Annotated in this window: 43 protein-coding genes and 1 tRNA gene (2 of these 44 only partly in view); 21 read left to right on the top strand and 23 right to left on the bottom strand. The window is 33.7% G+C overall.

Going from position 1 to position 57,671, the window contains the following annotated elements; all coding sequences use genetic code 11:
• The 6 genes from FEF17_RS04490 to FEF17_RS04465 all read right to left on the bottom strand — a co-directional run.
• Positions 1-2,758, bottom strand: partial view of a type ISP restriction/modification enzyme gene (locus FEF17_RS04490; protein WP_139001160.1) — the 5' portion only. 428 nt of this gene lie to the left of the window's left edge; the window shows 2,758 of its 3,186 coding nt (coding positions 1-2,758); its start codon is at positions 2,756-2,758; the stop codon falls past the left edge of the window.
• Positions 2,755-3,795, bottom strand: coding sequence for a DNA cytosine methyltransferase (locus FEF17_RS04485; RefSeq protein ID WP_170180963.1), 1,041 nt, complete (start codon positions 3,793-3,795; stop codon positions 2,755-2,757). The genes FEF17_RS04490 and FEF17_RS04485 overlap by 4 nt, the downstream gene beginning before the upstream one ends.
• Positions 3,792-5,057: a DNA cytosine methyltransferase gene (locus tag FEF17_RS04480; RefSeq protein WP_170180962.1), complete on the bottom strand. Its 1,266-nt coding sequence runs from the start codon at positions 5,055-5,057 to the stop codon at positions 3,792-3,794. Before FEF17_RS04480 ends, FEF17_RS04485 begins: the two co-directional genes overlap by 4 nt.
• Position 5,058: 1 nt before the next feature.
• Positions 5,059-5,367 carry a helix-turn-helix domain-containing protein gene (locus FEF17_RS04475; RefSeq protein ID WP_139001157.1) on the bottom strand — a complete coding sequence of 103 codons (309 nt, stop codon included), beginning with the start codon at positions 5,365-5,367 and terminating at the stop codon, positions 5,059-5,061.
• A gap of 306 nt (positions 5,368-5,673) precedes the next feature.
• The gene (locus FEF17_RS04470; RefSeq protein ID WP_139001156.1) at positions 5,674-6,348 is read right to left on the bottom strand and encodes a hypothetical protein; all 675 of its coding nucleotides are present in this window, start codon (positions 6,346-6,348) and stop codon (positions 5,674-5,676) included.
• A 57-nt stretch (positions 6,349-6,405) separates the two neighbouring features.
• On the bottom strand, positions 6,406-7,323 hold the full coding sequence (locus FEF17_RS04465; RefSeq protein WP_139001155.1) for a tyrosine-type recombinase/integrase: 918 nt from the start codon (positions 7,321-7,323) through the stop codon (positions 6,406-6,408).
• Positions 7,324-7,405: 82 nt separating this feature from the next.
• Between FEF17_RS04465 and FEF17_RS04460 the strand changes: the two genes are divergently transcribed.
• Together FEF17_RS04460 and FEF17_RS04455 are read left to right on the top strand one after the other, a co-directional pair.
• On the top strand, positions 7,406-7,801 hold the full coding sequence (locus tag FEF17_RS04460) for a hypothetical protein (protein ID WP_139001154.1): 396 nt from the start codon (positions 7,406-7,408) through the stop codon (positions 7,799-7,801).
• Between the two features lie 161 nt (positions 7,802-7,962).
• Positions 7,963-8,036 (top strand) — tRNA-Ala (locus FEF17_RS04455).
• A gap of 59 nt (positions 8,037-8,095) precedes the next feature.
• Here the strand turns inward: FEF17_RS04455 and FEF17_RS14395 are convergent.
• From FEF17_RS14395 to FEF17_RS04445, 3 genes are read right to left on the bottom strand one after another with little or no spacing between them, the layout of a single operon-like run.
• Entirely contained in the window at positions 8,096-9,772 is a 1,677-nt protein-coding gene (locus tag FEF17_RS14395) for a glycerol-3-phosphate dehydrogenase/oxidase (RefSeq protein ID WP_170180961.1), read from the bottom strand.
• A gap of 10 nt (positions 9,773-9,782) precedes the next feature.
• Positions 9,783-11,264: a glycerol kinase GlpK gene (gene glpK / locus FEF17_RS14390; protein ID WP_170180960.1), complete on the bottom strand. Its 1,482-nt coding sequence runs from the start codon at positions 11,262-11,264 to the stop codon at positions 9,783-9,785.
• A gap of 17 nt (positions 11,265-11,281) precedes the next feature.
• The gene (locus FEF17_RS04445) at positions 11,282-12,937 is read right to left on the bottom strand and encodes a solute:sodium symporter family transporter (RefSeq protein WP_139001153.1); all 1,656 of its coding nucleotides are present in this window, start codon (positions 12,935-12,937) and stop codon (positions 11,282-11,284) included.
• Positions 12,938-13,225: 288 nt separating this feature from the next.
• Here FEF17_RS04445 and FEF17_RS04440 point away from each other — a divergent pair, with 288 nt between their 5' ends.
• From FEF17_RS04440 to FEF17_RS04430, 3 genes are read left to right on the top strand one after another with little or no spacing between them, the layout of a single operon-like run.
• Positions 13,226-16,474, top strand: a complete 3,249-nt coding sequence (locus tag FEF17_RS04440; protein ID WP_139001152.1) for a DUF1553 domain-containing protein — start codon at positions 13,226-13,228, stop codon at positions 16,472-16,474.
• A gap of 1 nt (position 16,475) precedes the next feature.
• Positions 16,476-17,906 (top strand): DUF1501 domain-containing protein, encoded by a 1,431-nt coding sequence (locus tag FEF17_RS04435; RefSeq protein WP_139001151.1) that lies wholly within the window; start codon positions 16,476-16,478, stop codon positions 17,904-17,906.
• Entirely contained in the window at positions 17,906-19,318 is a 1,413-nt protein-coding gene (locus FEF17_RS04430) for a c-type cytochrome domain-containing protein (protein WP_139001150.1), read from the top strand. The genes FEF17_RS04435 and FEF17_RS04430 overlap by 1 nt, the downstream gene beginning before the upstream one ends.
• A 6-nt stretch (positions 19,319-19,324) precedes the next feature.
• Here the strand turns inward: FEF17_RS04430 and FEF17_RS04425 are convergent, their stop codons facing one another.
• The gene (locus FEF17_RS04425; RefSeq protein ID WP_139001149.1) at positions 19,325-20,890 is read right to left on the bottom strand and encodes an FG-GAP repeat domain-containing protein; all 1,566 of its coding nucleotides are present in this window, start codon (positions 20,888-20,890) and stop codon (positions 19,325-19,327) included.
• A gap of 264 nt (positions 20,891-21,154) precedes the next feature.
• Here FEF17_RS04425 and pgmB point away from each other — a divergent pair, with 264 nt between their 5' ends.
• The 3 genes from pgmB (at position 21,155) to FEF17_RS04410 (ending at position 26,030) form a co-directional block, all read left to right on the top strand.
• Entirely contained in the window at positions 21,155-21,817 is a 663-nt protein-coding gene (gene pgmB / locus FEF17_RS04420; protein WP_139001148.1) for a beta-phosphoglucomutase, read from the top strand.
• A gap of 5 nt (positions 21,818-21,822) precedes the next feature.
• A complete protein-coding gene (locus FEF17_RS04415) occupies positions 21,823-24,129 on the top strand; it encodes a glycoside hydrolase family 65 protein (protein WP_139001147.1) in 2,307 nt (768 codons plus the stop codon).
• A gap of 113 nt (positions 24,130-24,242) precedes the next feature.
• Positions 24,243-26,030 carry an alpha-amylase family glycosyl hydrolase gene (locus FEF17_RS04410; protein WP_246046782.1) on the top strand — a complete coding sequence of 596 codons (1,788 nt, stop codon included), beginning with the start codon at positions 24,243-24,245 and terminating at the stop codon, positions 26,028-26,030.
• On the opposite strand, the gene FEF17_RS04405 is transcribed toward FEF17_RS04410, so the two are convergent.
• From FEF17_RS04405 to FEF17_RS04390, 4 genes are all read right to left on the bottom strand, one after another.
• Positions 26,011-26,859: an alpha/beta hydrolase family protein gene (locus FEF17_RS04405; protein WP_139001146.1), complete on the bottom strand. Its 849-nt coding sequence runs from the start codon at positions 26,857-26,859 to the stop codon at positions 26,011-26,013. The two genes, FEF17_RS04410 and FEF17_RS04405, sit on opposite strands and share 20 nt — an antisense overlap.
• A 1-nt stretch (position 26,860) precedes the next feature.
• Positions 26,861-29,617 (bottom strand): PD-(D/E)XK nuclease family protein, encoded by a 2,757-nt coding sequence (locus FEF17_RS04400; RefSeq protein ID WP_139001145.1) that lies wholly within the window; start codon positions 29,615-29,617, stop codon positions 26,861-26,863.
• 76 nt (positions 29,618-29,693) lie between these two features.
• Entirely contained in the window at positions 29,694-31,070 is a 1,377-nt protein-coding gene (locus tag FEF17_RS04395) for an OmpA family protein (protein WP_139001144.1), read from the bottom strand.
• Between the two features lie 137 nt (positions 31,071-31,207).
• Positions 31,208-34,345, bottom strand: a complete 3,138-nt coding sequence (locus tag FEF17_RS04390) for a UvrD-helicase domain-containing protein (RefSeq protein WP_139001143.1) — start codon at positions 34,343-34,345, stop codon at positions 31,208-31,210.
• A 123-nt stretch (positions 34,346-34,468) separates the two neighbouring features.
• Between FEF17_RS04390 and FEF17_RS04385 the strand changes: the two genes are divergently transcribed.
• Positions 34,469-35,077, top strand: coding sequence for a superoxide dismutase (locus FEF17_RS04385; protein WP_139001142.1), 609 nt, complete (start codon positions 34,469-34,471; stop codon positions 35,075-35,077).
• A 681-nt stretch (positions 35,078-35,758) separates the two neighbouring features.
• Here FEF17_RS04385 and FEF17_RS04380 read toward each other — a convergent pair.
• Positions 35,759-37,657 carry an amidophosphoribosyltransferase gene (locus FEF17_RS04380; protein WP_139001141.1) on the bottom strand — a complete coding sequence of 633 codons (1,899 nt, stop codon included), beginning with the start codon at positions 37,655-37,657 and terminating at the stop codon, positions 35,759-35,761.
• A 51-nt stretch (positions 37,658-37,708) separates the two neighbouring features.
• Positions 37,709-38,635 carry a PfkB family carbohydrate kinase gene (locus tag FEF17_RS04375; RefSeq protein ID WP_139001140.1) on the bottom strand — a complete coding sequence of 309 codons (927 nt, stop codon included), beginning with the start codon at positions 38,633-38,635 and terminating at the stop codon, positions 37,709-37,711.
• A 142-nt stretch (positions 38,636-38,777) separates the two neighbouring features.
• Here FEF17_RS04375 and FEF17_RS04370 point away from each other — a divergent pair, with 142 nt between their 5' ends.
• Positions 38,778-39,395, top strand: a complete 618-nt coding sequence (locus FEF17_RS04370; RefSeq protein ID WP_139001139.1) for a hypothetical protein — start codon at positions 38,778-38,780, stop codon at positions 39,393-39,395.
• 1 nt (position 39,396) lies between these two features.
• On the opposite strand, the gene FEF17_RS04365 is transcribed toward FEF17_RS04370, so the two are convergent.
• Positions 39,397-40,038: a ribonuclease H1 domain-containing protein gene (locus FEF17_RS04365; protein ID WP_139001138.1), complete on the bottom strand. Its 642-nt coding sequence runs from the start codon at positions 40,036-40,038 to the stop codon at positions 39,397-39,399.
• On the bottom strand, positions 40,031-40,597 hold the full coding sequence (gene purN / locus FEF17_RS04360; protein WP_139001137.1) for a phosphoribosylglycinamide formyltransferase: 567 nt from the start codon (positions 40,595-40,597) through the stop codon (positions 40,031-40,033). The genes FEF17_RS04365 and purN overlap by 8 nt, the downstream gene beginning before the upstream one ends.
• Before the next feature lie 186 nt (positions 40,598-40,783).
• On the opposite strand from purN, the gene FEF17_RS04355 reads away from it, so the two are divergent.
• From FEF17_RS04355 to pyk, 5 genes are all read left to right on the top strand, one after another.
• On the top strand, positions 40,784-41,017 hold the full coding sequence (locus FEF17_RS04355) for an acyl carrier protein (RefSeq protein WP_008269813.1): 234 nt from the start codon (positions 40,784-40,786) through the stop codon (positions 41,015-41,017).
• Positions 41,018-41,030: 13 nt separating this feature from the next.
• Positions 41,031-42,281, top strand: coding sequence for a beta-ketoacyl-ACP synthase II (gene fabF, locus FEF17_RS04350; RefSeq protein ID WP_139001136.1), 1,251 nt, complete (start codon positions 41,031-41,033; stop codon positions 42,279-42,281).
• Positions 42,282-42,288: 7 nt separating this feature from the next.
• The gene (gene rnc, locus FEF17_RS04345) at positions 42,289-43,029 is read left to right on the top strand and encodes a ribonuclease III (RefSeq protein WP_139001135.1); all 741 of its coding nucleotides are present in this window, start codon (positions 42,289-42,291) and stop codon (positions 43,027-43,029) included.
• A gap of 116 nt (positions 43,030-43,145) precedes the next feature.
• Positions 43,146-43,631, top strand: a complete 486-nt coding sequence (locus FEF17_RS04340) for an IPExxxVDY family protein (RefSeq protein ID WP_139001134.1) — start codon at positions 43,146-43,148, stop codon at positions 43,629-43,631.
• Entirely contained in the window at positions 43,631-45,073 is a 1,443-nt protein-coding gene (pyk, locus tag FEF17_RS04335; protein ID WP_139001133.1) for a pyruvate kinase, read from the top strand. The genes FEF17_RS04340 and pyk overlap by 1 nt, the downstream gene beginning before the upstream one ends.
• Before the next feature lie 79 nt (positions 45,074-45,152).
• On the opposite strand, the gene dinB is transcribed toward pyk, so the two are convergent.
• Positions 45,153-46,253: a DNA polymerase IV gene (gene dinB, locus FEF17_RS04330; RefSeq protein ID WP_139001132.1), complete on the bottom strand. Its 1,101-nt coding sequence runs from the start codon at positions 46,251-46,253 to the stop codon at positions 45,153-45,155.
• 42 nt (positions 46,254-46,295) lie between these two features.
• Here dinB and FEF17_RS04325 point away from each other — a divergent pair, with 42 nt between their 5' ends.
• From FEF17_RS04325 to FEF17_RS04315, 3 genes are all read left to right on the top strand, one after another.
• On the top strand, positions 46,296-46,769 hold the full coding sequence (locus tag FEF17_RS04325; RefSeq protein WP_139001131.1) for a CYTH domain-containing protein: 474 nt from the start codon (positions 46,296-46,298) through the stop codon (positions 46,767-46,769).
• A gap of 8 nt (positions 46,770-46,777) precedes the next feature.
• On the top strand, positions 46,778-47,317 hold the full coding sequence (locus FEF17_RS04320) for a YciI family protein (RefSeq protein ID WP_139001130.1): 540 nt from the start codon (positions 46,778-46,780) through the stop codon (positions 47,315-47,317).
• A 163-nt stretch (positions 47,318-47,480) separates the two neighbouring features.
• Complete coding sequence (locus FEF17_RS04315; RefSeq protein WP_139001129.1) at positions 47,481-50,153, top strand: T9SS type B sorting domain-containing protein; 2,673 nt, start codon at positions 47,481-47,483, stop codon at positions 50,151-50,153.
• Positions 50,154-50,157: 4 nt separating this feature from the next.
• Here the strand turns inward: FEF17_RS04315 and FEF17_RS04310 are convergent, their stop codons facing one another.
• Positions 50,158-50,925 carry a DUF6090 family protein gene (locus tag FEF17_RS04310; protein ID WP_139001128.1) on the bottom strand — a complete coding sequence of 256 codons (768 nt, stop codon included), beginning with the start codon at positions 50,923-50,925 and terminating at the stop codon, positions 50,158-50,160.
• Positions 50,918-51,655: a DUF6090 family protein gene (locus tag FEF17_RS04305; protein ID WP_139001127.1), complete on the bottom strand. Its 738-nt coding sequence runs from the start codon at positions 51,653-51,655 to the stop codon at positions 50,918-50,920. The genes FEF17_RS04310 and FEF17_RS04305 overlap by 8 nt, the downstream gene beginning before the upstream one ends.
• Positions 51,656-51,929: 274 nt before the next feature.
• Between FEF17_RS04305 and amaB the strand changes: the two genes are divergently transcribed.
• Positions 51,930-53,483: an L-piperidine-6-carboxylate dehydrogenase gene (amaB, locus tag FEF17_RS04300; RefSeq protein ID WP_139001126.1), complete on the top strand. Its 1,554-nt coding sequence runs from the start codon at positions 51,930-51,932 to the stop codon at positions 53,481-53,483.
• A gap of 340 nt (positions 53,484-53,823) precedes the next feature.
• Here the strand turns inward: amaB and FEF17_RS04290 are convergent, their stop codons facing one another.
• Positions 53,824-54,957, bottom strand: coding sequence for an ATP-binding protein (locus FEF17_RS04290; protein ID WP_139001125.1), 1,134 nt, complete (start codon positions 54,955-54,957; stop codon positions 53,824-53,826).
• Positions 54,958-54,996: 39 nt separating this feature from the next.
• Positions 54,997-55,755, bottom strand: coding sequence for an SDR family NAD(P)-dependent oxidoreductase (locus FEF17_RS04285; RefSeq protein WP_139001124.1), 759 nt, complete (start codon positions 55,753-55,755; stop codon positions 54,997-54,999).
• Positions 55,756-56,010: 255 nt separating this feature from the next.
• Between FEF17_RS04285 and FEF17_RS04280 the strand changes: the two genes are divergently transcribed.
• Positions 56,011-57,117 (top strand): DUF4382 domain-containing protein, encoded by a 1,107-nt coding sequence (locus FEF17_RS04280; RefSeq protein WP_139001123.1) that lies wholly within the window; start codon positions 56,011-56,013, stop codon positions 57,115-57,117.
• 191 nt (positions 57,118-57,308) lie between these two features.
• On the top strand, positions 57,309-57,671 hold the 5' end (the start) of the coding sequence (locus tag FEF17_RS04275; protein WP_139002133.1) for an AAA family ATPase. The gene runs 639 nt beyond the window's last position; only the first 363 of its 1,002 coding nucleotides appear in the window; its start codon is at positions 57,309-57,311; its stop codon lies off the right edge, out of view.

Raw genomic sequence — 57,671 nt, 5'->3', positions numbered from 1 at the left:
GCCAGTTACCTGCTACACCAAACAAGGCTCCTTCAAAAGAACTCAGATATAGATTAGAACTCAATAGGGCATATGAGTAAAATGTTAAAAGTGTAATAATTTCATCTTGAGGCAAATCAAATTCAGTAGATAACATATTAACGAGAACTGGGTTTATGTTATTTTGGTTCGCACTATTCCATTCTCCCTTTCGTTTATATTCTGGGAAAAAATTACAGAATACTCGTGCACTACCTCGTTTGCTTAAATCATTGTCTGGTAGATTCCAACAGAAGGATGCAAATTTGTGAAGATTATCGCCAAGGTCTTCAGGAGCAGGGGAAACTATAAATCCAAAAACTCTGTCATCTGAGTAAGCTGCTCGAACTTCAGGACGAACCCTAGTTCCACCGCCACCTAATTGTTGTAGTTCAGTTAATAACTCATCATTTAGAATTACGCTTGTTTCTAGGAACGGTCTATATGAGTAATTTTCGATGTTATTCGAATTTGCAGCTAATCCAAGTTTTGATCTAATGCCTTCAGTTATTTTAGATTGATTTGGGATTTTACGTTGGCCACTATACCATCTTGATTTAATATTTTCAAAATCATTTTCAGCCCGAGAAATGAATTTTGATCGTCTCTTTAATTGACCTGATGAAGCATGAACCAATAGATGTGTTGGTGCCAGTTTTAAACCTGAACAATGTCTAAGAAAGATACCTGTATCATTTGAATCTGTAATTGGCCAGAACAAATTATAGGCTTCCTTATTAAATTGCATTTTAGGTTTTAATGAATAGTCATCTTGGTCTAAGTCTATTCTTTCCCAATCTTCTAATCGAATTTCTGTCTGATTGAAAAAATCAACTTTGTCAGATTTAGATAAATGAGTAATTGAATTGTAATTAATCAAAGCGGGGGTAGAACTAGCCTCCTTAAATGTTGCAGCAAGAATTAAACGACCTTGTTGAGTGTCAAATAGATTAATATCTTCAGTTCCCGTTCTAAGGTCGCTGTCAAAGTCCAAAACCCAAATTTCATTGAACTTTTCAATAAGGAATTTTCTTGCAAATTTATACGTTGGATGTTTCGAAAAACTTGAAGGAAGAATTAAAACAAAAATAGATGGAGTGCTTTTTAATGCTCTATCTGCAGTCCACCTTAGGAATTTTATAAATTCATTTGATAATTGCTTTTGTGTGTTCTGCCGTGAAGTTCTATTATTAGCATCAGGCCTAAAATCATTTATGAGAGCTTTAATTATTTCTCCCTCATTTTGAATTTGGAAAATTGAATCTGATGAAGGAGGGTTACCAATAATTAATGTTAATGGAGGCGTAGCTAAATGGTAAGCTTCTTCCTGTTCTTTTACAAGCATTTTGCTCAAATCATTAGTATCCTCTGAATCAGGGTCAGTATTTAATTCAAAAAGGGAATCACTTAGTGTATTTGTAAGTTTTATTTGAACGTTTTCAGGATAAGCATCATTGATAATACTCATTCTATATTGAGCCAAAGCGTAAGGTGCTGGAAGGATTTCAAACCCAATTAATTCGACTTTATCGTTCGGAGTTATAACATTTAAAATTGCTTCAATGAATGTTCCTGTCCCACAACAAGGATCGATTATTTTATTCCCAGTAGTATTGAGGTCAACATTAGGGATTGATGTTTGTATTAATCTCTTGGCAAATTCTACTGTATAAAATGCTAAAACTCGAGGAGTATAGAAAGCCCCGTAATCAAAGCGAGTCACTGGGTCATACTTCGATAAAAATATTTCATAAAGTTCATGAAAATCTGGAGCCACCACTTGACTATCGGAAAGTTGAATATGAGCTAATAATCTTCTTAAATCGTCATACCATAACCCGAGCCTACTTAAGTCAGAATTAAGTTCTGATTCTAGCCCTTTCACTAGGGTTTTAAAAGGTATTAAATTATTAGTGTATTTTTCATCTAATACAGAAAACCAAAATTCATGAATTCTATCATATTTAATTTTAGGCGTCTCTAAATCAGAGTTGATTATCCTATGTGCATACAGTAAACCAAAAGTTAATACTTGAGAAATAAAACTTGAAAAGTTTAATTCATCACCTAAAGTTCTGTCATGATTTGATGAAGCTGTATCTTTTAGTTCTCTTAATAGGAGTACAGTGTTAAGTTCCGTTTGATTTTCTGTTTCGTCATCTTCTAAATTTAGAAATTCTTGTATCTCGGAGGTTAAAAGTCTTGCTCTTTTAGCAACCTCAGTTACAAGTTGGTTTTCAGAAATTATACGATGCCCAATTTGCCCGAAAAAAGTTAAGAAAAGTGTTTCTAATTCAGTATTTGGAATCAGGTTATTCCAATCAATTGGTTTTTGACATGCTGAATAATTTACCTCTTCACCATTTGGTTTGAAAAGAATAAAGTCTATTCCATCAGTTAATAGGACTGGATTCCCGAGTGTTAGATATTTTTCTACCTGATTCCTATAAGCTTCCTTATTTATAGGATTCTGACTATCAATCCCTTTGGCTTCAACGTATCCATATACGCCCATAGAATCTTCATTATGAAATCTCCAATCTGGTCGTCCAAGTTTATTTTGGTTTTTGGGCTCAGGAATCGTTACTATTTTTGAATCTATTGCACTAGCTGTATTTTTAAAAAAATTATCTAAACTTGTCCTGAATGATAGTTCTGCTGTAGTTTCTCCAGATTGACTTGCTAATACTTCCTGATGAAGTTCAGATAAATAATTAGTTAGGGTTTGACTAAAATTCATTTTAGTGCCTTTATTAATTCTTTTCCAACTGCAACCGCTAAATTCACAGGTACAGCATTACCAATTTGTCGAGCTATATCCACTTTATTTCCAACAAATTCAAAGTCTTTAGGGAAGGTTTGGAGGAGAGCTCCTTCTCTTAAAGATATAGTTCTATTCTGCTCTGGGTGCCCAAACATACCTCTTGTGAAACTATCGAAACGAGCTGTTATTGTTGGTGCTACATCATCCCATTTCATTCTGCCGTAGACATTACGATGGCCAATTTTTTCTGCACCTGCCTTATGGCAATCGGCCAGAAGATGGTCAGGTAAAAAAGCCATTCCCTGGCCTTCTTTTACATATTTAATTCTTTTGACATTGATGTCAGATAACTTATCGCTTCTATGATGCTTAATATCTGGATGTTCTTTCCCGTCTTTTGGAGTGGCAGGTAGATGACCAATTGTATCTCGAACACTTATTTTTTTTGTGCTTGGTTTTGGATATGAGAATTTTAATGGTGAATTGGATTTTCGTTCACCAACAATTATTACTCTTTTTCTTCTTTGTGGAACTCCATATTCTTGAGCGTTTAAAATGTTTTTGTGAATATGATAGCCATTCTGTTCTGCATAATTTAAAGCATCTTCAAGTATTTTTTTTCCTCTTTTTCCATTTAATCCAGGTACGTTTTCTAAAAGAAAGAATTTAGGGGATAACGCGATCATTTTCTCGATAAATACAAACACGAAATTATTCCTGTCATCTTGATCCGACCCAATTCTTTGAATTGAAAAGCCTTGACAAGGAGGACCTCCTGCAAATAAGGATAATTCACCTTTTATTAGCCCTAATTCATTCATTGTTTCAATAGGATCAAATTCTCTTATATCTAGTTCCTGAATTTTATGATTGAAATATTTCTTATTTAGCAACTGAGTTTCTACAGAACATCTGTCAATATCAAAACTATAAAGGAGATCAAAACCCGCTTTGGATAACCCCAAGCTTAAACCACCAGCACCAGAAAATCCGTCTATACATGTAAAGCTCATAATGATATCGTTTCTGAAATTGATTTACTTGTATATAAACTACTTACAGGTGATGTAATTGACTCAACTCCGCAATCATTAGATTTAATTTCATTAGATAGGGCTCTTATTATTTGAGAAGCAATAGCAACTGATAATAAAGGAGGAACCGATTCTCCAATTTGTTTAAAACAATGATCTAGGGAGCCTTGAAAATCGTATGAATCAGGAAAGCTCTGAATTCTTGCAGCTTCTCGAATTGTTAATCCTCGATTCTGTTCAGGATGAATGAATCTGCCACTTGCTGGGTTTCTAGAATATTGAGTTAATGTAATAGAGGGTTTGTCCCAATATAATCTACCATAAACATCAGAAAACCCATTCACTTTATCAAGACACTTTGGACCAACACCTGATGGTCTATTCCCTCCATCTTTTGGTACTTGTGTGATTGTTTCTATAGTACTTGATTTGTGTTTTGCACTTTTATGAAATTTATCGATCAATGATACTTCACCAGCAGCAACTTTAGGCAAATCATATATAGCATCTCGCACAGTAATGAACTGTTCTTTTTCAAGAAGCGGAATAGGAAGTTCAAATTCCATTTTTGATGCAATTATTATCGCTCTGAATCTTGCTTGGGGAACCCCAAAAGAAGCAGAATTATATATTGTTTGCTTTACGGTATAACCGTTTTCTTCTAAGATTTTCCTTGCTTCATCATAATGCTCCCAATATTTTTTACCCAATATTTCAGGAACATTCTCCATTACTATAAAGTCTGGATGTAGTTTTATTGCTGTATCAGTAAAAGCCCCTATTAGAGTGTTTCTTTCATCATCTTTGTCCCAGTTTTTCTTTCTGTGAGCTGAAAAACCTTGGCATGGGGCACAGCCTATTACTACTAAAGGTCGAGTTTTTATTTTTGGTAAATTAAATTCCTCTCTTATAAGTTTTACTCCATCTTCATTGCATAAATCTTTTATGTCTTTATTTAATGTTTTGCATTTAAAGTTGGTTTCATAAGAGTCTAATGCTTTTTGATTGATGTCTACAGCACCAATAAGATTAAACAGTTTTGATTTTCCGATAGCTGCAAACCCAAGAGACATACCTCCGCAGCCAGAAAAGAAATCAATTACATCAACAGAACCAGTTGATTTTTTTTGCTTTGGGGTCCATTTGTTTAAGTCCTTTTTAGCCGTTTTAAATGTTTTCGTGAAGCTCGATAACTCTTGATCAGAGAACACTTTTTTTATTTCGGAATTGATGTTTGCCATATTATTTTTGTGCTCTGTGGTATTTGATTTTTTCTTCAGCGACTTTAAGTATTTCATGAGTATTACTCTCTTCCATTATTTGAGAAGCCACCTGATCACTTAATAAAATCAGTTTTAGAGATTTTTCAGTGACATTAAAAATTTCAGCAATTTTGGGTAGTTGAGAACAATTTGCCAATCTCTCACCTCGTTCAATTTTACTTAAGGTTGATTGATCTATATCCAATTCTGCAGCAATCTTTCTCAAGGGTGAACCTTGATCTTCCCGTAGAGATTTTAAATGTTCTCCAAAAGTTTTTTGCACACTCATAACAGACGTTTTTTGTCTAGACATTATTTGTCCAAATATAGTGATTTTATTCTATTCAGAGAGTGATTTGGTGATTAAGCTCTTTTGGTTTTTTTAGGGTCGGATTATGTGATGGCAAAAACCAAATGTGCTTAATGTGCGGTTGGTTTTTACGCAATGGCATACAACGGTCTAGTATAACTGTCTGTTACGAGTTAATATGCGTTAATTTTCGGTTTGGTATAGACTTTAGCAATTCCGAGTGGATTCGGATGTGGTCGAATCCGCCGTAATTGCGGTTATACATTGTTGTGCATTGGCTCTTATTCAATTCTGTAGTTTTAAGTTTTTGGTATTAATTTTTCCGCTACTAATTTCCACATCATTAACTCTGTAAAAAAGTTTACCATCTCTTAAATTTAGGCCTGCTCGTACAACTCCTTCATATCCTTCACTAAAAAGAGCTACAATATAAAAAAAGCTCGTTTCCTTTGTGTTGATAGTTTTTTGTAACGAAACTTGTTTTAGAAATATGCTATCCAAAACAGCTTCCAAATCAGATAGTCCATAATCTGACAATGACATTTTATCAATATTCATTTCCTCTTTTGGAAGAAATATTTTGAAATAGTCTGTTGGTGAGGATTGAAGCTCGAATGAAGAGGAAGGAATCTCAATGGATAGTTCAAAGGAATTATCTGTTTCATTAATTATTTGAGTCCAAAAAATACGATAATTATAGTTCTCTCCATTAGGGTCAGTATATTTCATTCCTCCCTTTGGTAAACCATTCCGTATTATCAATTTCTTACCTGTCTCAGCATATTCATATTCAGTATCAATAAACTTTGTATAGTTGACGGTTTCCAATTTTTGGTTTTTGACACTATGTGTTGATTCCAGTTTAGTTGTATCAACTAAATCAGGTGTTGACTTATTTGCTCGTTTACAGGAAAGAAGTCCTACAATCGCAATTGTTGATATGATAATACTTTTCTTCATTTTTTCCGAATCGGTCAAGCTTGTGCACAACTATTCAATAAACGTATTTTATTGCGTTTATTCCCTATTTCCAAATGTAGCGAATTTTCCTATCTTTTCGAAAGGACTCTCAATGTTCATCAGATTAGTTGTGCTAACATGAGTGTATATTTCAGTAGTCTTAGAGCTGTTATGTCCTAACAGTTTTTGAATATATCTTAAATTGGTTCCATTATCTAATAAATGTGTAGCAAAGGAGTGTCTTAACGTATGTACAGTAGCTGGTACATTAACTCCAGCTTTCTTCTTGGAACGATTAAACACCTGTCTAATACTGGATACGCTGTATTGTTTTCCATAGCTCCCCTCAAATAGCCATTGTTTTGGTTTGTAAAGTTTGTAATAAGCTCTTAATTCCACCAATAAAGTAGGAGATAATAATGTAATTCTATCTTTCTTCCCTTTGGCATTTCTCACCCATACACGCATATTGGAAGAATCAATATCTTCCACCTTCAAATTAATGCATTCCGATATTCTTAGTCCGCAACCATATATGACTGAAAGTATAGTTTTATGCTTTATGTTTCCAATAACACCTAATATCCTTGATACCTCATTTAAAGATAATACATTGGGTAGAGTCTTCGCTTTTCTAGGTCTACAGAAATCATAAGTTATTTTAGGCAGATTCAACACTTTCTCTATGTAAAATTTAATGGCGTTTATGCTTTGATTCTGGTAAGATGAGGATACACCATGCTTTGTTACTAATTCTTTATGATAATGCATAATATGGGCTGTGGTGACCTGATGTAGAGGCATTGGGTGTATGTGTTCAAGAAACTTTTTAAACATGTGCACGTAGGTCTTAATAGTGTTCTGGCTGTAATTCTTTAAGATTAACTTTTGAAGCAATAAATCCATTGCCATTTGATAATCTGGTTTAGTACCAATGGTATTCATTGATGATGTAATTAATAGTCTTGTTCCCATAGTTTAAAGATGGAGCTTTATAATATTAAATCCGTATATTTAGACGTTTATATACGTATATAAACGTCTAAAAAGAAGTATTATGCAAATGAAGTTTTGTTTAGCCTGTAATAAAGAACTTATAGGAAGAACTGATAAAAAATTTTGTGATGCTCAGTGTAGAAGTACTCATCATAATAAGAACAGACCTTTACATGAGATATTTATTCAGAGAACAAATAGTACGCTAAGAAGAAACAGAACTTTGTTAGCGCATTTTAGTCCAAGTGGAAAGACCACAGTGGAAAAAGAAATATTATTTAAATCTGGATATAGCTTCGATGTATTCACCCATATTTACACTTTTAAAAGTGGAACATATTATTTCTGCTATGATTATGGTTTTCTCCCTGTGAAAGATGATAATGGTATTGAAAAAATGCTGATAGTTCAAAAGCAAGACTATATGGAAAACTTAACATTTAATCCTTGGTCATAACTATTCCTTTATGATAAATAATCCATTTTGGTGGTGGGTTTTGGTGGTGGGTTTTTGCGCTAAAATGTATACATTTGCATCCAAATGCTGCTAAATGGATACACTGGAAATATCATTTAAAAGCATTCATATCCTTGTAAACACAATGTTTACATCCAATTGGGGATGTAGCTCAGTTGGCTAGAGCGCTTGACTGGCAGTCAAGAGGTCGTCGGTTCGAGCCCGATCTTCTCCACAAAAAGCAACATCGTGAGGTGTTGCTTTTTGTATTTTTAAAAAAAAGCGATAAAGAAATTAGATAAACTCTGTATTGTAATAGGTTGTGGCATCTTGGATTAAAAGATTTAGATTTTTCTCTTCTGAAGCCAAACGTTCTGCATCCCAATTTAAATAATTTGCACAGTCTTTTGAAATGATTTTTACATACTTTTTTACACTTGGAATGTCGAAATACAATCTCCCCGTACGACGCACAAAAAAGTCAGTCAAACTATTTGTCATTTCGTAATGAATGCAAAACCAGAGTTCAGCACGAATCAGCTTTTCTAAAGCATCTTTATTATCAAATTGATTTGATTTTTCTATGATGATTTCAGCCTTCTTTCCATAGGTAGAGCATAGATACCAAGCATGATAACTTTCAGAAATTCCTTTTGAAAGAAGGGTTGCCTCCAATTCATTTTGATAGACATTTACAGCATGCGAATTTTCAAGAGGTGGAGAAACCAGCGGAATTATTTCAGTAGACGATTTATTAAGATGCTCCTTATGCTTATTTTTCATGGTTTTTAGAACAGCTTCCATCACACGCTGTGCCATGCGTCTGTAACCTGTTAACTTTCCACCAGCAATAGAAATTAATCCGCTTTCTGATATAAAAAGCTCGTCCTTTCTTGATAATTCTGATGGGTCTTTGTCCTCTTCATGAATCAAAGGCCTTAATCCGGCCCAATTGGATTCTATATCGTCAATATTTAAATTTACCTGTGGGAATGTACTATTGATAGCGTTTAAAAGGTATTCGGCATCTTCTTTTGTAGCTACAACACGTTCTAAATTCCCTGAATAATTCGTATCGGTAGTTCCTACGTATGTTATGCGGCCTCTTGGAATAGCGAAAATCATTCTTTCGTCATGGACATCAAAATAAAGTGGCTGTTTTACGGGTAGTTTTTCATAAGGAAATACAATATGAACACCTTTTGTAAGATGTAAATATTTGTTATTCATAGATTGGTCTTTGGTGCGTAATGTATCGACCCAAGGACCAGCCGCAGATACGTAATTTCTAGCTTTTATTTTGAAAATATCACCAGTATTACCGTCTTTACAATTAAGACTTTTAATTTTGGAATCGTCGTTATAATTAAAAGATTTCATTTCACAATAATTGATAACGTTAGCACCATAGGACACGGCTTTTTTTAATATTTCAATAGTCAAACGTGCATCATCGGTTCTGTATTCTGCGTAAAGGCCACTACCTAAAACTACATCTTTATTTAGTAAAGGTTCTTTCTCAAGTGTTTGGTCTTTATCTAACATTTGCCGCCTATCATCCCCTTGTACATCGGCCAGAAAATCATAGACTTTTAGTCCGATAGATGTCATCATTTTCCCGTAGGTACCACCTTCCACTAAAGGTAAAAGCATCTTTTCTGGAATGACTAAATGCGGTGCTAATTTATGAACAATTGCACGTTCTGAACCTGATTCCCGTACTAGGCCAATTTCAAATTGTTTTAGATAACGTAGGCCTCCATGAATTAATTTTGTAGACTTATTACTGGTACCAGAAGCAAAATCGTTCTTTTCCACCAAGCAAACATTAAGACCTCTCGAGGCTGCGTCCAACGCTATTCCAGCACCAGTAACACCACCTCCAATGATGGCTAAATCAAACTTTTGTGTTTGTAAATTTTCAATTTGTTCGGCTCTTTTTAAAACCGAAAACTCAACTGGTTTCTCCATAACGAGCATCTTAATTTCCTTTTGTTCGCTTTATGGCTTTCTTCCATCCTTTATAACTTTTCTTTCGTGTTTTCTCATCCATATTTGGACTAAACACGGTGTCTATTTTTCTAATTATAGAAATATCATTTTTTGTCCAAATACCTGCTTTTATACCTGCTAGCAGTGCAGCTCCGAATGCTGTAACCTCAATCATTTTTGGGCGGTCTACATTCACATTTAATAAATCTGATTGGAATTGCATTAAATAATTATTTGCTGTGGCTCCACCATCTACTTTTAAAGTGCTAATCTTTTCGCCACAATCTTTTTCCATGGCACCAATCACATCTTTGGTTTGGTAGGCCAAAGCGTTAACGGTCGCTTTAATCAAGTGTTCTCGACCTGTGTCTAAGGTCAAACCAAACACACTCCCTTTGGCTTTTCCATCCCAATGTGGTGCTCCTAAACCAGCAAAAGCAGGAACAACATAAACGTTTTTAAGTGGCGGAATACTGTTGCAAATAGCTTCGGTTTCGCTGGCATTATCAATTACTTTCATTCTATCTCTTAACCATTGAATAGAAGCGCCACCAGCAAAAACACTGCCCTCTAAAGCGTAATTTATGGGTTCGTTTTCTAAACTACAAGTTAACGTAGTTAATAATCCTTTCTTTGATTTTACATGTTTCGCACCAGTATTTGAAAGGATGAAACAGCCAGTTCCGTAGGTGCTTTTGGCAATACCGGCTTCAAACCCTCCTTGTCCGAATAAGGAAGCTTGTTGGTCTCCGGCAACCCCGTAAATGGGGATTTTTATGCCCTTATAATCAATCGTTCCAAAATCAGAAGATGAGGTTTGTACTTTTGGGAGTAGTGATTGAGGGATATTCAATGCCTTGAGCAATTTTTTGTCCCATTCTAATGTTTTGATGTTATAGATTAATGTTCTGGATGCATTGGTATGGTCCGTAACATGTTTTGTGCCATTGGTAAATTTATAAATCAACCAGCTATCGATAGTACCAAACATTAATTGTCCTGCTTTTGCTTTTTCTTGCGCACCTTCTACATTATCTAAAATCCATTTAAGTTTGGTTCCTGAGAAATAAGAATCAATTACTAAACCTGTATTCTTTTTTATGTAACCCGCAAGACTCTTGGCTTCTAAATCCTTGCAAATACCAGTTGTTCTTTTATCTAACCAAACAATGGCTTTATGAATCGGTTTTCCTGTTTTCCTGTCCCAAACCACAGTGGTTTCACGCTGGTTTGTAATGCCCACCGAAGCAATTTCTTTTGGGTCAATCCCTGAATGGGAAACGGCTTGCATAAAAGTCTCCAACTGGTCATTATAAATCTCTAAAGCATCATGCTCTACCCAACCCGATTGAGGATAATATTGATTCAATTCTTTTTGAGAAATTGAAACAATATTGCCCTTTACATCAAAAACAATGGTTCTGGTACTTGTGGTACCTTGGTCGAATGCTATGACGTATTTCTTAACCATGTTTTCTTGGATTTTATTTAAAAAATTAAATAAGTACTTAATACCAAAAGGGTAATTGCTAATCCAATAATTTTAGCATATTTCCAGGGTGTGATGTCTATTTCCTTAGTAACTTTTGGGGTGTATTCATTTTTGTTGGGATAAAGTCTCCCTATTAGTAACATAAATCCAACATTTATGACAAATAATATCCCCATAATATGTAAAAAGTGAGGATAGGCTTTTGCTTTAATAATTCCTAATTCCTTTGTGTCTTTAATACCGTTAATTGCAGCTTCTGCTAAAGCTGTTTCTATAAATTGTGGTGCTAATATAAACTGACTGATTAAATACATTAATACCCCCACAGTAAGCACTATTTTTGCACCAATTTCCGGAACATTCTTAGTCGCCATACCTACCACTACAACCGACAAAATGGGTACGCTTAAACTTCCTAAAGATTCTTGAATGTATGAAAAGAGTCCGTCTGGAGCGTTAGCTATAAAAGGGGCAATAATCATGGAAATGAGTGCTAAGAATACTCCAAAAACTTTTCCTGCTTTCACCATTTTCTTTTCTGAAGCATTATTATCAAAATATTGACGGTATAAATCCACACCAAATAAGGTAGAGCTACTATTTAATAAACTATTAAACGAACTTAAAATTGCTCCAAATAGAACTGCTGCGAAAAATCCAAGAAAAGCTCCCGGAAGCACTTTTCTTACAAGTGATGGATAGGCTGCATCTGCATTTTCTAAATCGCTTCCAAATACATGCCACGCAATAACACCAGGTAATACCACAATCACTGGAATAAGAAATTTTACAAAACTCGCGAGTATCATCCCTTTTTGCCCTTCAGCTAAACTCTTTGCTCCAAACACGCGCTGCAATATAGACTGGTTTGTTCCCCAATAATACATTTGGGCAATCATCATTCCTGTAAAAATGGTTCCAAATGGGATAAAAGAATCTACCTCTCCTTTTACCTTAAATTTTTCTGGATTTTGATTCCATAATTCACTTAAACCATCTGAAATACTTCCATCTCCAATGAGCATTAAACCAAAAACAGGGATTAATAATCCGCCGATTAATAAACCAATTGCATTCACTAAATCTGAAACGGCTACGGCTTTTAAACCTCCAAAAATCGCATAAATAGAACCAATAATTCCTATTGACCAAACACAAATCCAAATAACAGTAGATTGAGGTATGTCTAAAGTATTTGGTAAATCGAACATGGTACTAAATGCTAACGATCCTGAATACAGAATAGTGGGCAGTAACACGACTCCAAAAGCAACTAAAAATAAAAGTGATAAAATAGATTTAGTTTGCGCATCAAAACGCTCTTGGATAAACTCGGGAATGGTTGTAATTCCTGAGCGCATATATTTTGGAAGCAAATAAATAGCTGTGACAATCATAGAGATGGCTGCCAATGTTTCCCAGGCCATTACTAAAATACCTTGTGCGAAAGATTGTCCATTTAAACCAACAATTTGTTCAGCAGAGAGATTAGTTAACAATAATGATCCCGCGATAGTAATAGCTCCTAGACTTCTACCTCCAAGGTAGTAACCATCGGCCGAACTTTCATCGGTTTTTCTTGTAGCGTACCATGCTATTACAGCTACTAATAAGGTAAAGCCTAAAAATGAAAAAATTGATAATGCATCCATATTATTTTTGTTTATAAACTAGATCTATTTGGAGAGAATGAATTTATCGTACGCCCTAAGAATAGCTTTTTATTAGTATGTTTTCGTAGTTAAATATAATGTAAAAGTAGCTCTATTTAAAATTATAGGGTATAAGCTATAAAGTCTTTGAAATTGCGTGGTATTTAAAATTAATTCATATCTTTCTAGAAACCAATTAATCAACCTTTGAGAGTAGTATTCTTTTATATTTCGGATTTTTTTAGCGCAATAAAGCTGCGGCATGGAGTATATTATCTCTTGCTAATATTGTCTTCATGTTCTGGTTCTTTATCTGAAGAAATAAAGAATGAATATGCTACTTTGCCCGAAAATGTTGATTACAATTTTCACATTAAACCCATTCTTTCAGACCGCTGTTATAATTGTCATGGGCCAGACCCACAAACACGAAAAGCAGGTTTAAGGCTGGACAATGAATATGATGCATTTAGTAAATTAAGGTCTGGAAATCATGCTTTTGTAAGAGGCAGTCTAGGGAAAAGTGAGGTGATTAACCGATTAGTTTCTACTAATCCAGATAAGGTTATGCCTCCTCCAGATTCTGATTTAACCATGTCACCTAGAGAGGTTGCAATGATTGCCAAGTGGATTGAGCAAGGTTCAGAGTGGAAGGAGCATTGGTCTTTTTTTGCGCTTAATGACCCAGAGATTCCAAATATCGAAAATGACTGGCAAAGAGTTAATGAGATTGACGGTTTTATTCAAAACACTTTAATTCAGCAAGGCTTAACCCCTTCAGATGTTGCCGATAAAGAACTTCTTATTAAGCGTGTCACTATGGATCTTACAGGTTTACCACCTTCAATTGATGAAATTGATACTTTTCTTAACGACATTTCACCGCAAGCTTACGAAAACTTGGTAGATCGATTATTAAATAGTGATGCCTATGCCGAAAGAATGGCAATGGAATGGATGGATGTCGCGCGATATTCAGATTCTCATGGTATTTCTTTTGATGGCTATCGTACCTCGTGGCCTTATCGCGATTGGCTTATTCAAGCTTTCAAGAAAAATATGCCTTATGATGAATTTATAACACATCAACTTGCTGGAGATTTAATTGAAAACGCAAATGATAGTTCTAAAATAGCAACAGCTTTTTTAAGGTTGAATCCTTTAGAAGCCTCTGCAGGCTCTATCCCAGAGGAGTTTAGAATTGAATATGTGAATGAAAGAACAGGTGTTACAGGGACAGCATTACTTGGATTGACAGTTGAATGCGCGAAATGCCATGATCATAAATTTGATCCTATTGCACAGAAAGAGTTTTATCAATTATCAGCCTTTTTCAATACCACAGAAGAGTATGGTCTTGCGCCTACCGATGCAGATCGGGCACCAACCTTATTACTATTAAATGAAAATGAAAAATCTCAGATAGATGCGTTTGTGAATGCTTTAGAAAAGGATGAAAAACGAATGCAGAATCTAATTAATGACAAAAAGTTAACCAGCACTTATAAAAAACCGTTAAACAATGAACCCGTTTTAGGACACATAGGTTCTTACGCTTTTAATAGTATTAAGCCTTATAAGAAGGAAATTAAGATTCCAAAGAAGAAGGAGGACAAAAAAAAGAAGAAGAAAAAAGATAAAAAGAAAGAGGAGACTGAAAAACCTAAAAAACAGTTTAAAGAGCTGCAAATGCTCGATAACAATAAAAATGCAGAAGCCAATTTAAAAGTAACTCTTACCAATGGGAAATATGGAAAAGCGGCTTTATTTAATGAGGAGTATGATTATATACTGCTTCAAAAAACAGGAGAGTTTAATCATTATGATGCCTTCTCGATTAGCTCTTGGGTAAATACCAAGTTAGATTCGATTGGTCCATCTCAAACGATTATGGGAAATACTGGTCACGTTTTTCAATATCATCGTGGTTGGGAGGTTGCGCTGGACTCAATGAAGCGAGTAAATGTGAGACTCATTCATAGATTGCCAGACGAAATAATATCGATAAGTAGTATAGAGCCTATAAAGCATGATGAATGGCAACATGTAGGTTTTACTTATGATGGTAGTAAAAAAGCAAATGGGATTCAGATTTTTATCAATGGTAAAAAAGTAGAAACCGAAACACATTTCGATCAGTTAAAAAGATCAATTATTCCAATTAATAACAATATGGAGCCAGATTCAATTCCTATTATTGTTGGGAAAAGCTATAGAAAGTGGATGGGAGATATTGGTATTTTTAAAGGGGCAATTGATGAGGTTAAAATCTATGACCGTCAATTATCTCAGTGGGAAATGGGGCTCTTAGGAGAAGCAGAGATTGATAAAGACGCACCAGATATTAAATATGAACATTGGGCGTTGCACGATTTTGCGATTAAAAAGGAGCGTGAAAAAATAAAAGGTCTCCGAAAAAGTATTTCTATTGTTCTAGATAGTGTTAATGAGTTAATGGTCATGGAAGAAATGAAAAACCCAAGAAAAACCTATGTTCTTGATAAAGGATTATATGACCAGTACTTAGACGAAGTCCAACCTGGAGGTATTAATAAAGTACTTCCATATACCGATAATTTACCAAAAAACAGACTAGGGTTAGCGCAATGGCTTTTAGATCCTAAAAACCCCCTCGTTTCTCGAGTTGCTGTGAACAGATATTGGCAAATGATTTTTGGAAAAGGAATTGTTAAAACAGCGGAAGATTTTGGCAGTCAAGGAGCGCGACCAAGCCATCCAGAATTGTTGGATTGGCTGGCTAAGGACTTTATGAATCACAACTGGGATATAAAAAGAACCATAAAGCAAATGGTTATGTCTCATACTTACAAGCAAGCATCCTATTGTTCAGAAAAAAATAAGCTTAAAGATCCAGAAAACATGTATTTGGCAAGAAGCTCATCTTATAGGTGGCCTGCTGAAATGATAAGAGATAATGCACTTAAGGCAAGCGGACTGTTGGTTCAGGAAATTGGAGGGCCAAGTGTAAAACCTTATCAACCAGAAGGTCTATGGAAAGAAGTTTTTATGGCGTCAAAGAAATTGGCCAAATATGAGCCCGATACAGGTGATAATTTATACCGAAGAAGTCTTTATACCTATTCTAGACGTTTTGCACCTAATCCTTTTATGATAAATTTTGATGCAACGTCAAGAGAAATTTGTACTATAAGAAGAAATATTACAAGCACACCTTTGCAAGCATTGTCGCTTCTAAATGACCCCCAAATTGTTGAAGCTTCTAGAGTGTTATCTGAAAAAGTTCAAAAGAAGCACCCTGATTCTGTTGAAAAACAAATTGAAGATGCCTTTAGATTATCAACTGGACTGAAACCTGACACAAAACAATTAGGTATTTTAAATGAATACTACCAAAAATCAATGGCTAGCTTTTTACAAGACCCCAAAAAAGCAGATTCATTGCTTACTGTTGGAAGTAAACCGTTTGATTTAGAGCTTTCAAAAGAAAAAACTGCTGCTATGACTTTGGTTGTAAATACCATATTAAATTCCGATCAATCATACATGAAAAGATAATATGAAAGACCATCACCATCATCATCATAAACCGATAAGTCGAAAGGATTTTTTGTCAAAAGCAACATTGGGTCTTGGTGCCATTTCCATGGCATCGTTAATAAACCCTCTTAATGCTTTTGGATCTACATTTGGGTCTTTAAAAGGGCCACATTTTGCACCGAAAGCAAAAAGAGTGATATTTCTTAATATGATTGGAGCGCCCTCTCAGCTAGATTTATTTGATTACAAGCCTGTCCTTACTAAAATGCACGGTCAAGAATTACCAGATAGTGTGATGGGAAATCGTGTTACAGGAACCGTGGCGAAGCAAGCAACAAAACCGGTTGTACGACCTTTGTATAATTTCAAGCAACACGGGAATAGTGGTATGTGGATGAGTGATTTATTACCACATATGTCTCAAATAACAGATGAAATATGCATGATAAATTCCATGTACACAGAATCTGTACAACATGAGCCAGCACAGATGTTTACTCATACTGGTTCCGAAATTCCAGGACGTCCAACTATTGGATCTTGGGTAAGTTATGGACTTGGATCGGAGAATGAAAACTTACCTAATTTTATTGCTCTCATGACCAAAGGGAATGAGGGTGGTTCAACACGTTTGTTATCTAGCGGATTTTTACCTGCTGAATATCAAGGGGTTCAATTTAGAAGCGGAAAAGATCCTGTTTTATATTTGAGTAACCCACCAGGAGTAACAGGAGATATTAGAAGAGAACAGTTAGACTACCTTCAAAAGTTACAAAATCAGAATTATGATAACTTAGATGATGCATCCATAAAATCTAAAATGGCTCAATATGAAATGGCCTTTAGAATGCAAACATCCGTTCCTGAAGTTATGAATATTGAAAACGAACCTGAGTATATTTACGAGTTATATGGCGAAGACAGTAAAAAACCTGGCACGTTTGCAAGCAATTGTCTTTTAGCACGGCGATTAGCGGAGAAAGGGGTTAGGTTTATTCAACTATATCATGGAGGCTGGGATCACCATAGTAATTTACCAAAACAAATACCAAAAAGATGTCAAGAAGTCGATCAAGCTTCAGCGGCACTAATTATGGATTTAAAGCAGCGCGGATTACTTGAAGACACCTTGGTAGTTTGGGGTGGTGAGTTTGGAAGAACTAGCTTTTCACAAGGACAGCTTACCAAGGATAATTTTGGAAGAGACCACCACCCAGATGCCTATACAATGCTAATGGCAGGTGCTGGTGTTAAAAAAGGATTAACCTATGGAGCTACTGATGATTTTGGCTATCATATAACTAAGAACAAGGTTCATGTTCATGATCTTAATGCTACAATTTTGCATCTTTTAGGTTTAGATCACGAAAAATTAAACTATAAATACCAAGGGCGAAGATTTCGTTTAACAGATGTACACGGAAATTTGGTTAAAGATATTTTGAGTTAATGAATTGGGATATCTTTATTGGCCGTTTTCATCCTTTATTAGTGCATTTGCCTATCGGGATATTTATTCTAGGCTACCTTTTCGAGGTATTGCTTCGTTTTGGTTTTAAAAAGTTGATTGGTTCTAGAAAAACAATCGTATTAACATATTCTCTTGGTTTTTTCTTCGGTTTGTTAGCGGCTTTAACAGGCTGGTTATTATCATTTAGCAATGATTATGGTTTGGATAGTTTAAGCAACCATAAAAATATGGGATTCGTAGCCCTCGTGGTTATGTTACTTGTAATTATTTATCAAATTAAAGGAGCAAAAACCAATGCCAAATTAAAACTTTCAGGCTCTACTTTAGCAATTATTTTAATTTCTATTACAGGACATTTGGGTGGAAATTTAACTCATGGTGATTCTTATTTAACAAAGTATGGGCCAAATTTTTTTAAATCGAATAGTAATTATTTGATCGGTGATTTTACTGATGCCAACACAGATTCATTATATATTTATCCAAGCATTATTAAGCCTATTCTTCTTAATAAATGCTTTGCTTGTCATAATTCAAAAGATTATCAAGGCGGATTAAATCTTGATAATTTCGGTAATTTATTTAAAGAAGCTAATCATAGCACCCCTATTGTTGCTGGAGATCCTGATAAAAGCGAGTTACTAAGACGGTTAAGTTTACCTAAGGATGATGAAAAATTTATGCCGCCTAGAGAAGATGGATTTAATTATACTGACATTCAGGTTTTAAGATATTGGATTGAAAATGGAGCGGATAGCTTAACTAAGTTCAATTCTGAAACCATGAGTAAAGAATTAATTGCGTTGTTAAATAGGGATTATGGATTGGACTTTAGGGTAAAGCCTTATTATGAAAAAGTGAAAAGTGATAGTCTTGATGTAGATCTTTTTCGGGAAGTTCAAAATTCTAAATTTCGAATCAGCTATTTAGGAGAAAATAATTATTTACTTGATGTAGAATTTAAAGGAGACTCAATTACTAAAGAACAAATTCACGTATTGAATAAAGTTTCAAATCAAATTACATTTTTAAAGCTATCAAGTTCTAAATTATCAGCACACTTAATAAAGGAAATGAATGAATTCCCTCATTTAACAAGAGTAGATTTAAGTAAAAACAGTCTAGATAGCACAACAACAACAAGTTTTCTTTTAGAACACCCAAACTTAGAGTCCATTAACTTGAACAATAATGATATTGATAAAGCTGCTCTGGAACAAATACTCGAATTAGACAATCTATTAAGAGTTTATATTTGGAACACTAGAATAACTGAAGAAGAAAAATCTAGTTTATCTGAAAATTACTCTAACGTAGATATTATCTCCGAGTTCAAATTTGATAAAGTCACTAAGGCTAAGTCAGTTTTCGAGCAACAAAATGAGGAATAAATATTTTTAGATTAATTGCTTACAGGTTTTATTCCCAGAATAATCTGTTGCGCAAATACTAATATCTTTAGAGTCATATTTAATATCGACGCTAGTAGCCCATAAATTTTCGCCATACCATACCATAGGAATTGGTTCATTTGAGCCTTTTACAAAAACTAAAACTGATTCCCAATCTTCTGGCATATTAGGACTTTTATTATTGTGTATTCTTGCCATTATTGTTTTAATATTTTTCTTGTGATTTTCAATGATTCGAAAGTGAGAGATAATTGGAGAAGCTGAGTCGGGATTAATATCTTTCCCAATAAAAATTCTCTCTTCAATACCTTTTTTTCCTTCTCCTTGCCCCATAATGATATCTAATTTTTTGTCATTATTTATGTCTCCTAACACCATAGATAGGGTAAGGGGTGTTGGATTACCAAAAAGTACGGGTTGTTTGAGCGAAAACTTTCCATTTCCGTCGTTTAGCAATAAACGATCTTCACCTGTTAAGGAACTAATTAGAAAATCTGGATCTCCGTCCGAATCAAAATCTAAGAAAACAATATTATTATCATCTTCACCGATATTATCCTCATCTGACCATAGTTCATGTGTGAGATCTTCAAATCGTTTACCTTCTTTGTTTAAAAAGATATGTTCACGTCGAGAAAACGATTTACCTCCAACAATTTCACCATCATTAACTGTTATTAAATCCAGGAAACCATCATTGTTTATATCCATGACTTCAAAATCATAATTGTTTGTATAAGCTGGGAGTAATCTTTTATCCTTAAAGGCTCCTTTTCCATCATTTACAAATATTCTACTTGTTGCACATCGCTTGCATGAAATGGCTATATCCAAATCAAAATCATTATCAAAATCAATAAATTCTAAATCCCATGAAAATTGGATAAGAATTTCGGGCATGTGAGTTTCAGTAACATCAGTGAATTTACCAGTTCCATCATTTATCCATAGCATTGTTCTTCCTCCAGAATTATTCATGTTAGTTCCTTCGCCCCAATCAGATAGTACAATATCCAAATTCCCATCGAAGTCCACATCTCCCAACTCCATATCTCCAATACTAGCTTTTATTTTTGGAAAATGAGTTGCTGTGACGTTCTTGAAATTTCCATTGCCAGTACCAAGGTAAAGCTGACTTTGGGTTTGGTAAGTAGTGCCTAAAATTATATCTGGGATGCTATCATTATTAATATCTCTAACTTTAATCACACGAGATAAGAACTTATTTTGTGCAAAGATATTCTCAGTAATTTCCTCAAATTTGGTATCGATTCCTTTGTTAATAAATACTCGAATTGATTCAGGTGCTCCTGGTTCTGAGTAATTTCCACCATTGGCACACAGTATGTCTATTCTGCCATCACCGTTTATATCGGCAACTTCTACTCTATTGGTCCATTCTGCAGTCTCAGGGAGATATGTATCAGTTTTGTCAACCCAATACGCTTTTGTTGAAGAAGAATTCACCGTGGGTTGTTTTGGAGACACCTCTTTACAATTAGTAAAGACAAGTGCAATTAAAAAAATATATAGTAAATGGATGTTTCTCATATGTTTTTAGTAGCTGTAATGTGATTCATGTAAGTTAAATAAAATTAGTTAGTTTTATAAGAAAAGAGACTTCATAAAAACGTTATCATTAAAATCATATTTTTCATCACTATTATTAATACAAAACTTGCTAATAACGAAAACGTTTTCGGGTCCTTTTTTCTCAGTTTTTTACAAAAATTAGCAAAATTATCGTCTCTTTTTCTTTGGTTTGATAGTTTTCAAAACTTCAGAAGGAATTTTTCAAAATAGATTAACAAATTAATGAACAAAATAGGTGTTATATTCGATTTAGACGGAGTTATAGTAGATACTGCCAAATATCATTTTCTAGCTTGGAAAGACCTTGCAGGTCAATTAGGTTTTGAGTTCTGCGAAGCCCAAAATGAATTATTAAAGGGTGTTAGTCGCGTTAGGTCTTTAGAAATATTATTAGGTATTGGAAAGGTGGAACTTACTGAAGCACAAAAGCAAGAATATCTAATTAGCAAAAATGAACACTATTTAGAGTATATACATAAAATGGGGCCAGAAGAAATTCTTCCAGGAGCCATTGAATTACTTGATAAACTCGATGAATTAGGGATAAAGTATGTATTAGGATCTGCCAGTAAAAATGCACCATTAATTTTAAAACAGGTCAATTTATTAAGCAGGTTTTCAGGTATAGTTGATGGAAACAGTGTTTCAACGGCAAAACCAGATCCAGAGGTATTTTTGATTGGAGCTCAAAAATTAAATCTTAAGCCAGAACAGTGTGTGGTTTTTGAAGATGCTATTGCCGGAGTTGAAGCCGCAAATAGAGCAGCAATGCTTTCTATTGGTATTGGAGATAAGATAACACTAAAAGAAGCCGATTTTAATTTTAATAATTTAACCGAAATCCCAGAGAATTTTTTCTCTGAAATGGTTTTGGGAAAAATATAAGAATAATGAACCAAGATTATATTAAACCAGACAGCTGGTCTATCATAGAAGAGGGATTTGACCCAAGCCGTGTGAAATCTTCTGAAAGTTTGTTTAGCATTGGTAACGGCGCCATGGGGCAGCGTGCTAATTTTGAGGAGCACTATTCAGGCGATACATTTCAAGGAAGTTATATTGCAGGAGTGTATTACCCCGATAAAACTCGCGTTGGTTGGTGGAAAAATGGTTATCCAGAGTATTTTGCTAAAGTACTTAATGCGCCAAATTGGATTGGAATTAATGTTTTTATCAATGGAGAGCAATTAGATTTAAATTCCTGTAAATCACTTTATAATTTCCAAAGAGAGTTAAACATGAAAGAGGGTTGGTTGTCTAGAAGTTTTAGGGCGACATTAGAGAATGACGTTCAAGTTGAGGTTTACGTAAAGCGTTTTTTAAGTTTAGAATTGGATGAAGTTGGTGCTATTAATTATGAAGTTACGCCCTTGAATTATGATGCGGAAATTACGTTTCAACCCTATTTGGATTCTGGAATAACAAATGAGGACACTAATTGGGATGATAAGTTTTGGGACACTACTAATGTGAGCCATACTAACAATCAAGCTTTTATTGAAGCCAGAACAATGAAAACGAATTTCCATACCTGTACGTTTATGGAATCCAAAGTTTTTATTTCTAATAAACCCATTTTAGTTGAACACAATGTTAAGGCAGACTCAAATCGTGTGTCGTTCAATTATTCGTATCCTGTAAAAAAAGGCGACACTTATAGTATTCAAAAATTTGGAGGCTATACTGTTGATAGAAATCATGACAAATCAGAGTTAATAGAAGCTGCAAAGCGCATCTTAAAAACGGCCAGTGGAATAGGATTTTCACAAATGTTAAAGAATCAAAAGACAGCTTGGGCAAACATTTGGGAAATGGCAGACATTACTATTGATGGTGATGAAAAGGCACAGCAAGGGATTCGTTTTAATATTTTTCAATTAAATCAAACCTATTTAGGTAAAGATTCAAGATTAAATATCGGGCCAAAAGGTTTTACTGGGGAGAAATATGGAGGGAGCACCTATTGGGATACGGAAGCGTATTGTATCCCATTTTATATGGCAACTAAAGATCAAAAAGTAGCCAGAACTTTGTTAGAGTATCGCTACTATCATTTAGAGAAAGCGATTGAAAATGCTGAGAAATTAGGTTTTAAAAAAGGAGCAGCATTATATCCAATGGTCACTATGAATGGCGAAGAATGTCACAATGAATGGGAAATCACCTTTGAAGAAATTCATAGAAATGGTGCTATAGCTTTTGCTATTTATAACTACTATCGATTTACAGGAGATTATAGTTATATTCCTGAAAAGGGATTGGAAGTTTTGATTGGAATCGCTCGATTTTGGGAGCAGCGAGCAACTTATTCGAATGATAAAAATAAGTATGTTATTCTTGGTGTAACAGGGCCAAATGAGTATGAAAACAATGTAAATAATAATTGGTACACTAATTATTTAGCGAAGTGGTGTATTAATTATACTATAGAACAAATTGAAAAAGTTAAAGCGGAATTTTCGTCTGACTATTCAAGAATTACTAAAAAAGTAAATCTTACAGATAAAGAATTATCACTTTGGAAAACGGTTTCAGATAACATGTATTTTCCTTTTTCAGAGAAGTATCAAGTTTATTTACAACAAGATGGCTTTTTAGATAAGGAGTTGATTTCGGTTGCAGATTTGTCAAAAACACATAGGCCAATAAACCAGAAATGGAGTTGGGATAGAATATTGCGATCTCCCTATATTAAGCAAGCAGATGTGTTGCAAGGGTTTTACTTTTTTGAAGATCATTTCTCAAACGAAGAGTTAGAAAAACACTTTGATTTTTACGAACCATTTACAGTTCACGAAAGTTCATTGTCCCCTTGTGTTCATAGTATACAAGCGGCAAAGTTGGATAGAATGGAACAGGCTTACACTTTTTATTTAAGAACCTCAAGATTAGATTTAGACGATTACAATCATGAAGTGCATGAAGGTTTGCATATCACCTCTATGGCTGGAACTTGGATGAGTATTGTTGAAGGATTTGGCGGTTTGCGAGTTAAAGATAATAAGTTATCTTTTGCACCAAAAATCCCAAATCAATGGAAAGAGTACTCGTTTAAAGTGAATTTTAGAAGCCATATAATTAAAATAAATGTAAGTCATGATAAAATTACATTTATATTAGATGGAAAAGATTCTTTAGATGTAATGGTGAATAATAAAAATATAAAGATAGAACCCAATAGTGTAGTTACGGTGTAGATAAGAATGCTACAAGTTTTAACAGAATGATGAAAAATCTCCTTTTAATAGTGCTAATTATAAGCGGTTCAAGTTGTTCGAAAGAAAAGAAAACCCCTGAATTAAATTCAAATATGATAAAGATTACTCAGAAAAAATATGTGGTTTATCAAGTATTCACTCGTTTATTTGGAAATACAAATACAACTAATAAACCTTGGGGAACAATTGAAGAGAATGGAGTTGGGAAATTTAACGATTTTACCGAGAAAGCTCTGAAAGAAATCAAAGATTTAGGTATAAGTCATATTTGGTATACCGGAGTACCGCATCATGCTGTAATTAATGATTATACAGAATATGGCATCTCGAATGACGACCCAGATGTTGTAAAAGGACGTGCGGGTTCTCCATATGCTGTAAAGGATTATTACAACGTAAATCCAGACTTGGCAGTTAATGTTAGCAAAAGATTACAAGAGTTTGAGGCTCTAATTTTACGTACCCACCAAGCAGGCATGAAAGTAATTATTGATATCGTACCAAATCATGTAGCTAGAGATTATAAAAGTATATCCAAACCAAAGGGGGTTAAAGACTTTGGTGAAGATGATAATACTAAGATAAGTTACGATAAAGACAATAATTTTTACTACATCCAAAATGAGATATTTAAAGTTCCGGAGTGGAGAAACGGGTATTCTCCTTTAGGAAATGAAGAATATTTTCTTAAGGATAATAAATTTAAGGAGGAACCAGCGAAATGGACTGGAAATGGCTCAAGATTAGCTCAACCAGACATGAACGATTGGTATGAAACGGTAAAGGTTAATTATGGGGTTTCGCCAGAAGGGAATAAACATTTTGAGGTGCTCCCAGAAGGGTATGAAAATGAAGATTTTAAAAGCCATTTTGAGTTTTGGAAAGACAAGGATATTCCTGATTCTTGGATTAAATTTAGAGATATTGCTCTGTATTGGCTAGATAAAGGTGTAGATGGTTTCCGATATGATATGGCAGAAATGGTTCCAGTCGAATTTTGGAGTTATATGAACTCATCAATTAAGATGAAAAACCCAGAAGCCTTTTTATTAGCAGAAGTTTATAATCCATCTCTTTATAGAGATTATATTAAAAAAGGGAAGATGGATTATCTCTATGACAAAGTACAGTTATATGATACCATAAAACATATTATGCAGGGACATGGTAAAACGGATAATATACCACCGATTCTTGAATATTTAAAAGATATAGAGCATCACATGCTTCATTTTTTAGAAAACCATGATGAGCAACGTATATCAAGTTCTGAGTTTGCTGGAAATGCAGATAAAGGTATGCCAGCCATGGTTGTTTCAGCAACTTCATCAACAGCTCCTACTATGATTTATTTTGGACAAGAAGTTGGTGAAGATGGATCTGAAAATGCGGGTTTTGGTTTACCAACTAGGACCTCTATTTTCGATTACATAGGAGTTCCAGCCCATCAGAGATGGATTAATAATGCACAATTTGATGGCGGTCAATTAACCAATGAAGAAAGGAATTTGAGAGATTTTTATAAAAGGCTTTTAAATTTCACTATTAGCAGCAGTGCATTAGTTGGCGAGTATCAAGACATTCATCTATATAATAGAGAAAATACGGAAGGCTACTATGATAAAGTGTTGTCTTTTGTGCGTTGGAGCGTAGATGAAAAACTCATAATTGTTTCAAATTTTGATGATACAAATGCTTTTGAATTTGATTTAAAAATTCCAAGTAGCCTTATTCAGAAATGGGAATTAATTACGGGAGAGTATACCTTTGAAGATCAATTATACAAGCAATTTAAATCAGTATTAAAAGTTCAAAATGAAATAGGGATGGTAGACATTAAATTAAAACCGTTGGAATCCTTTATTCTGAAGCTGAAATAAAATTAACCATTATTTGAATGGCTTCATTTAACTGATGCGGAATATAATTTTCTACCCAAGGATGTTTGGCACCAAAAACATGATCTGCACCATCAATAATTTCTAGCTGGCTTTTTGGATTCCATTTATGAAGGTTACAAGCTTCTTTAATTAAAACACTTGTATCGCCTTCGCCATGAATAATGAGATATGGTATTTTTAAATTAGTTACTGCGCGTTTTATTGTTAGCCGTTTTTCATTTGCGATAAAATCTTCATAGAATTGATAAAAGTGTGGCATCTGTTGTTTGGTACGGCCATTTAAAACATACTTAACACCATCTTTTTTCCATTGATCTAAGTCTCCTGTTGTTGAGGTTCGTTGGCCATAACTTGAAACCCCAGCAAGACTTATAACTTTTTTAATACGATTATCTTCTTCAGCTTTTATGGTAACGATGCCTCCGCCTCTGCTATGACCAATTAAGGATATATTAGACAAATCTCCTTCGGTTTTAAAAATTGTATTATCATAAACCCAATCAATTATGGTTTCTAAATCGTCTAGTTCTTTGGTATAGTTGTTATTTCCGAAAGCTTCTAAATCTGGAAAATCTATGGGTTGCTTAATAGTTCCACCATTGTGTGAAAAATTAAATTTTATAAATAAAAAACCAGCTTCAGAAAATGCTTTTCCCATTAAGTCCCATGCGCCCCAATCTTTAAAACCTTTATAGCCATGACAGAAAACAACAATTGGCTTTCGTGTGCTATTTTCGTCATAGAACACATCGGTAAGTATTGGTCTATCATGTTTTCCTTCAATAATTAGGTTTTTTGAAAAGGGCATTTTAAAGTTTTTTTTCTGTGAATGGAATATCAGGATTGCAAATTTCCTTAATTAGTTTTATTAGTTCATTTTCAAAAGAAAGAAGTGTGTCATTTGTAATTAATGTGTTTTTGGCTCTACTGAAAGGGCTTTCTTTTTTACCGAATTTTAAAAAGCCTGAGCCTAAATTATTAAATGAAACAATGCCTGCTTCAACAGGAAGTTGAATGCTATTTGTCTTTTTTAGCAAGTATGTGTAAAATAGCACTTGGAAGCTTTTACCATACTTTTTGTAATCGGTAGAAATAACTTCCCAATCTGCAAGTTCTACTTGATTTTGATTAACACTACCAGTTTTATAGTCAATAATTCGAGTAACTCCGTTATAAGAATCAATCCGATCTATTTTTCCAGTTAACCAAACTGGAAAATTAAGTCTAGGGACATCAATAGAAATGTTATGATTAGCCTCAATAGCTATAATTTTTATTGAATTTCCTGCGTCTAACTCTCTTATTTCAAAATCTAGGAAATTGGAAACATAACGTTTAGCAATTTCAAAAACAATTAGATTTTTACCTTTTGTAATATCTCCTTTTTTATATTCTTTTTTAAAGTGAAAAGCCACTTTTTTATCTATTTGGCTTTTTAATTTTTTAAGACTCTCAATCATTAAAAATTCTCCTTCTAAGGGTTTGTAAAAATCCTCCAAGGTGTTATGAACAACTGTGCCTAGAGTATTAGCGGCAATAGTCTCTTCAACATCATCGTATTCTTTAATCTTGAGAACTTTTTGATAGTAAAAATCAATAGGATTTCTAATATAATTAGTAAGAGATGATGGAGACAACCCCGATTTTACAATATCAATTATTAGCTTTTCTAGAGCTTCAGTCTTTATAACAGTGGTTAACTGAGAACTTGTAGAAGGTGTTTTTGGTGTAACTATTTGTTGCTTTATTTGATGAATATTTTCTATTTCTAATTGGGTAATAAACCTACTCTTTTCTCCACCTGTCAAAACATCAGCTTCAGTATTGTATAAGATATAAATATTTTTAGCGCGTTGTAATAGTCTGTAAAAGTGATAGGTGTAAACAGCATCTTTTTCTTTATAAGTTGGTAAATTGTTTTCGAGTTTTACATCAAATGGTATAAATGAATTATTGCTTTTTCCAGAGGGCAAAACCCCTTCGTTAACTGATGATATGATGACTGTCTCAAAATCTATAACTCGAGATTCTAACATTCCCATGATCTGTAAACCTTCTAAAGGCTCTCCTTGAAAGTCTAAGGTTTCAACACTTAATAGTTCTTTGTAAAGACTATATAATGATGAAATATCTCCTATATGGTTGTACTCGGAATTTAGTCTTGAAAGCTCATTAAACATCGAATTAAAGCGATACAAGTATTCTAGAGATAATAAATTTGATCTTTTGTCTCTATCTAAATTTTCTTTTATGGTTAAAATTAATTGAGAACATTTTTTTAAAATGTTTTCTATAGAATTAGACCAATCTGTAAACAATAAATCGATAATGCCATTTCGGTTAGGCGTAATTTCTTTTAGTTGAGTTATATTTAGATAGATATAATTGTTTTCGTTAATGGCTTCAATGAGTTTTGAAGCATAGTCATGATGTTCTTCCACCAGCAATGGTCTAACAAATTGATGAGAAATTATCTTTATAATATCTTTATGATAAAATAAATGGGATCCATTTTTATGCAGAAGGAAAAGAGCGTCAAAAAGCGAGGTTAATGGGGTCGATTTTAATGGAAACCCCATTGTTATATTTAAAGACTCAATGCTCAATGGTAGGGAGTTTAAAATAGGAATTAATAAATTTTCATCTCCTAAAACTACTGCTGTTTTTTCCAAGCTCCCCCTTTCTCTCATTAAATCATTTATGATACTTCCAATATGTTTTGCCTGCCCAACACTTTTGGGAATACCACAAATAGAGATACTTTTTTTATCCGAATAATTATTTGTTACCCAATTAAAAGCATTCTTTTTAAAATAACCCCAGCTGTTTTTATATCGCCGCGTAAACAAGGCGGCATCGTGCTTCGAATTATCTATGAAAACCTTATCGATATCCCAATATATTTTTGCTGAACTATTTTGAAGAAGTTCTTGTATAATGAATTCTTCGGCTGTGTTTAAGGCATTGAACCCTAAAAAAACATGTAATTTATGAGAGTTATCCTTAATATAAGATTCTAAATTTACAACGGCTTCTCTGTAAATTAAACCTTGATAGCCTTTGTTGATATTTAAAAGGTGTTTTGTGAAATGGTTATAATAGTCGTATAACTTATTCCAAAAGGCTAGGTAGTTTCTAACAAAATCTGTCTTGTTGCCTTCTAATGACCAATGCTTTAAGTCTTGAATATCACTCAAATAATTAAAGATTTGTTCTTGAGGAATAAGATGCCTGTCAATTTCGTTAAAATCTTGAAGTAGGATTTGAGCCCATTTAGAAAACGACTCGAATGACTCAATGGCTTTTTTTTCTGATAGCTTAATGTATGATGTATAAAATTCAAACAGAAGCTCTGCATTTGATATGCTCTCTAGCTCAGACATGTCCCCAATAAATTCTTCAATGCTTAAAATAGAAGGGGAGAATATAGGGGCATTGATAAACTGTGGGAGGTGATATTTTAAGAAGACTCCAGCTCTCTTACTTGGCAGAATAAACGTTGTTTTACTTAAATCTACATTTATCTCTTTTAAATCTTTTAAAACATCAAAAATGAAAGTTGTCATTATATAAAAATAAAAAACGCTCCGGATATCCGAAGCGTTTTTAATAAAAGTTTATTACGTAATTTAACTCCTAAAATTATTTAGCTAAGTTAATTTCAACACGTCTGTTATTAGCTCTACCAGCTCTTGTTTTGTTTGTATCGATAGGCTTAGATTCTCCGTAACCAAGTGCAGATAATCTAAATTCATCAACTCCGTTTTTTACTAAATATTCTTTTACCGAAAGGGCTCTTTTCTCAGAAAGACCTTGATTTAGTTTTTCACTACCAACGCTGTCTGTATGACCTTCAACTGTAAATTTAGATGTTGGGTACTCATTAAGAATTCCAATAATATCTTTTAATACAGACTCAGATTGAGATTTGATACTAGCTTTACCTGTATCAAATAATATAGTCTTAGCGTACTCATTTAAAGTCTTTTGAACTTCTTCGGTAACTTCAGGACAACCATTGTTAGCAACAGTTCCTTTAACATCTGGACATTTGTCATCTTTGTCTAAAACACCGTCACCATCACCATCTGGCCATGGGCATCCTTTGTTAGCAGCAGGACCTGCAGTATTAGGACAAGCGTCGTCACCATCAGTAACACCATCGCCATCAGCGTCTGGACAACCAGCTAAAGCTTTTAAACCAGCAACTGAAGGGCAATTATCATCTTTATCGGCAACACCGTCACCATCAGAATCAGGGCAACCGTTAAACTCAGCAGCTCCAGCTTCGTTAGGACAGTCGTCTTTACTATCTTCGATACCATCACCATCAGAATCAGGACAACCGTTGAATGCTTCTAAACCAGCAACATCCGGACAAGCATCATCTTTGTCGTAGATGCCGTCTCCATCTGTATCAGTTCCACCGAATTTAATAGAAAGACCAGCTGTATGTTGGAAATGAGTTTGTAAATAATCTTCAAAAGCATGCTTGTATGTAGTTTGAATAGTTAAACCTACATTTTCGCTAAACCAAAGATTGAAACCTAAAGTACCGTTTAAAGTACCAGCTCCAATTTCATCAATCCAGGTGTATCCACCACCAAGACCTAAGTAAGGCTCAAATGTGTCAAGGTTAAGTCTTTCACCAAGACTATACTTAATAGTACCATCTACGCCATAATAAGAAAGGTCGTCCACTCCTATAGCATCGCCATTTGCATCCTCTCCCCAATTCTCTATTTTATTCAAAGATCCTGTAACGCCAAATGAAAATCCGTCACCTACGTATTTAGAAACAGAGATAGTCGATAAAGAAGGTAAAATGTTATAATTATCTACATCAAAAAATTTGCTGAAGACAGTTTCACTAAAAGGAGCATTATCTCCTGAAGGATAAGCGTCAACCGCATTCACTCCAATAGTAATTTGCCATGGATTGTTTTCGTCTTGTGCATTTACGTTGCTATAACCAAGTACAAGCAACATAGCGAACAATAATCTGCTAAGATTTTTCATATTCAAAAGTTTAATTTTTAAGTGTTAATTGTGAACAAAAGTAAGTTGTTAAATTTTATTAACAAAGACAAATATATAAAAATATTGAAGATTCCTTTTGTATATCAATAGTTCAGAATGATTTTAGATAATGTATTTTAAACTTCTTTGACCATAATTTCTTCATTTACATAGACAAGAATCCTTTTTTTGACTTTTATTTCCATGCTTTCCATTACATCTTGATAAAGCCATAACTGCCGTATATGCTTAATTTCTTCATTACCTGTTTTGTAATCTATTATTATAGCTTCGTTTTCATTATTGATATTTATACGATCTGGCCTTAAAACTTTGCCACTTTTATCTATAATATCTCTTTCATTGTAAACAATATTATTGGGTTGATAAAATGCTATTAAGTCTGGATGCTTAACAATATTCAAAACGGTTTGTTTTAATGGATGTAATTGCTCTTTTTTCATAACCGAAGCTTTTGCGAAAGTATTAATGGCATTGTCAACGTCATAAATCGTATAAATTTGAGCCATTATGTTATGAATGAGATTTCCTTTTTCAACAGCTAATTCCTGCTCTGTGTCCCACATAGAGGCAGATTTAGTTATAATTTTAATATTGTGTTCTTCTTTTGATGTTGAGATAAATTCCTTCTGAAAATGTGTTGTATCTGTTGTCTTAATCGAATTAGTGTTTTTTTTCTTAATTCCAAAAGAATAAACAGAATCAATATCATTCCAAATCTCTATGTTTTTTAAGTAAGTAATTAATAAACCTGAGTATTTATTTTTGGTGATGATACCTTTAGAATTTATGTCTTTGGTGGAAATGACATACAAGTGTTCAACCGCCCGAGTCATGGCAACATAAAGAAGATTAATATTATCCAGTTCTAATTCAGATTGATGTCTTTTATATAGACCCAAGCCTTCGTCTCCAAAATATTGAAAGTCCTTATTATAATTTAATAGTGTGTAGGAAAAGCCGTTGTATTTTTCTTTATCCAGCTTAAACCATTCTTTTGGGTCCTGTTCGCGGTAAATGTCTAAATCGGCATACGGAAATATAACTACTTGGAATTCCAAACCTTTCGATTTATGAATTGTCATAATTTGGACAGCGTTTTGTCCTTGGGGAGAAACAATGCTTAAATTCTCTTTTTTCTTGTCAAAGTAGTTTAGAAATCCTGTGATATCTGATCCTTTTTTTTGAGAGAAATCTAGAATAATATCTAAGTAAAACTGAATGTATGCATTCGAATCTTTTACTAAATTGAAACTTCGTACAATGGTTTCGGCTAAATCATAAAGCGGTAGTTGTAATAATTTAGTATTAGTTACAAACACATTAAAAGCTTCAAATCTTTTAAATAGTCTTTCATTTGAAAGGCCAATGTGTTTGACGAAAAAAGAGTGTTTATCTTCAATATTGAATAAGGACGCTAAATAGGTTAATACCTTAATTTTTATTTCATTCTTTTTCGGATGAGTTAACAGAGTAAGTAAATCATTAATGAAAACGACCTCAGGAGAATTATTTAGAAGCAGCGTCTCGGACGAGATAATAGGAACTCCTTTTTCGCTAAGGTATTCGGCAATAGCGACTCCTTCTTTCTTTTTTCTAACAATTACACAGATATCTTCGAGACCAAAACCCTGTTCTAAACAGTTCTTAATAGTTTTTAAAACTTGTTCTGGAAATAGCTCATCTCTATTATCTTGTTTTTGGATATCTAAAAAAGATAATTCCACATACCCTTGCTCAGTTCGTGTAATGTTTTGAGGTGAACTTTCATAAAGTGATTTGTAATCTGAATCATTAAAAACGGCATGCGCTAAAAAACTGAAAAAACCATTATTAAATGAGACAATCTCTTTAAAGCTCCTATAATTTTCTTCAAGATTTTTTATACCCTGCTTTACCTGAAAAGGAAAAGTTTTTTTATTAAATAAGTCTATAAACTGCTCCGCTTTTCCTCCTCGCCATCTATAAATAGCTTGTTTAGCGTCTCCTACCAACATTGTGCTGCCGTTGACACTCGAAACAGAATTATCCAATAACGGAATTAAATTTTCCCATTGCATAGTTGAGGTATCTTGGAACTCATCTATAAAATAATGTTTAAATTTTTCGCCGATCCGCTCGTATATAAAAGGCGTAGGTTGGTTTTTAATTTCGTGGCTAATTATGGTATTAAATTCCGAAATAAGCATTTTATTCTGAGATTGCTTAAGCGCTATCAATTCATTATTAATAGCGTTTAAAACGGAGAGAGGGGTTATGTTTTTGTAAAAGACTTTTAAGAATTTTAGCTGAAAAACAAGTGTTTTTATTGCTTTGAATTGAGTTTCAATTTCAGGCAGAATCAATTCAATAGTATTGGAAATTGTTGGATTTAGAGACTTGTTATAAATGTTTTTTCTTTCAGTTATATATTCCTCAAGTTTATTGTCGTAAAGCCTGTCGAGTTCTAATTTCGATGCTTTTATAAAATGATTTGGGAGTGTTCCTCTGGAAAAATCGGAATGTTCTATACCGGCCTCTTCAATTAACGCCAGTGTATCTTTAGACTTTTGGATTATAGTGGCTTTTAAATTAAAAACTTCTTTGGCTACTATTTTTTTTAATGTCTTGAAATCATCTAATGTTTTATCTTTCAAAGATGATAGAAAAGGCTTGTCATTTTCATTTATTAAAAGTTTGGCAATCTTGTTAAAATCAAAAGATACATCCCAGCTTTTATCGTCATCGACTTTTTCAATAGCAAATTCAACAAGCGTATCTGTTAGTTGTTTGCTTGTTCCTGCTTTTGCAATTAAGCTATCAACAGCTTCATTTAGTAGCGTATGTTCATCTAATTCAACTTCAAAATTTACAGGTAATTTTAAGTCGTACGCAAAAGTTCTTATTAATTTATGAGTAAAGCCATCAATAGTACTTATGTCAAAAGCGGCATAGTTGTGAATTATGGTTTGTAGTAATGTTTTAGATTTCTTTTTAAGATCTTTCGGATGCATTTTAAGCTCTTCACAAATAGTTTCAAACATGCTATTCGACTCTAATAAAATGGTATCACTAGAAAATGTTTTTAGTGTGCTAATAACTCGTTCTTTCATTTCGGCAACAGCCTTATTTGTAAAAGTTATGGCAAGTATGCGTTTAAAAAGATCTGTGTTGTTTGATTTGAATAAAATCTTCAAATATTCTTTTACAAGTGTATATGTTTTTCCACTTCCTGCGGAGGCGTTATAAATTGTAAAAGGCAGATTTTTTGGCATGTATTAGAATTTAAGACAAGATAAGAACTATCAATGATTTCATAGTAATTAATTATTTTTAATTGCCCTCTTTTATGCGTAAATTTGAATGAAAATAAATACTAATATTTAAAACAAATAATTATGGCTTTTGAATTACCAAAATTAGGATATGCTTACGATGCCTTAGAACCACATATGGACGCAAGAACAATGGAAATACACCATTCTAAACATCATCAAGGGTATACTAATAACTTAAATAATGCTATTGTAGGGACCGATTTAGATGGAAAATCAATAGAAGATATTCTTGCAAATCTAGATATGTCTAATGGTGCAGTAAGAAATAACGGTGGTGGATTTTATAACCATTCTTTATTTTGGACAGTTATGAATCCAGAAGATAGAGGATATTTATCAGGAGAGCTTAAAAACGCTATCGAAGCTGCTTATGGCTCGAAAGATGAATTTATTGCCGCTTTTAGTAAGGCTGCTGCAACTCGTTTTGGATCAGGATGGGCTTGGTTATGTGCTCATAAAGGAGGAAAGATAGAAATCTGCTCTACCCCTAATCAGGACAATCCGCTAATGCCTGGAGTTAGTTGCGGAGGAACACCAATTTTAGGGTTGGATGTTTGGGAGCACGCCTACTATTTAAATTACCAAAACCGTCGTCCAGATTACATTAAAGCGTTCTTTAACGTAATCAATTGGAATGAAGTTGAAAGACGTTATGCTGAAGCAAAATAACTAAGATTTTAAAGTTTGAAAAAATCAATCGCTTAGATTTTATCTGGGCGATTTTTTTGTTTTTATTTTAAAAACAGGTGTATTTAAAAATGAAAAAGGTGAACGAATGTTCACCTTTTTGCCCCAAATCTACCATAAACTTAACCTACTTATGTTATGGTGGCAACAAATTTAAGTACGGAGTAAGCTTTAAAAAAATATTTTAGGTAAACTACTAATATATTGGCTTAAACGGGTTTTAATAAAATATTTGTTAGACTTTTTATAGAAGCGATTGGATAGTATGAAATAAAAAAAAGGCGAACAGAAGTTCACCTTTTTAGCCCCAAATCTACCATGAACTTAACCTACTTATGTTATGGTGATTCGAATATAAATGACTAGTTGGATTCAGTAAAATATTTTAGTTAAACGACTTAAATATCGGCTTAAAAGAAAGCGTAGTTTTAAAATTTATAATTGAGAATAGGCTTACAAACAAGAATTTATTCTATAAAAAAAGGCGAACAGAAGTTCACCTTTTTTTGCCCCAAATCTACCATGAACTTAACCTACTTATGTTATGGTGGTACCAATGTAGATGTATTTGGTATATTTTGACTATTTTTTAGACGAACGGCGTTTTTTTTAGATTAAATGTGGTTTTTATAGATTAAGTGACAGAAATTGATTATTTCGTAATTAATAGGCCCGTTCGTTATTACCTTCATAAAAATTAATAAATGCTCTATTAACAACTCTATTACCACCTACCGTTGGATAATTACCTGTGAAGTACCAATCTCCATTATTATTTGGGCAAGCTTGATGCAGGTTTTCAACTGTTTGAAAAATAATTTTAACCTCAGCGTTTATGGATTCATCGCTTAATAATTCTGATATTTTATCTGAAAGTTGCTCATTAGTAAATGGAGCATAAACTTCTTTAACAAAGTTTTGCACGTCCTCATCATTTAAATCTTCTTGAGCTTTACATTTGTTATAAACGTCCTCAATAATTTGATAGCTGTTGTTGTCTTTTAAAAGTGAAAGCGCGGCTCTAAATGCTACTAAACTTTCGAGATTAGCCATGTCTATACCATAGCAATCGGGATAACGAATTTGCGGCGCAGATGACACTACAACTATTTTTTTAGGATTCAATCTATCCAACATTTTAAGGATACTTTTCTTTAATGTTGTTCCTCTTACAATACTATCATCTATAATGACTAAATTATCTTGAGGTTTAATGACACCGTAAGTAACATCGTAAACATGGGCCACTAAATCGTCTCTACTACTATCTTCTGTTATAAAGGTTCTTAACTTTACATCTTTAATAGCAATTTTCTCAACACGCGTTCTTTCAGATAATATCTCGGTAACCTTTTTAGCGGATAAGGAGCGTTGCCCATTTAATATTTGTGCTGTTTTCTTTTTGTTAAGAAGCGCTTCTGCACGTTCAATCATTCCAAAAAATGAAGTTTCAGCTGTGTTAGGAATGTATGAGAATACAGTATTTTTAGTGTCATTATCAATAGCCTCTAAAACTTTCGGCATTAATAATTCTCCAAGTTTTTTACGCTCTATATAAATTTCGGCATCACTTCCGCGTGAAAAATATATACGTTCAAAAGAACACGCTTTACGCTCTAAAGGTTCTAGAATTTTTTTGATTGCTACTTGTCCTGATTTCTTTGTGATAATGGCATGCCCTGGCTCTAGTTCTTTTACATCTTCAAACTTAACGTTGAATACCGTTTGAATTACAGGTCGCTCTGAAGCAACTACCACAACTTCATCATCCTTATAATAAAATGTAGGTCTAATGCCAGCTGGATCCCTTAAAACAAAAGAGTCACCATGTCCAATAAGTCCTGCCATAGCGTAGCCTCCATCCCAGTTTTTGGCAGCTCTTTTTAATATTTTAGACACTTTTAATCGTTCTGCAATTAAAGGAGATGCTTGTCTTTTATTGTAACCTTCTTTTTTTAAGTCTTTATATATTTTACTAACCGCGTCATCTAAAAAATGACCAATTTTTTCCATTATGGTAATAGTATCGGTATACTCTTTTGGGTGCTGTCCAAGTTCAATGAGATTACTGAACAATTCCTTTACATTAGTCATGTTGAAGTTACCCGCCATAATGAGGTTTCTATGCATCCAGTTGTTCTGTCTTAAAAATGGATGTACACTTTCAACACTATTTTTACCAAAAGTGCCATATCTTACGTGCCCTAATAAAACTTCACCTATATATGGAAGGTTTCTTTTTTGTGCTGCAACATCTTCTTTGTATTCTGGATTCGTTTCAAAAGCTTTGTTAACTCGCTCGTTTATTTGACCGAAAATATCTTGAATGGGTTGTTGTGCAACTGACCTTACCCTGCTAATATATCGTTCGCCTGGGTTAGTATTTAACTTAATACTAGCGAAACCTGCACCATCTTGTCCACGATTGTGCTGCTTTTCCATCATTAAATACATTTTATTTACGCCATAAAAAGCACTTCCATATTTTTCTTTATAGAATTCGAGTGGTTTTAAAAGCCTAATCATGGCAATTCCACATTCATGTTTTAAAGCATCGCTCATTTTGGAGTTCAATTACAAATTAAAAACGCGCTCAATTTTGAGCGCGTCGGTTTATGTTAGTTCTATTTCAAATTGTGTTAGTTGCTTAAATTGCGCTAACCGTTTATGTACTTCTTCGTCCGATAAATTCTGCATACGTTCTGTGCCAAATTTTTCAACACAAAATGATGCTAACGTTGATCCATATATTACAGCATTCTTCATATTTTCAAAAGAGATGTCACTAGTTTTTGCAATATATCCTGCAAAGCCTCCAGCAAAAGTGTCTCCAGCTCCAGTAGGGTCAAAAACTTCCTCAAGGGGTAATGCCGGAGCATAAAATACATGATCGTTATTAAACAATAAGGCACCGTGTTCCCCTTTTTTAATAACTACATATTTAGGCCCCATTTTATGAATTTTTCTTGCGGCAACAACCAGAGAATATTCACCTGTTAATTGTCTTGCTTCCTCATCATTAATAGTAATAACGTCGATTCGTTTTATAACATTCATCAAATCTTCAAGTGCGCAATCCATCCAGAAATTCATGGTATCTAAGATTACCATTTTTGGTTTAACCTCCATTTGATCTAAAACACTCGCTTGGACTAAAGGGTGCAAATTTCCGAGCATTACAACATCTGCATCTTTGTAATTTACTGGAACAACGGGCTTAAAATCGGCCAACGTATTTAACTCTGTAACCAAAGTATCTCTTGAGTTCATGTCATTATGATAACGCCCACTCCAGAAAAAAGTCTTTCCTTCTTTTATAATTTCAACACCAGATATATCAATATTTCTATTTGCCAATAGGTCTAAATATTCCTGTGGGAAATCACCACCAACTACAGAAACTGCTGCAGAATCAATATTGAAATGAGAGGCCGCTAAACCAATAAAAGTGGCAGCGCCACCAAGAATTTTGTCGGTTTTACCAAAAGGAGTTTCAATAGCATCAAAAGCTACTGTACCAACAATTACTAATTTACCCATGGAAAGGAATTCTAATTTCCTGCAAATATAACATGATTAAATTAAAAAGAGCGTATAAAAAGAACAGTAGATGCTGTAATTTATTATGTAATAAAAATTTTATATTTTCGTGGTGTAAATTGTTCATTTAAAGCCTCTCTCAATGAAATTAAACCTTTTTTTTGCATTTTTATTATGTCTTAATGTCACTGCAATGTGGTCGCAAGTCGGCATTGGAACAACAGACCCTTCAGCTGAATTAGAAATAGAGACTACCAATACAGGAATTCCTGCTCTTCAATTAAACCCTCAATCTGCTCCCGATGGAGATGCTGATGGTCAATTGGCAGTTATTGGTGACAAACTTTACATGTACGATTTAACTAGAGATAAGTGGTTGAGTATCGAAACTACAGCTTTACAATATGGTAGGAATGGTAATGTAAATAATCAAAGGTTAAGATTTGGAGGCGATTTGAGAAATAATTCTAGCGGACCACTAATGCCTTTTGACGGTACCATAGTTTATATGACTATTAAATCTTCTGATGGCTCTTCTACTAAAGATTTTGATATTAAGATTAATGGAACTGATGTTGGAAATGATACAGATGCTACTTTAGATGGAAGAGTAAATTTATCAAGTGGATCTTTTACTCAAACTGAATATAATATAGATTTCGATGCAGGAGACTTTATTACTTTAGAAATAAGAAATGGAAGTGATGTGGCTAATCCAGCTGGAGTTATTTGGGTAAAATGGCGGGTAGATAACCCTTAATCTATTTTCTTCCAAAATCTGCTGGTATTTCGCCCCAAGCTTTGGTTTCCCATTTAACAATCACCGTTTTGTATGTGTTGTTTTGTAACCAATCTATAGCTCTATCTACTAATTCAAAAAGTGGTTTATTCTTGTTACTTTGTTTTAATTTGGTGTTACATTTTTTCTTTTTCACCCAAATCATTGCCGTTTTAGAATCTGTGTAAAGAATTCTATCACTATTATTTTTTTTGAGTAATGCTAAGCCATGCACAATGGCTAGAAATTCACCAATATTATTTGTGCCCTCTTCAAAAGGACCTTGAATGAATAATTGTTTTTTACTTTTCGTATCTACACCGCGGTATTCCATTTTTCCTGGATTGCCGCTAGAAGCAGCATCCACGCAGATGGAATTGTAATTAGGCTGTCCGATTTTTTTTAGCTGCTCTTCAGAAAGTTCACTTTTAAATTTAGAAGCCTTGCCTATATAATCTTTGTAATTGCCTTTTAGCGCTTTTTTTGCAGCCTCGAAAGTTGAAAACGATTTGTATTGTGCCCCTTGAAAATCTTTAATTTGTGCTTTGCAATCGTCCCATGATTCAAAAACCCCGGTGTGATGCCCTTTCCAAACGGTATAATATTTCTTTTTCTTTTTACTCATTCAAAAGTGTCTCAACAACTTTCGGAAAATACTCCATTTCCAATTCATGAATTTTAGCAGCTACATCATCAGCATTATCAGTTTTTAAAACATCACATTTTGCTTGAAAAATCATAGCACCTTCATCATAATTTTCATTTACATAATGTATGGTAATTCCAGTTTCAGTCTCATTATTAGCTACAACAGCTTCATGAACATGCATGCCATACATACCTTTACCGCCATATTTTGGCAATAAGGCAGGATGTACATTGATTACTTTATCTGGGAACTTGTTCAAAATATGTTCTGGAAATTTCCATAGAAAACCGGCTAAGACAATTAAATCTGGACTAGTAGCTTTTAAAATATTCAAAACATCATCGGTTTTTGAAAAAGCTATTCTGTTGAAGGACAAAGCACTAACATTTAGTTTTTTAGCACGATCTAAAACTTTGGCATGAGGATTGTTAGAAAGTACTTGAATAACAGACACATTATCTCTGTTGTGAAAAAACTTAATTAAATTTTCAGCATTAGTACCACTTCCGGACGCAAAGATTACAATACGTTTCATTTTACAGACAATAATGTTATTATTATTCGAACAAAAAAAAGAATAATTATTAACAATTAGAAGGGAAAAACTAAATACTTAAATGTAATTTTAGTAAATTACAAGCACATTTTTATAGTAAAGATGTGTTTTAAAAATAAAGTTTTTTATTTTTGCCAACTAATTAAAACTTAAAATTAAAAGATTATGTCAGACATTGCATCAAGAGTAAAAGCGATTATCGTGGACAAATTAGGAGTTGATGAGAATGAAGTTGTTACTGAAGCTAGTTTCACAAACGATTTAGGAGCAGACTCATTAGACACTGTGGAATTAATCATGGAATTTGAAAAAGAATTTGATATTCAAATACCAGACGATCAAGCTGAAAATATTGCTACAGTTGGTCAAGCTATTTCTTATATAGAGGAAGCAAAATAAGCAAAAATACTTTATGGAATTAAAGCGAGTTGTAGTCACAGGATTAGGGGCTTTAACACCTATTGGCAATACCAAAGATGAATATTGGGAAGGCTTGATTAGTGGAAAAAGTGGTGCTGCGCCTATAACATATTATGATACCGAGAAGTTTAAAACAAAATTCGCTTGCGAATTAAAGAACTTTAACGCAACCGACTTTCTAGATAGAAAAGAAGCTCGAAAAATGGATAAATTTGCGCAATACGCTATGGTAGCTGCAGATGAAGCCATTGAAGATGCTAAATTAGATCTAGAATCAGTTAATAAGTTGCGGGTTGGTGTTATATGGGGTGCAGGAATTGGTGGATTAGAAACCTTTCAGCAGGAAGTATTAAACTTTGCTGATGGCGATGGATCTCCAAGATTTAACCCATTCTTTATTCCTAAAATGATTGCTGACATTGCACCAGCAAACATTTCTATTAAGCACGGTTTTATGGGACCTAACTATACTACGGTTTCAGCATGTGCTTCCTCAGCTAACGCCATTTTTGATGCTTTAAACTCTATTCGTTTAGGGCATTGTGATGTTGTTGTTACAGGAGGAAGTGAAGCGGCTGTTACTATAGCTGGTATGGGAGGTTTTAATGCGATGCACGCCTTATCTACAAGAAATGAAAGTCCAGAAACAGCATCTCGTCCATTTGATGGGACGAGAGATGGTTTTGTTTTAGGCGAAGGTGCAGGAGCACTAGTTTTAGAAGATTATGAGCACGCAAAAGCAAGAGGAGCAAAAATATATGCTGAAGTAGCAGGAGGTGGATTATCATCTGATGCTTACCATATGACGGCGCCTCACCCAGAAGGCATAGGTGTAATTGCAGTAATGAAAAACTGTTTAGAGAACGCTGGACTCAAGCCAGAAGATGTAGACCATATTAATACGCATGGTACATCTACTCCATTAGGCGATGTGGCAGAGTTAAAAGCTATTTCTAACGTGTTTGGAGATCATGCAAAAAATATAAATATTAATTCTACAAAATCAATGACAGGTCACCTTCTAGGTGCAGCGGGAGCTATTGAAGCAATTTCGGTTATTTTGGCTATGGAACATGGTGTTGTCCCACCAACAATTAACCATACCACCGTTGATGAAAACATTGACCCAGAATTAAATTTAACACTAAACAAGGCTCAAAAAAGAGATGTTAAAGTAGCTATGAGTAATACATTTGGATTTGGCGGTCACAACGCTTGTGTCGTATTCAAAAAGATAGATTAAATCCCGAATGAATATCATTCGTAACATACTAAATTCCCGTTTTGAACGAAACGGGAATTTTTTTATGGAATTAACCAAAATACTTGGGTTTAAACCCAAGAAAATCAAGGTTTACGAGAAAGCCTTTACCCATCGTTCTATGAACATAAAAGACAGCAAAGGAAATGCTGTTAATTATGAGCGATTAGAATTTTTGGGTGATGCCATGTTAAGCTCGGTTATTGCTTCTCATTTATATTTAGAGGTTCCTGGAGGCGATGAAGGTTATTTAACCAAAATGCGTTCTAAAATAGTAAGTAGAGAACATCTCAATGAATTGGGAAAGGATCTAAACCTCATAAGCTTAGTTGAAAGCAAAATTCCACCTGGACAATTTGGAGATAATATTCACGGGAATTTGTTTGAAGCCCTAGTAGGGGCAATTTTTTTAGACAAAGGTTACAAATATTGTGAAAGTTTTATTTTTAATCGTGTCATTATTCCTTATGTAGATATTGAAAAATTAGAGGGCAAAGTAATAAGCTATAAGAGTTTGCTTATTGAATGGTGTCAAAAAGAAAAGAAAACCTTTAACTATCAAGTATATGAAGATACAGGAAATGATGATGTTCGTCACTTTTCAGTTAAGCTTTCAATAGATGATAAAATAGTTGCTAAGGCCAGAGCAACATCAAAGAAAAAGGCTGAAGAAAAAGCTTCTAAGCGTGCGTTTTTCGTTTTTCAAAGTAGAATTTCTAAAATGATTTAATTCATTTTTAATTAATTTGAACTATAACGTTTTAGTAGTATTTATTTGTAACATTGGTTGAAACATATCTTTAGTATGTTTTATATGCACTATATTTACGTCGATAATTATAAGTTATGGCTGTTCACAAACTTATTCTTGAAGATGTTTTTAATGAGGTTAGTTACACCTTAATTGGAATACATTGTACCATTGAAGATTATCGCGTGGCTTATCTTTTAAATAAATATTTAGGGATAAATTTAGTGCGTAGTAAGGAGGATTTAGATTTTAAAAACAGTAAATCTAACTACGCTTTTTTCGAGTGGGAAGATAAAAAACATCTCACTACTTGGAGCTTAGTATCAAATATTTGTAAGCGAGAAGAAGCACGAGATATTGATTTAAAATCTTTATTTAAAACCCAAGAGCAGATTACAAAAACATTTAATTTAATACCTGAATATAGGCAGGTTAACTATTTTTTAAAAATAGATAATGAATATAATTATACAAAAGAGAAATCCATACTTAATCGTATATTGAATATTCCTCAAATTGTAACAGCCTATACGGTTGACGCAAGTCAATTAAAATCTAAGGATAATTTAATTTTTTACTAATGCCAAAAACAAAAAAAACAAAAATAGTAGCAACATTAGGGCCCGCTTCTAGCACTAAAGAAGTATTGAAAGGAATGTTAGATGAAGGCGTTAATGTGTTTAGAATAAATTTCTCCCATGCCGATTATAACGACGTAAAAGAAAGAATAGAAATTATTCGTTCGCTTAATGAAGAATTTGGATATAACGCATCAATATTAGCAGATTTACAAGGGCCAAAACTTCGTGTAGGAGTGATGAAGGAAGAAGTGGTGGTTAATCCAGATGATGAAATTATCTTTGCTACAGGAGAACGCTTTGAAGGAACTAAAGAGCGTGTTTACATGACTTATGAAAGGTTTCCTCAAGATGCTAAACCAGGAGAACGTATTCTTTTAGATGATGGAAAACTAATTTTTGAAGTTGTATCTACTGATGATAAAAGTGAAGTAACTGCAAAAGTTATTCAAGGAGGACCTTTAAAATCTAAAAAAGGAGTAAACCTTCCTAATACCAACATTTCTCAACCAGCACTTACAGAAAAAGATATTGAAGATGCCATTTTCGCAATAAGCCAAGACGTAGATTGGATAGCCTTATCGTTTGTACGTCACGCAGAAGACCTTATGCAGCTTCGTGATTTAATCAAAGAACACAGCGAATACAAAATCCCGATTATTGCAAAAATTGAAAAACCAGAAGCGGTAGAGAACATCGATAAGATTGTAGCTCATTGTGATGGTTTAATGGTAGCTCGTGGTGATTTAGGAGTTGAAGTTCCTGCCGAAGAAGTCCCGTTAATACAAAAACAACTAGTGTTACGAGCGAAGAAAGCTAGAATACCAGTTATCATTGCCACACAAATGATGGAGACCATGATTTCTAGTTTAACACCTACTCGAGCCGAGGTAAATGATGTAGCAAATTCGGTTATGGATGGTGCAGATGCTGTAATGCTTTCTGGAGAAACTTCAGTAGGTAGTTATCCAGTTGAGGTTATTAGACAAATGTCTGATATACTTAAAAGTGTTGAAGACTCTAACCTTATTCAGGTACCGCAATTACCTCCACATATAAGAACTAACAGATACATAACGAAGTCTATTTGTTATCATGCCGCAAATATGGCAAACGAAATAAATGCAAAAGCCATTTCCACTTTAACTAATAGTGGTTATACCGCTTTTCAAATTTCGGCTTGGAGACCTTCTTGTCATATTCTGGTGTTCACGTCTAACAAGCGTATTTTAACAAGACTAAGTTTGTTATGGGGTGTAAAAGCTTTTTATTATGACAGATTTGTAAGTACAGATGAAACAATAGAAGATGTAAATTCGATTGCTTGTAAAAAAGGGTATTTGGACGTTGGAGATATGTTAATTAGTTTAGCCGCAATGCCTATTCAAGATAAGGGTATGGTGAATACTTTAAGAGTTACAGAAATTAAAACGTGTAGTTTTTAAGAAAGACATACATTTTAAAAGAGTTTTATATTTAAAAAGCTATCAATAATTATTGATAGCTTTTTTTATCCAATGTTATTTAGAATTTAAACTCTAGCTGTACACTCACACTTTTCTTTTCTTTTGGTTTTTCTTTTTTTTCTGTATTTAAATTAGATAAAGAAATTCCTAATAAGCGTACCGAATTATTCAATTTTTCCTGATACAGTAAATCCTTAGCTGTTTCAAATATCACACTTTTATCACTTATAAAAAACTTTAGAGTTTTGCTGCGCGTATGTAGTGTGAAATCACTGTATTTAATTTTAAGTGTTACCGTTTTTCCGGCAACTTTGCTTTTGTTTAAACGCCTTGAAACCTCTTCGGCAATATGCTCTAGTTTTTCAAGCATAAAAACTTCAGAAGATAAATTTTCACTAAATGTTCGTTCGGCTGCTAAACTTTTTCTGGTCCGGTCCGGCTTTACTTCACTAGTATGAATGCCTCTAACAATATGGTAATAATAGCGTCCAGATTTTCCAAAATTTGCATCTAAATAATCAATCGATTTTTGTTTTAAATCTAATCCAGTAAAGATTCCTTTTTGGTACATTTTTTCTGCCGTTACTTTACCAACACCGTAAAACTTCCTGATATCTAATTGCTCCAAAAATTCTAAAACCTCTTCAGGATTTACAGTTTTTTGACCATTTGGTTTGTTATAATCACTTGCTATTTTAGCTATAAATTTATTAATGGAAATACCAGCAGATGCTGTTAGGCCTACTTCATTTAAAATTCGGGTTCTTATTTCTTTTGCTATTAATGAAGCGCTTGGATTACCGTTTTTATTTTCTGTGACATCTAAATAGGCCTCGTCTAATGATAATGGTTCAACTAAGTCTGTGTAATCAAAAAAAATAGACCTTATTTGTTTAGAGATTTCAGAGTAACGTTCAAAGTTTGGTCTAACAAAAATAAGTTCAGGACATAATTTTGAGGCTAGATTTCCAGCCATAGCACTTTTGACTCCGAACTTTCTTGCTTCGTAACTTGCTGCACTAACGACACCGCGTTTACCGCCACCGCCAACAGCAACAGGCTTACCTTTAAGCAAAGGGTTATCCATTTGTTCAACAGAGGCATAAAACGCATCCATATCAACATGAATAATTTTTCGTATTGGTAAATCGAATGGCATACCGTAAATTTAGACATTTAATGTCTTTTAAGTTAGAAGTATATGATTGAAATAGAACGAAAATTTTTAGTAAACTCTTATGCTTTTAAGAAAGAGTCGTTTAAAAAAACGAGAATTGTTCAAGGGTTTTTAAATACCCATAAAGAGAGAACAGTAAGAGTAAGATTAAAAGGTGATAAAGGTTTTTTAACTATAAAAGGGCAATCCTCAAAAGATGGATTAGCACGTTTTGAGTGGGAGACAGAAATTAGTATTAAAGACGCTAATGGTTTAATAGAATTATGCGAATCGGGTGTTATAGATAAAGTGCGTTATGAAGTACAAGTAAAAAATCATATTTTTGAGATAGATGAATTTCTGGGTGATAACGAAGGATTAATTATTGCAGAAGTGGAATTGAACTCGAAAAATGAAGGTTTTGAAATGCCAATTTGGCTAGATAAAGAAGTAACAGGAGATATAAAGTATTACAATTCACAATTAAGCCAAGACCCTTTTTGCAATTGGGGAAAATAAAAATCAAGATGAGAAAACTATTAATTACAACATTAATTTTAGCATTTATGCTTTCGTGTAAAGAAGAAACGAAAGCCAATTTACCAGATTCTAAAGAAACCGATTTAGAAGAAAAAGTTGATATTGAAAAAATTGAGGATACTTTAACTTCTGTAAAAAAATCAACTGCTCAGTTAAAAGATGAACTTACATCCAAAGGGTTTCAAATTTTTGATTATGTAGATGAAAAAACTCAAGATACAGTTTTAATGCAGCAATATTTCATTGCTTTTTTAAAGCGAGGACCAATTCGATCTCAAAATGAAGAAGAATCGGAGTTAATTCAAAAAGAGCATTTAGCACACCTTAGTAAAATGTATGAATTAGGATATGCTGATATTTCTGGACCCTTTGGAGACAATGGAGACATACGCGGCATTACCATATATAATGTTCCTACAATTAAAATGGCTGATAGTTTGGCTAATTCAGATCCTGCTGTAAAAGCGGGTAGATTAGAAATAGAAATCCACCCTTGGTGGGCGGCTAAAGGCTTTCCTTTGAGGTAAAGTTATTTTTGCATTTCATAACATAACAGTTATTTCAGTATTAGGACCCTATGTATGGTATTTGTATAGGTCTTTTTAATTTTTGCCTCTAAACTTTTTATTATTATAGCTTTCAAATAATACAAAGCTATACGTTATTAAAAATATTTTTGTTTTAGGAGTTGTGTTTTCTGCCTTTTTTTGTTCGCGGATTCAGGCGCAATTAGGGTTTTGTAGTGGGAATTCAGGAAGTCCTATTTTTACTGAAACTTTTGGAACGGGTGTAACTAATTCTTCTTTACCTTTTGGAACAACAACATATTCATTTTCTAATGGAGAACCAAATGATGGGTTTTATACTGTCTCAAGTAATACCGCTTATTTTGATTGGTTTAATATTAGTGACCATACCTTAAATGATACTAATGGTAAAATGCTTATTGTAAATTCTGATTTTACAGCAGGGGAGTTTTACCGCACAGGTATTAATGGTCTTTGTGAAAATACAACTTACGAGTTTTCTTCATGGGTGTTAAATCTTTCCCCATTAAATGGTTTCTGTGGATCCGCTGTAATTCCTATTAATGTAAGGTTTGAAATTTGGGATAACACAAACACCAATTTATTGGCTTCAGGAAGTACAGGAAATATTATAAGTACAAGTTCTCCAGTTTGGAATCAATACGCCTTAGTTTTTCAAACTTTACCAGGTCAAACATCGGTAATTTTAAAAATGATTAATAATGGAGTAGGAGGATGTGGGAATGACTTAGCGATTGATGATATAGTTTTTAAGTCGTGCGGAGATAGAATAATAGTTGAAGACCCATCAAATAATAACAGTGCGAGTGTCTGTTCACTTGATACTCCATATTCAACGATTTTGACTGCAATACCTGATAATACCGTGTTTAGTTCTCATTTCTATCAGTGGCAGAATAGTCTCGATGGAATTATCTGGACAGATATTATTGGGGAAACAAATCAAAGTATTTCAATCTCTGGGGTGTCTAATACTACTTATTATAGAACTAAGGTGTCAGAATCAATGATTAATGTAAATAATGCTTTGTGTAATACCCTTTCAGATGAATTTATAATAACCGTTAATAATCCAACAACTCCAACATTTAATCCAGTTTCTGATATATGCGATGGTGACGCCTTGGCAGCATTACCAACTATGTCGATTGAGGGAATTACAGGTACATGGAGCCCGACTTTAGATAATACAACCACTACAACATATACCTTCGTCCCAGACTCTAATCAATGTGCAATAAACCAAACAATGACTATTGTAGTTAATCCAATTGTAACTCCAACATTTATTCAAGTTTTTGCAATATGTGAAGGGGATTCATTAGCTGCTTTACCAACCATGTCTAATGAAGGGATAATAGGTGTATGGAGTCCCTCCCTTAATAACGCAGCTACTACAACATATACGTTTGTTCCAAATTCAGGTCAATGTGCAGTAAATCAAACAATGACTATTGCGGTTAATCCAATTCTAACACCAACGTTTAATCAAATATCTCCAATATGTTTTGGGGCTATAATAACACCGCTGCCAACGGTATCCAATGAAGGTATAACAGGTTCTTGGAGCCCCTCCTTAGATAACACAATCACTACAACATATACTTTTGTGCCTAATTCTGGTGTTTGTGTAACAAATCAAACAATGACTGTTGAGGTTAACCCGATAGTAACCCCAACGTTTAATCAAGTACCACCTATTTGTAATGGGGATTTCCTAGGGCCTTTACCAACTACATCTCTCGAAGGTATTATGGGTGTTTGGAGTCCTATGTTAGATAATACGGTAACCACAACATATACTTTTACCCCTAATTTTGGGGAATGTGCTATAAATCAAATAATGACTATAGTTGTAAATCCAAATAGCTCACCAACATTTAATCTTGTCTCAGCGATATGCAATGGTGATATCTTGTCTCCTTTACCAACTTCATCTATTGAAGGAATTACCGGTACGTGGAGTCCTGTATTAGATAATACTGTAACAACGACTTACACCTTTACTCCAGACCCTGGTTTTTGCCCTTTACCAGTTAATCTTACTATAGAAGTGTTTGAGAATCCAGTTTTCACCTTACAAGATGAATACTTTCTTTGTTTTGATATTAATGGGGTGTTAGTAATACCTACTACTTTGAATACTGGACTAAATACAGCCGATTATAATTTCACATGGTTATTGAACGGGGTAGCAATTTCTGGAGCAAACCAAGGAAGCTACAATCCGATTGAAGAAGGAAGGTATGAGGTAATTGTTCAAAATTCTATGACCTTATGTGAAACACGCATGTTAACAGATGTAGTTGTGCTTTATGAACCAGATTTTGAAGCCAATGTGATAACAGACGCCTTTTCTGAAAACCAAACCATTGAGGTAACAGTTTTTAATATAGGTGATTTTGAATATCAGTTAGATGGAGGCCCTTGGCAAGATGCTCCAATATTTATCAATGTTACCCTAGGAGAACATCTAGTTACAGTAAGAGATAAGAGAGGGTGTATTGAAGCGAGTGAAACAATAGTAGTTATGGATTATCCTAAATACTTCACGCCTAACGGCGATGGTTTTCATGACACATGGAATATTACAGCCCCCAGAAATCCATTGGATTATTTAGCTTTATCAAGAGTCAGGATTTTTGATAGGTACGGTAAACTACTTAAGGAAATAGATCCAACAGGTAATGGTTGGAATGGAATCTATAATGGATCACTTATGCATTCTGATGACTATTGGTTTGTTGTAGAATATATTGAGCCAAGGACAGGAGAACCTAAGACTTTTAGATCGAATTTTTCATTAAAGCGATAGGTGTTTAGTTGTTTAATTCGGTATTAATTTCAAGCAAAACAGAATCACATTTTTGAACCAGGTTTTCGTAGTAGGCATTTCTAACTTTTTGATTAAACGCTGTCGCTGATATTGCCCTAATAAGTATTTGGAATTCTTCACTTTTCTTATTATTTATAAAGTCAAAATCCTTATGGGAAACCATTTCTTCTAATGTAAAAATGTCTGACACTTGATTATTAAATTTTATAAAATTGGTCTTGGTATCTAAAGCTGAAGTAACGTTTAGCATCCATTGATTAATTGAAGTTAAAAGCTCCTCAACATCTTCATAGGTGTTGTAAAGTTCAACGACTTGTTCTTTAAGCTCAATGTTCTTAATATACCCAAGAGTTCCAGAGCCTATCATACTATTGAAAGTTGTTTTATTATATGAAAATACCTGATCTAATGCTTTATCAAATATGGAGCTCATGCCTTCAACCTGTTCTTTATTCTCAACACCTCTAAAGGCAGTTGAGAGAAGACTCGTGATATCTTTTCTAATTTTGTTATTGGCTTCAATTGTTTTTTTAAAAAGAATTGTGTCCTGAACTAAGTCGTTGTGAATTCTTTCCAATAGGTTTCTACCAAGTCTTTCGTCTTTTATATTCTCATTATAATTATTTATTGCTAAAGCAATAAGAATTCCAATCACCACAAGTACAATTTCCCCAATGGCATAAACTAGATATTTCCTAAAGCTATTTTCAGAAAGGAGTTTTTGACGAATTTTTCTAAAGAATTTAATCATGTTTTATTTCCTGTTTTACTTCTTGTATTAGGTTTTCTAGTTCCTCAAATGTAGTTTTATATATTTGTTTAGATGAACCCGATCTCCAGTTTATATTGGAGAGGATCTCCAGAAATTCCTGCTGTTGGAAAATGTTTAAAGGAATGTTCTTATAAGCAATAAAATTGATGTCATTATTGTTATTAATATATCTATCACCTAAGAGTTTTAAAAGTGTCTCTATATCTTCTCGATAGTTCCTATTTGTATGTTTAAAATTATCTTCATAACGGGGTAGGTCGAAATCATAGAAGTTAATAAGCTTATTGCGTAAACTATCATTAGATATTTTATCTATACCAACGGATTTGACAGCTTGATATGGTCCAGAGTTTATATAATAGCTTATGCCTCTATTTAAACTGAATATCTTAAAAAAAATAGAATCATGGTATAGTACATTTCGTTTACTCAGTTCCATAAAGTAATTAGATGTACTGTCCAATTTTTCAAGTCGCTTCAACATTTTTTGAATATAGTCTTTATCGGTCTCTAAAGTTCTTTCTATTTCAGAAAGCATCTTTATTTCGAAGTTTCGATCTTTTTTATCTTCATTCAAATTATTAATCTGAAGTGCAATTAAAATCCCAATGACCACAAGTACAATTTCCCCAATGGCATAAACTAGATATTTCCTAAAGCTATTTTTAGAAATTAATTTTTGGCGTATGCGCCTAAAAATTTTTAGCATTTACTTTAAGTTACAAGTAAATTAGTTTGTAGTAGTTGAGGGTTGGCTTTATATTGGTATTAAATATATTAAAATGTTACCTTAATCCTCGAACATCCGAATATATAATATATTCTTATTAATTTTTGTTGCTAAAAAGACACGTGTAATCTTGAATTTATTAGTTAATTCTGATCTTGAGTTTGATATTATTGCATTAGTAAAATCCAATAATAACTAGTTTTAATTAGTATATTCGCAAATAATTTTAACATAATTAGTAAATCAATAATTAATGAATAAAATAGCGACTGATTTTGGTATAGATAAAGCCCTTAAAACTTTAGGCGTTAAGGATATAAATGACGGAACTTCAACAGGTTCAAATAATTTTTCAAATGGTGATATTATTGAAAGTTATTCGCCAGTTGATGGCCAATTAATTGGAAAAGTAAAGGCAACTACAAAAGAAGATTACCAAGTTGTTATGGAAGCAGCAACTTCAGCTTTTAAAACTTGGCGGTTAATGCCTGCACCACAGCGTGGTGAAATTGTACGTCAGTTTGGAGAAAAATTGCGTGAAAAGAAAGAAGCACTTGGTAAATTGGTTTCCTATGAAATGGGTAAGAGCTACCAAGAAGGGTTAGGTGAAGTACAAGAAATGATTGATATCTGCGATTTTGCAGTTGGCCTGTCAAGACAACTTCATGGATTAACAATGCATTCAGAACGCCCAGGACATCGTATGTACGAGCAATACCACCCACTTGGTGTTGTGGGTATTATTTCGGCATTTAATTTTCCGGTAGCAGTTTGGTCCTGGAATACGGCTTTAGCATGGATTTGCGGAGATGTTTGTGTTTGGAAGCCATCTGAAAAAACACCTATTTGTGGAATAGCTTGTCAAAATATTGCTGCCGAAGTTTTTGCAGAAAACAATCTTCCAGAAGGGATTTCGTGTTTGATTAATGGTGATTATAAAGTGGGAGAATATATGACAAAAGATAAAAGAATACCGCTTATATCTGCGACAGGTTCAACCAGAATGGGGAAAATTGTAGCCCAAGAAGTTGGTGGCCGTTTAGGTAAATCTTTATTAGAGTTAGGAGGAAATAATGCCATTATAGTAACACCCGATGCCGATATAAAAATGACAGTTATTGGAGCTGTATTTGGTGCGGTTGGTACAGCAGGACAACGTTGCACATCTACGCGGCGTTTAATTATTCATGATTCTGTTTACGATAAAGTAAAACATGCTGTGGTTGATGCTTATAAGCAATTACGTATAGGAAATCCTCTTGATGAGAAGAACCACGTTGGACCATTAATTGATATTGATGCTGTAGCTATGTATAATAATGCTTTAAATAAAGTTGTTGCCGAAGGTGGGAATATTGTTGTTGAAGGAGGTGTTCTTTCTGGCGAAGGGTATGAAAGTGGGTGCTATGTAAAACCTGCAATTGCTGAAGCAAAACCAGAATTTGAAATTGTGCAGCATGAAACATTTGCACCGGTATTATATCTTTTAAAGTATTCCGGTGATGTTGAAAATGCCATTGACATTCAAAATAACGTAGCACAGGGATTATCATCTGCAATTATGACGAATAATTTACGCGAGGCAGAACGATTCTTGTCTCAAGCGGGGTCTGATTGTGGAATTGCAAATGTTAATATAGGGACTTCTGGCGCTGAAATAGGTGGTGCTTTTGGGGGTGAAAAAGAAACTGGGGGTGGACGTGAATCGGGCTCCGATGCCTGGAAAATATATATGCGACGCCAAACAAACACGATTAATTATACAACCGAATTACCTTTAGCACAAGGTATTAAATTTGATTTGTAGCATATTACAAACATAATTAATTTAAAAAGTCGATTTCTTGATAAAGTTTTTTAATAGGATTTAAGAATTAAACCTTTTTTTAGAGTTTGGTCGATAATGGTGATTTAAAATTTGAAATAGATTTCAGAACCAGTTTTGCATAAATGGCTAGAAGTTGATGATAAAAAAATACTTAACAAATCTTTTAGTCAATTAGATTTTATCTAAAAGAAAAAACCTTGCTTTAAATTTAGTTTCCTAAAAGTAGCAAGGTCTATCTCATAAAAGATTAATAGCATAACAAATGTAAGAAAACTTTCTTAACATTTGTTAATTTATTGTAAAGTTTAAGTAATTAAAGTTAACTGTACTTTACTTTTCTCAAAATCCTTAAAGTTTCCTTATAGATAGTGTAAACCTCACTATTATAAGATTTTAAGTAGGATTTAGCGCCTTGTAACTTATCGATTGCTTCTGGGAAATCATTTAAATAACAAATTAAATAGGTGATAGGAAGGTTTTTGAGATCTCGATCTTCATTCTTTGTGAAAACAACACCTTTTTTTAGTTTTTCTAGGATAGCGTTATTGTTGTTATAAATATGAAAAAGTGTTTTTTTATCAAATTGTGGTGCTTCAAATAAAAGCTTAGTTTCTATATTATAATTAGCATTATTCTCAAATTTTATGATGGTTTCTTCTAACTGATAGTATTTATTAGTGTTTTGAAGACCAAGATTTACATACTCAACGATTTTGAAGGTGTCCTCATTAAAAAAAATAGAGACTTCATCTAGTGCAGAAAAAAACAGTCTTACTTGTTCATTTATTAATTCAATATCTACCCGGGAGAAAAAAGTTTCATCTTTTACTTCTTTTTTTTGACCTGCCCAACATACTACAAAGTATTCTTTAAAGACTTTGTATTGTGGATTATAATCCACACGCATCTTCATAAAGTCAAAAACACCATTTAAAGTATGTTCTATATTATTTTGGGCATGTTTTTCTATGGCTACAACAATACTGGAATTGATGTCCTTTATTTCAATATCAAAAACCTTGGGCATGCTCATACTACCGTCCCGAAAAAACACAGAACCTCCATAATATTTCCAAATGTTTTTTCTTAGAGATGTTATTTCATCAATTGGTCTGATAGTAACGAGCCCCACTACTTTATCATCCGAAAGATGAGGAAATGGGATGTTCTCGTATTGTACGATAGGTGGATTAGTTAAATAGGCGTTAATCAGGTTTTGTATTTTACTGTCATCAAAAAAGTCGACACCAATAATGTTGTTATCTTCATCCTCAACGCCAATAACGATATACGAGTTGTTTTTTGGATTGCTGTTGGAGAGTGCGCAAATGTGCTTTAAGAATTTAGCCTTTCCTTCTTTATGACTAATATCAATTTTACGTTTTTTGTCATAAAAACTGTTCTCGTCGTTATGAGCTAAAAGGTGTTTAATAAGTAGGCGTTTGTTAATCATGACTATCATTCCAGCAGAAGCAGGAATATCAATTTTATATTATTCCTTATTCACAATGGTACTGCTAGCTTGAGCAGTACAAAACATTAAAACATCGGCTATATTTACATGGGCCGGTCTCGACACGGCAAAATAGATAACCTCAGCAACATCCTCTGGTTGTAAAGCTTTGTATCCTTGGTATACCGTATTGGCAATCTTGTCTCCTTTAAATCGAACTTTTGAAAATTCAGTTTCTACCAATCCTGGATTTATGGCGCCAACTTTAATACCATAAGTATTTAAATCAATACGCATCCCTTCGGTTATAGCTAGAACAGCATGCTTACTACCACAATACACATTGCCTTTTGGGTAAACTTCTTTCCCAGCAGAAGACCCTATATTTATTATTTGACCAGATTTTCGAGCTGTCATTCCCGGTATGATCGCTCTACTAACGTAGAGTAATCCCTTTACGTTTATGTCCATCATAGCATCCCAATCTTCAAGACTTCCTTCATCAATAGAGTCTAACCCGTGAGCGTTACCCGCATTGTTAATAAGAATATCGATTCTTCTAAATTTATCGGGTAGTGATTCAATAGCTTTAAAAGTTTCTTGCTTGTCTCTTACATCAAAATTTAAGATATGTACATTAATCAATTTGCTTAATACCTTTTGTATAGTTTCTAGTCTATTTAATCTACGTCCACACAGAACCAAATCTATGCCCTGTTTTGCGAATTCAAATGCCGTGGCATGACCAATACCACTGGTTGCTCCCGTAATCAGAGCCACTTTTTTTGTTTTATTCATCGTAATAAATTACTCTTTGTCGATAGGGCTAACAGCTTATATATTTTTTTATGTCATTCATATATAAAAATACCTTAAACAACTATTATTTAGTATCATTGTGATTAATCTATTGCACTCAAAGAGCTAAAATTTTAATAAAAATTTAAGCAATAAAGTTACATTTTAATAGTTAATATTTGAACTTTTTAAAAGAATTAGTAATCCGTATAAAGCAATTTAAACGTAAATAGAAATACATTAAAAAATTAGACTATGAATATATTAAGCAAACTAAAATTAATTGTACCGCTATTATTTCTTTCATTTTTAATTTCATGTAACGATTCAGAATCTTCAAGTGTTAATCAAGGCGCTCCAACTATTTCCGTGAGATTGGTTGATAGTCCAGGGGATTACGAAGCTGTTAACGTAGAAGTTGTTGACGTTATGATAAAAATGGATGATGATAGCGAAGATGATAATGGATGGATGTCTTTAGAAGCAGAAAGCGGAATAGTGAACCTATTAGAGTTCACGGGTGGTGTTAGTAAAGTTTTGGTAGAAAGATTCCCTATTCCAGTAGGAACGTTAAGCCAAATGAGATTAGTATTAGGAGATGGTAATACCATTGTAATTGAAAATGAAGAAGGCGAAGTGCCTTCGGAATATGATCTTAAAACACCAAGTGGACAACAGTCTGGATTAAAAGTAAAAATTGATGCCCTTATTGAAGAAGGATTTACTTATGATTTTATTCTGGATTTTGATGTCGATAAATCTATTGTTCATGCAGGTAATTCAGGAAATATTATTTTAAAACCTGTGCTTTATGCAAGTGCTGAGGCAAGTTCTGGAATTATTGAAGGAACAGTTTCTCCTGCAGATGTACAATCCAAGGCAAAAGTATTGGTAAGTGGACCAGATGGCGATTTCGAAATCACAGCTTATACCGATGACTTAGGTGCTTTTGCTTTATGGGGTGTTCCAGCTGGAACCTATGAGGTAATTGTTATGCCAGATGGCGAAAATTCAATTTATAGTTATGGTAGTGCTACGAATGTTGAGGTTGTTAATGGTGAAATTACTACTATTACAGATCCTATTGAGCTTATGCTTAAACCAGGTTCTATTACTGGAAAAATCACTAATGAAGGCGATGTAGTGGTTACAGCTTCCGTCGAGGTTGGCGGCGAAACTTTAAGCTCTAGTACCGATGAAAATGGTATTTTTCTTATTGAAAATGTGCCTCCAGGAGCCTATATTGTTACCTTAACACCAGCCGAAGGGTCAGGTTTAGAATCAGTTATGATGAATAATGTTGAAGTTAAGCCAACAGAAGTAACAGATTTAGGGGGTATAGAGCTACCAATGATACCTTAATTATAGAGAATAAAACATAAAAAACACTAAAGAGCTGTATCATAATGATGCAGCTCTTTTTTTTAACCTAGAATTAACGGGTTTGATGAAATATTTTAACCAATTATTAACAAGATTTGATTAAAAATTTTAACAATTTGCAATGCTCAAATATGGGCAGTATATTCGGGCTTTGAATTAAATAAATAATGATGGAAGAAACAGGTACAATTGATATTAAGACAATTAACGAGAAGATTGAAAAGGAAAGTGCTTTTGTTGATTTACTTACCTTAGAAATGAATAAAGTAATTGTTGGCCAAAAACATATGGTCGAACGTTTACTTATCGGTTTATTAGGACAAGGACATATTTTACTTGAAGGTGTGCCAGGACTTGCAAAAACTTTGGCAATTAACACTTTGGCTCAGGCTGTAGATGGAAGCTTTAGTAGAATACAGTTTACACCAGACTTGTTACCTGCAGATGTTACAGGGACTTTAATCTACAACATGAAGGTGAATGACTTTTCCATTAAGAAAGGGCCAATTTTTGCAAACTTTGTTTTAGCTGAC

The sequence above is a fragment of the Hyunsoonleella aestuarii genome, from assembly GCF_006148925.1.
GTDB classification, from domain to species: domain Bacteria; phylum Bacteroidota; class Bacteroidia; order Flavobacteriales; family Flavobacteriaceae; genus Algibacter_D; species Algibacter_D aestuarii.
The sequence above is the reverse complement of the archived record's forward strand: the minus strand, read 5'-3'. Positions and strand labels throughout refer to the sequence as shown.

Bases quoted from the DNA above. Each gene is read 5' to 3' on its own strand.
- fabF (WP_139001136.1), top strand. From the start codon at position 41,031: ATGGAATTAAAGCGAGTTGTAGTCACAGGATTAGGGGCTTTAACACCT.
- FEF17_RS04385 (WP_139001142.1), top strand. From the start codon at position 34,469: ATGGCTTTTGAATTACCAAAATTAGGATATGCTTACGATGCCTTAGAA.
- FEF17_RS04410 (WP_246046782.1), top strand. From the start codon at position 24,243: ATGATAAAGATTACTCAGAAAAAATATGTGGTTTATCAAGTATTCACT.
- FEF17_RS04415 (WP_139001147.1), top strand. From the start codon at position 21,823: ATGAACCAAGATTATATTAAACCAGACAGCTGGTCTATCATAGAAGAG.
- FEF17_RS04425 (WP_139001149.1), bottom strand. From the start codon at position 20,890: ATGAGAAACATCCATTTACTATATATTTTTTTAATTGCACTTGTCTTT.
- FEF17_RS04430 (WP_139001150.1), top strand. From the start codon at position 17,906: ATGAATTGGGATATCTTTATTGGCCGTTTTCATCCTTTATTAGTGCAT.
- FEF17_RS04325 (WP_139001131.1), top strand. From the start codon at position 46,296: ATGATTGAAATAGAACGAAAATTTTTAGTAAACTCTTATGCTTTTAAG.
- FEF17_RS04355 (WP_008269813.1), top strand. From the start codon at position 40,784: ATGTCAGACATTGCATCAAGAGTAAAAGCGATTATCGTGGACAAATTA.
- FEF17_RS04375 (WP_139001140.1), bottom strand. From the start codon at position 38,635: ATGGGTAAATTAGTAATTGTTGGTACAGTAGCTTTTGATGCTATTGAA.
- pyk (WP_139001133.1), top strand. From the start codon at position 43,631: ATGCCAAAAACAAAAAAAACAAAAATAGTAGCAACATTAGGGCCCGCT.
- FEF17_RS04395 (WP_139001144.1), bottom strand. From the start codon at position 31,070: ATGAAAAATCTTAGCAGATTATTGTTCGCTATGTTGCTTGTACTTGGT.
- dinB (WP_139001132.1), bottom strand. From the start codon at position 46,253: ATGCCATTCGATTTACCAATACGAAAAATTATTCATGTTGATATGGAT.
- FEF17_RS04320 (WP_139001130.1), top strand. From the start codon at position 46,778: ATGAGAAAACTATTAATTACAACATTAATTTTAGCATTTATGCTTTCG.
- FEF17_RS04400 (WP_139001145.1), bottom strand. From the start codon at position 29,617: ATGACAACTTTCATTTTTGATGTTTTAAAAGATTTAAAAGAGATAAAT.
- FEF17_RS04380 (WP_139001141.1), bottom strand. From the start codon at position 37,657: ATGAGCGATGCTTTAAAACATGAATGTGGAATTGCCATGATTAGGCTT.
- FEF17_RS04390 (WP_139001143.1), bottom strand. From the start codon at position 34,345: ATGCCAAAAAATCTGCCTTTTACAATTTATAACGCCTCCGCAGGAAGT.
- FEF17_RS04310 (WP_139001128.1), bottom strand. From the start codon at position 50,925: ATGATTAAATTCTTTAGAAAAATTCGTCAAAAACTCCTTTCTGAAAAT.
- FEF17_RS04475 (WP_139001157.1), bottom strand. From the start codon at position 5,367: ATGAGTGTGCAAAAAACTTTTGGAGAACATTTAAAATCTCTACGGGAA.
- FEF17_RS04290 (WP_139001125.1), bottom strand. From the start codon at position 54,957: ATGATTAACAAACGCCTACTTATTAAACACCTTTTAGCTCATAACGAC.
- FEF17_RS04405 (WP_139001146.1), bottom strand. From the start codon at position 26,859: ATGCCCTTTTCAAAAAACCTAATTATTGAAGGAAAACATGATAGACCA.
- FEF17_RS04485 (WP_170180963.1), bottom strand. From the start codon at position 3,795: ATGAGCTTTACATGTATAGACGGATTTTCTGGTGCTGGTGGTTTAAGC.
- purN (WP_139001137.1), bottom strand. From the start codon at position 40,597: ATGAAACGTATTGTAATCTTTGCGTCCGGAAGTGGTACTAATGCTGAA.
- FEF17_RS04435 (WP_139001151.1), top strand. From the start codon at position 16,476: ATGAAAGACCATCACCATCATCATCATAAACCGATAAGTCGAAAGGAT.
- FEF17_RS04305 (WP_139001127.1), bottom strand. From the start codon at position 51,655: ATGCTAAAAATTTTTAGGCGCATACGCCAAAAATTAATTTCTAAAAAT.
- FEF17_RS04340 (WP_139001134.1), top strand. From the start codon at position 43,146: ATGGCTGTTCACAAACTTATTCTTGAAGATGTTTTTAATGAGGTTAGT.
- FEF17_RS14395 (WP_170180961.1), bottom strand. From the start codon at position 9,772: ATGGAGAAACCAGTTGAGTTTTCGGTTTTAAAAAGAGCCGAACAAATT.
- FEF17_RS04280 (WP_139001123.1), top strand. From the start codon at position 56,011: ATGAATATATTAAGCAAACTAAAATTAATTGTACCGCTATTATTTCTT.
- FEF17_RS04365 (WP_139001138.1), bottom strand. From the start codon at position 40,038: ATGAGTAAAAAGAAAAAGAAATATTATACCGTTTGGAAAGGGCATCAC.
- rnc (WP_139001135.1), top strand. From the start codon at position 42,289: ATGAATATCATTCGTAACATACTAAATTCCCGTTTTGAACGAAACGGG.
- FEF17_RS04445 (WP_139001153.1), bottom strand. From the start codon at position 12,937: ATGGATGCATTATCAATTTTTTCATTTTTAGGCTTTACCTTATTAGTA.
- FEF17_RS04285 (WP_139001124.1), bottom strand. From the start codon at position 55,755: ATGAATAAAACAAAAAAAGTGGCTCTGATTACGGGAGCAACCAGTGGT.
- FEF17_RS04480 (WP_170180962.1), bottom strand. From the start codon at position 5,057: ATGGCAAACATCAATTCCGAAATAAAAAAAGTGTTCTCTGATCAAGAG.
- FEF17_RS04465 (WP_139001155.1), bottom strand. From the start codon at position 7,323: ATGGGAACAAGACTATTAATTACATCATCAATGAATACCATTGGTACT.
- FEF17_RS04370 (WP_139001139.1), top strand. From the start codon at position 38,778: ATGAAATTAAACCTTTTTTTTGCATTTTTATTATGTCTTAATGTCACT.
- amaB (WP_139001126.1), top strand. From the start codon at position 51,930: ATGAATAAAATAGCGACTGATTTTGGTATAGATAAAGCCCTTAAAACT.
- pgmB (WP_139001148.1), top strand. From the start codon at position 21,155: ATGAACAAAATAGGTGTTATATTCGATTTAGACGGAGTTATAGTAGAT.
- FEF17_RS04470 (WP_139001156.1), bottom strand. From the start codon at position 6,348: ATGAAGAAAAGTATTATCATATCAACAATTGCGATTGTAGGACTTCTT.
- FEF17_RS04460 (WP_139001154.1), top strand. From the start codon at position 7,406: ATGCAAATGAAGTTTTGTTTAGCCTGTAATAAAGAACTTATAGGAAGA.
- glpK (WP_170180960.1), bottom strand. From the start codon at position 11,264: ATGGTTAAGAAATACGTCATAGCATTCGACCAAGGTACCACAAGTACC.